Here is a 57048-nt window from a genome sequence, read left to right on the forward strand (position 1 = left end):
CGGTCCCGCCGGTCTGACCATGGCCGGCGAACTCGCAGGCATGGGCCATAGCGTTACCATCTTTGAAGCGCTGCACGACACTGGTGGCGTACTACGCTACGGCATCCCCGAATTCCGCCTGCCGAAACGAATCGTTGACCTCGAAGTAACTCGCCTGCAGAACTTGGGCGTGAGCATTGAATGCAACGTCATCGTCGGCAAGACCGTTACTCTGGAGGAACTGAGCGAAGAGTTCGATGCGGTCTTTATCGGCAACGGGGCTGGTCTGCCGGTAATGCTGGACCTGGATGGAGAAAACCTCAAGGGGGTCTATTCGGCCAACGAATATCTGACCCGCGTCAACCTGATGGGAGCCTGGCGCAACGACGTCCCCACGCCAATCATTCATGGCCGCCAGGTCGCGGTTATCGGTGGCGGCAACACCGCCATGGATGCCGTACGTACCGCCCGCCGTCTCGGTGCCGAGCGTGCCATCATTCTCTACCGCCGCAGCGAAGCGGAAATGCCGGCCCGCATCGAGGAGATTAAACACGCCAAGGAAGAAGGCATTGAATTCATTTTGCTTGCCGCTCCTTTGGAAATCCTTGGTGATGAGCAGGGTTGGGTGACCGGCCTGCGTTGCCAAAAGATGGAACTAGGCGAACCCGATGCCTCCGGCCGGCGACGCCCTGTACCCATTCCAGGAACGACCTTTGAGCTTGAGGTCGATGTTGTGGTCAACGCCATCGGTACCCGTGCCAACCCTCTGCTGACCGCCACGGCACCGAACCTGAAATTGTCCCCCAAGGGCAATATTGAAACGGATAATACCGGGGCGACCAATTTGCCCGGAGTTTTTGCCGGCGGCGATATCGTTCGTGGCGGCGCTACGGTTATCCTGGCCATGGGCGACGGGAAAAATGCTGCTGCCGCTATCGATGCCTATCTTAAAAAAAACGACTGATACCCGTCTTGACTGTTATACCAGCAGCCCACACGATGATCGTGTGGGCTGTTTTTGTTTGAGCCTGGCATCTGGACCGTTCGGTTAAAAAAGAGTATGCTGAGTCCATGAACAGCACTCCCCATCAAACCCTGGAACATTTAACCACCATTCTCGACAGTGTTGCTGACGGTGTTTTTACCGTCGACAGTTCGATGCACATCACCTGGTTTAACCGGTCGGCAGAGCAAATCACCGGCTTTACCCAACAGGAAGCCCTGGGCCGGCCCTGCTGTGAAATTTTTCGAAGCAGCATCTGTTTCTCCGCCTGCCCGGTTCGCGAAGCTATGGCCAGCGGCCACAGTGTGGAAAATCGCGAAATTGACATTCTCAATCGGGATAACCGGGAAATCCCCATCTCCGTCAGTGCCTCGGTCCTGCTGGATGCCGATGGCCAGCCAACCGGAGGCGTGGAAACCTTTCGCGACCTGTCCCGACTACGCGCCCTGCAACAAGAAGTCAGCGACAAGTATACCTTTCACGACCTGGTCAGCCGTAATCCAGCCATGCGTAAACTCTTCGACATTCTGCCCGACGTGGCCGCCAGCGATGTCACCACCCTGCTACAAGGGGATAGCGGTACAGGCAAAGAGCTCTTTGCCCGCGCCTTGCACGATCTCAGCCCCCGAGGGAACAAGCCCTTGATTACCGTCAACTGCGGAGCCCTGCCGGAACAGCTACTCGAAGCGGAAATTTTTGGTGCCCGTAAAGGAGCTTATACCGGCTCGGTTGAGGACCGCCCCGGCCGTCTTGCCCAAGCCGAAGGCGGCACTTTGTTTCTCGATGAAATCGGCGACCTTCCCTTATCGCTGCAAGTGAAGTTGTTGCGTGTTTTGGAGAATCGTGAATATCAGCCTCTGGGGGCCAAAGGGGCACGGCGAGCCGATGTACGGTTTATCGCTGCAACCCATCGCCACCTGGACAAAATGGTTACAGCCGGAACCTTTCGCCAGGACCTGTTCTTCCGCCTCAACGTTGTGCAACTAACCATTCCAGCCCTGAGAGACCGGCCCGAAGATATCCCCTTGCTCCTGGACATGGCTCTTGACCGTTTTAATATGCAGTACGGAAAAAATATTCGCGGATTTGAGCCGGAAGTTCTTAACTTGCTCCTTGATCATCCTTATCCAGGGAATGTAAGAGAATTATTGAATATCATTGAAAGAGCTGCCATTCTCTGTCGTTCCGAGCAGATTACCTTGGACCTGCTCCCCACCAGCCTGACCCTTCATTCGACAGTCAATCATCGACCGACCAACAACCGCCCCGATAGCGATCAATTAAAGGGGATGCTGGCTCGACATGCCGGCAACCGCACGGCCCTGGCCAGGGAACTGGGTATTAATCGAACCACGCTCTGGCGTTGGCTAAAGGACTGCGATTTTCATTGACCCGCACCCCGTTGCACCGAGCAACACCGTTGCATAATTAATGCAACACACCCCGTCCAGCCTTTCCCTCCTATTCGTCCACTCTTCCTTAGCCAAAGCGTTGCAGATGCAACAGCCCCCCACTTCCCGCTAAAATTCACAATCCATAGAAACCATCCCAACCTACTGTTTTTAATATCTTTTTAAAGCCCTCTAAAAACAGCCAACCTGGCACAACTCTTGGAATACAAGAGATCATGTCAACAGACTCCAACCATACGTTACGGCGAATCGCCATTCCCCACTATGGTCAGCGGATCATGCCCCGTTTTGGTTTAGCACGGCAATTTTACCTGCTGACTGTCGATCACCACAAGGCCCCGATCGGACCTCCTGTTAACACCCGGTGGGACCCTCGCCAGGAACCTTCAGTAGCCCGTTGGCTTAAACAGATGAACGCGTCCGGTGTAATCTGCGACGGTATACATCCACGTTTTCAAACAGCCCTCAAAGCAGAAGGGTTGTGGGTGCTGAGCGGTGTCTGGGGAGAGATCAGCGATGTGATTGAGTGCTGGATCAAGGGTCAGTTAACAGCAGAAAACAATTCGGACAGCTTGAATTTGGCGACTTGTTGTCGCCCAAACCGCAACTACTGCCATGACCGCAATTGCACTAAAACCTCAACAAGGAGAAACCCAACATGAAAATTGCCATTACCGCTCAGGAACCGTCCTTGGACAGCCTCATCGATCCCCGCTTTGGTCGCGCTCCCTGGCTGATGATTTACGATCCGACCGATAATAGCTGGCATTCCATCGACAATAGCAAAGGTCTCAATGCGGCCCATGGTGCCGGAATTCAAGCCGCGCAAAAGGTTGTCGACCAACAGGTAACAGCCATCATCACCGGCGCTATTGGACCTAAAGCTTATCGCTCCCTTAAAGCTGCCAACGTGCAAATCTTCCATGGTGCCAAAGGCTCCGTTGCTCAAGCTCTGGAGGCCTACCAAACCGGAGACCTAGCCGAAGCTGACGAGGACGATGCCACCGGCGGTATTTAATTCCTTTTCGGCCTTACACCCGCCCGGTAATCGTCCGGGCTCGAATAAATACTAACTAGGATCGGATAATGAACCAACATGTTGCCATCGCTAGCGGCAAAGGAGGTACCGGCAAGACCACCATCGCCGCCAACCTCGCTTTTCTTTGGGCCCGCCTGGGCCGTCAGGTCCTGTACGTCGATTGCGATGTTGAGGCTCCCAACGGTCATATTTTCCTACATCCGAAAATAGAGCAACGTCTACCGGCAACCACAACGGTGCCACAAATCGCCAAAGATCTCTGCGGTCTCTGTGGCCGTTGCGGATCTTTTTGCCATTACAATGCCCTGCTCTGTTTGCCCGATCAGGTACTTACCTTTCCCGAGTTATGCCACGGCTGCGGCGGCTGTATCCGGCTCTGTCCCCACCAGGCCATCAGCGAAGTTCCCCGCGAAATAGGCCGTATTGAAATGGGTACCGCAGGGTCTGTCAATTTTGCCAGCGGCCTGCTTAACATCGGTGAGGCCATGAGTCCGCCGTTGATTCGATCCTTGAAAAATTCCCTGATTGAATCGGACCTGACAATTATTGATGCACCACCAGGCACCTCCTGTCCCGTTATCGAGAGTATTCGGCACTGCGACTATACCTTGCTGGTAACGGAACCGACTCCCTTTGGACTCAACGATCTGCAACTGGCCGTGGAGATGTTGCGGGCACTGGACCAACCCTTTGGCGTCGTCATTAACCGCGCCGGACTTGATGACCGGCCGCTGCTCGATTACTGCCTGAAGGAGCAACTACCCATCCTGGCGCAACTGCCGGACGATCGCCGCGTAGCCGAGGCCTATTCCCGGGGGGAACTCGTCTGTTCAGTGTTGACTGATTTCCAACAGCTTTTCGCGGCGCTTCTAGCTGCGGTAGACATGGTATTGCAACAGAAAAAGGCCAACCTAACGACGGGGAGGGCATCATGAAAGAGCTGGTAATCATCAGCGGGAAAGGCGGGACAGGAAAGACCTCCGTTGCCGCCTCCTTTGCAGCTCTGGCCGAAAATGCGGTGGTGGCCGATTGTGATGTGGACGCAGCCGACCTGCACTTGGTACTGGAACCGCAAGTTCTTGACCGCCATGATTTTTCCGGTGGATTCAACGCCACGGTGCGCACTGTCCAATGCAGCGGTTGCGGTACCTGCTTGCAGCTTTGCCGGTTTGGCGCTGTGAACCTGGATCGGGGCCGTGCTCAGATAGACCCCATCGCCTGCGAAGGCTGCGGAGTATGCAGCCATTTTTGCCCGGAAGAGGCCATCGATTTCTCCCCCTCCATTAACGGCCAGTGGTTTCTGTCCACGACTTGCCACGGCCCCATGGTCCATGCCCGACTCGGAATCGCTCAGGAAAACTCCGGCAAGCTGGTCTCTTTGATTCGAAAACAGGCAAAACAAATCGCCGCTAACGAAGACCGCAACCTGATCATTATCGACGGCTCTCCCGGTATCGGTTGCCCCGTCATCGCCTCCTTGACCGGCGCCGACCAGTTACTGGCGGTAACCGAACCGACCATGAGCGGCCGCCACGACCTGAAACGGGTAGCGGATCTCGCAGCGCACTTTGGCTCTCCCCTGGCGGTATGCATCAATAAATGGGATCTTAACCCGGACCTGACCCGGTTAATCGAAGACGACGCCCGGCAACGCAAACTGCCGGTGGTTGGTCGGATCCGTTATGACCGCGCAGTCACCGATGCCCAGATCCACCGTCGAACGGTAGTTGAACATACCCCAAGCGGAGCCGCCACAGATATTAAGAAGCTATGGCAGGCAATTTCGACCCTGCTGTCAGCACCGCAAACACCAAAGAACCACCCATAGTCCGCCCTTTAGTGTCGTTCGGGCCAACAAATCTCTTACACAGGAGCACCAAATGAAAATCGCCATTCCTCTTCATCAAGGATCGTTGAGCATGCATTTCGGCCATTGTGAGCATTTCGCTCTGATTGAAATTGATGAGCAGAAAAAAGCTGTTCTCGGCGAGAGCCTTCACGAACCGCCCCCCCATGAACCAGGCCTGCTGCCCCGCTGGCTTGGTGAATTAGGTGCCGACATGGTCATTGCCGGCGGCATGGGCCGCCGGGCACAGGAACTGTTCGCCAACAACAATATCGCCGTGCTGGTTGGAGCCCAAGGGATTTCCCCTCAGCAATTGGTATCAGACTATCTGACCGGCAACCTGCAAACCGGTGAAAACTGCTGTGACCATTAGACAAGGCCAGAAAAAATTTCACTGTACAAAAACAGCCGCCCTGCCGGAACTGGCAGGGCGGCTGTTTAACTGGGGGGTTGCGACACCATCTCTTGCCTATAGGAAGAGTCAAGCCGGCAACTGTTCAGGCGGCCTTTTCCCGACTGACCAATTCATTGCCGAAACGTTGTACCTCCTCGAGGAGATGCCGGGAAAGATGTCGATCATCTCCAGGACGAACCAGAAGAATGCTCTCGGCGTCACCGGTAAAAACATTCTCTCCAAAAAAGGAGAAGAACAACACCTTATAACCCGACCGGTACAGTGTATCGACCTTATGCCTGTCCATAAAACGATAGCACTGCACACCGCGGCTTTTTAGGTAAAGTTCCAATCGTCTGAATTCGCTGTCTTCCATATCTGGACTCGCTTTCTATGCAAGCTAGATATTTTTTTACGGTTACGCTTATACTTATATCGCAACTTTAATGGTGGGCAAGCTCACCCCCTATTGGCTTTAGTCCACCTGACAATTAACTATTCGAAACAATTAGCAAAACAGAAATACGGGCAGGAGGTAAAAATGTTGCTTTCTCGTTCGCTCCTCACCTCTCTCAGTTTCTTCACAATTTTCGCTTGTTGGTCGCCCAACCTTTCGGCCGCCCCTCGCGCTGAGCTGTGGAGCTACTGGCAAAACCACAATGCCACCAGCGGCCGCCGCATCGACCACACACGCTGGGGCCTCTTTTTAGGCCGCTACCTGGACACCATGCATCCCAGTGGTATTTATCGGCTGAAATATGCTGCAGTAACAGAACAGGACAAGGCTTTGCTTGGAGAGTACCTGACGGATCTTGCCACGGTGCAAGTTTCCCAACTCAATCGCCCCGAGCAACTCGCTTTTTGGGTCAATCTCTATAATGCCCTTACAGTGCAGGTGGTCCTTGATCATTTCCCCGTTTCCAGCATTCGTGCCATCGACATCTCTCCGGGGCTATTTCGGCGGGGTCCCTGGGACGCAAAGCTCATGCGAGTCGAAGGCCGGCATCTAAGCCTCAACGATATCGAGCATCGAATTCTGCGTCCGGTCTGGCAGGACTCCCGCCTTCATTATGTGCTCAATTGCGCCAGCCTTGGCTGCCCCAACTTGCCGCCACTACCTGTCAGTGCCAGCAACAGCGAACAACTTCTGGAGCAAAGCGCCCGACACTTTATCAATCATGCCCGAGGAGTAAGCTTTACTGCCGGTGGCTTAACCTTGTCCTCTATTTATGACTGGTATGAAGAAGATTTCGGAAATTCACGAGCAGACCTCATGAAACACCTCCAGAGCTATGCTCGTCCGAAACTTGCCAATAAGCTAAAAAATTATCGCGGGGGAATCGCTTACCGCTATGACTGGCAACTCAATGCACCCTAAAAAGCCCCTCTCAAGATCTTTTAGGCTTAGTGCTCTTTATGATACCCTGTTGGCCGTTGATTCACTTGCCTCCAAAAACCTGCCTTCCCCATTCCATAGGGATTGAGGCGGGGTGAGGCATATCATCAGATCCGTACTGGAGCGGCCATGAGAATCCGTCTTGCCCTGCAACAGCGATTTACCCAACTAGGCTTGCTCGCCTTAGGAATATTCTTGTTCGCAGGATGTAGCCACACTCCTGCAATCAGGCCTGCCCCAGTGGGCGATCCAATCGGCCAACTGCTTGAAAATCGACAACCTGAGTTTTCCCCCACCCAGGCACCGTCTTCCCTCAGCCGAATGGGTTATTCGGTCCAGGTCGGAGCCTTTGCCAACCTGGATAACGCCGTACGTTTTGAGCGGTTGCTTGACCAGCGGGGAATCGACGCCTTTTACTTTCGACATCAGTCGGGTCTATTCAAGGTCCGCTTTGGTAACCACGCCGACTATAAAAGCGCCCGAGGGCAGGCAGAGCAACTCTCCTCCCAAGGACTAATAGACAACTTTTTCATTGTCATCCCTGAGAGTTACAGCGTTTCCCGGACCCCCAAAAACAATCAGGACAAACTAAGGGATGAACTGGTCAAGACCGCACGGCGCTTCATCGGCATTCCCTACCGTTGGGGCGGGACCGACCAGGCCAAAGGTTTCGATTGCAGCGGTTTGACCATGGTCTGCTATCGCCTAAACGGCCTGAACCTGCCACGGGTATCCCGCAGCCAGTTCAAGGCCGGTCGATGGGTGGCCAAAAACAAGCTGGTCAGGGGCGACCTGGTTTTCTTTGCCACCAACGGCGGCAATCGCGTTTCTCATGTCGGCATGTATATCGGCAACGGTCGCTTCATCCATGCGCCACGCACGGGCAAAAAGGTTCGCATTGAAAAGCTCTCCAACCCCTTCTTCACCAAAACCTACATGGGAGGACGCTGTTATCTATGAAAACGCCGAAATTTCGCAATAGGGGCCTTTCATATGAAACAGTTTCAATCACTGCCAGGCATTTAGAGCGCATCTCCCTCTAGCACCTGGTGGAAATATGGGGCAAAGCAGGATTTACACACCGATGTGCCTTAAGCAATCCGAAATAAAAATGGGCGGAGGTATATGAGGCATGCCACGAAACGGTTGGAGAGAACGAACGAAACCATATGTCACGTCCTAAAATAGATTGACGGTTTTTTCAAGCCACCTCCCTTGCGGAGGTGGCTTTCTTATGTACTTCTTCTGGTGTTTTCATGTCTAAGCTGAGGTGTGGCCTCAGACGATTGTAGGTATCGACGGATTCCCGCACCAAACCCTTCAACTCACTCAAAGTCCGGCACTTGGTGATCAGAAACTCCTGCTTCAAAATACCATTTACCCTCTCGGCCAAAGCGTTCTGATAACAATCATAGCCATCTGTCATTGACGGCGTCATACCATGACGCTTTAGCTCTTGCTGGTAGATCGCTGAACAATATTGTAGACCTCGGTCTGAATGGTGTATTAACGCTCGGCTTGTCTGTCGTTGCTTAGCTGCCCGACGTAAAGCTTTTACGACCCTGTCAGCACGCATATTGTCACTGACTTCATAACCCATGATTTTGCGACTATAGGCATCTGTGACCAATGATAGATAGTGAACACCTTCATCCGTTTCAACGTAGGTAATATCGCTCACAAAGGCTTGTTCGGCACAACTGATCTCTTGACTGCCTAAACGATTCGGGTATTTCTTCATCCAATGTTTGCTGTGCGTCGTTTTTGTGTAGCGCTTGATCGGTGTCACCAGCAGTTGATGCGCTCTCAAATAGTCAAAAAAAGCGTCACGCCCCAACTTTATTCCCTGCTCAACAAACATGGGTTTCAACAAAAAATACAGTTTGCGAGTACCAAGCCGCGGCATAAACCGTCTGACCTCCATCACCATTGACTTGACGGGGGCCAACTCTATGCTGCGCTGCTCACTGCGTTTTTCTCTTTGATAAACGGCTTGCCGGGTGATGCCAAGGAGCTTACAAGCGCGGCTTAGACTCAGCCCTTTTTGTTTTTGAAGGCGTCTCGCTCCTTGGCAATATACTTTTTTCGCAGTCCCGTTCCGTGCTCTGCATCCAGGATATCCACCACTTCATTCAACAACAGATTGCGAAGACGTTCATCCTCAAGTTCGCGCTCGAGTCGCTTGATTTTCTGTACGGGAGTTTCTTTCGCTTTGGGAGATTTGGGCATGGTCATCCTCACAGGTTGGGTCCAATCCAGCCTTCCGTGTTTTCGCAACCATTTTAACACTGTCGAGCGGCCCTGGATGCCATAAATCTTCTGAGCCTGCTTGTAGGTCATGTCGCCTTTTTCTACGGCAGCAACCACCTGCAATTTAAAGCCCATGGTGTAATCACGTTGAGTACGTCTCTTCCGCTTACTTTCTGCTGTGTCCATAAATAAGCCTCCTAGCTGTAAACTTATTTCAGGACGGGACAATAAAAATAAAAAGGGACCTGCCTAAAGGCAAGTCCCTTGATGTTTTTTGGTAGCGGGGGCAGGATTTGAACCTGCGACCTTCGGGTTATGAGCCCGACGAGCTACCGAACTGCTCCACCCCGCGTCATTGGAAGAGGGGAATAATACCCTCTGCCGCACCGGTTGTCAACACTAAATACTGCTCAGCGCCGTTTTACTAATGGTGCGGATGCAATGCGATCGGCCTTGAGTGAACGAACGGCCTGGTCGGCATCCGACTTGTTGCCAAAAGGACCGGCATATACCCGGTACCAAGTTCCTTTAGCACCGAGATCCGCGGCCTCGACAAAAGCGGCATACCCCTTCTTTTTCATGCGGTCACGCAACCCTTCGGCACCTTGACGCTGCTTAACCGCAGCAACTTGGACAAGATAACTGCCACTGGCAACAGCCGCGGGCTTACTGACCACCGGCTTCGGAGCAACGGGGGCTACAGGAGCCTCTACTGGTTTAGGTTCGGGCTTTGGCGTCGCAACGGGCCTGACGCGTTCAACTGTTTCAACCGGCGGCTGACTGATCGAGTCCGGTGCAGGTTCAGTACTGGCGGGCTCTGGCGGAAAATTGATTCCGCTGCCGAGGCCGTTTTGCTTACCTTCTGCAAGCGTATCATGATAGGTCAGCGGTGGGCTTTGTAGCTCGTCTGATGTCTCCGGTGCAACAAGAGCTTCCTCCAACTTGGGCCCTGCAGCCTCATCGGGTATGGCGGCCAACGGTTTTTGCATCGGTAGATGTTCTTCGGCTACCACGCTCTGCTCACCGCTCTTCCCCACCATTACGCCAAGAAAAAAACAAATCAGACCGACAACTAACAGCGTGGACACCATGAAGAGTGTCTGCTTTTTCTCCATTCGCCGCTGTGAGCGGGACACTACCTGTTGAGCCATTCCAGAACCTCCTGTCTACATTCTTTCCGGTGCAGAAACCCCAAGGAGCAAGAGGGCGTTTTCGAGAACGATCCGTACCCCGTTGATGAGGTAAAGCCGGGCGCGGCTGGTTTCAATATCGTCAATAAGAACCCGCCCTTTGTTGTAATAAGAATGGAAGCGGGCCGCCAGGTCCTGCAGATAAAAAACCACACGGTGTGGCTCGAAGTGTTGTGCGGCAGCTTCAACAACCTCCCCATAACGGGAAAGCTGCTTGACCAGGGCAAGCTCATCTTCAAGGGTCAGCTTGCTGAAGTCAACCTCGCCAACAGCGGGCAAGGCTATCCCGGCATCACTGGCATTACGATTGATACTACAGACTCGCGCATGGGCATACTGGACATAGTATACCGGATTTTCGTTACTTTGTTTCTTGGCCAGTTCAAGATCAAAGTCGAGCTTGCTGTCGGAACGGCGGGACAAAAAGAAAAACCGGCAAGCATCCCTGCCAACTTCGTCAATTACCTCGCGTAGAGTGACAAATTTTCCGGCCCGGGTACTCATCGCCACCTGTTCGCCATCCCGCAAAAGGTTTACCAGTTGAACCAGAATACACTGCAGATCGTCGGTATTCCTTCCCAGGCCAGCCAGAACCGCCTTCATGCGCGGTATATAGCCGTGATGATCGGCACCCCAGACATCGATCACCAGATCGAAGCCACGCTCATACTTCTCCTTATGATAGGCAACATCTGAGGCAAAGTAAGTGGTCACACCATTGGAACGAATCAGGACACGGTCCTTATCATCGCCAAAATCGGTGGTTTTAAACCAGGTCGCGCCGTCTAATTCATAGGTCAATCCTCGCTCTTTGAGCAAGGCGATACCCTTCTCGACCTCACCCCGGTCATAAAGGCTTTGCTCGCTGTACCAGTTATCGAAGCGAACGCCAAAATCTTCCAGATCCGCGTCGATACCGTCACGAATTCTTCCACCGCCATAAGAACCAATCTGTTCTACGGCCTCTTCATCGGAGAGTTCCAGCAAAGCACGGCCCTTGCTCTCCAAGAATTCATTGGCGAGGTCACGGATGTAATCGCCCTGATAGCAATCATCCGGAAAATCGACAGTTTCGCCGAGCAGTTCCCGGTAACGCAACAAAAGGGAGCGCCCGAGGGTCTGCATCTGGTTGCCGGCATCGTTGAGATAATATTCACGTTGCACCTGATAGCCGGCCGCGGAAAGAACTGCTGCCACGGCGTCGCCCGTAGCGGCTCCCCGGCCATGACCGATATGCAGAGGGCCCGTAGGATTGGCACTGACAAATTCGACTTGAACCTTTTTCCCCTTGCCGAAATTGCTGCGCCCATACTCAGAACCACGACGAAACACTTCATCGAGGATACCAAACCAGTAACCGGGAGTGAGATGGAAGTTGATGAATCCGGGACCGGCAATTTCTACCCGCCCCCACTCCGCTGCGCTTTCTTCCAAAACGGCAACGAGTGCTTCGGCTACTTTGCGCGGGGCCATTTTTTCCGCTCGGGCCAAAACCATCGCAAGATTGGTGGAAAAATCTCCATGTTCGGCACGCGCCGGCACCTCTAGCGCAATCTCAGGAACATGGGAAGATTTAAGCGTGCCTCGCTCATAACAAATCTGTAGAGCGTTACATATATGTTGTTTCAAACGTTGATTCATGAAAACTTCTTTCTGTGCTCACAATATGTTTCTGAAGATACCCTTTGCCGGGTCGGCGATGGAGGCCAGAGCCTCAGGAAGATTAAGCAGTGTATGTTATCCTCAGGGTATTGCACCTGTCAAGAACCGCCGCAGAAAGAAACAAAAAAGCCCCGGCATTTACCGGGGCTAAGTGCTCTTTGATAAAAGAATTTTATTGGGGAACCGGCGATTCCGTATCGGCGCTCGCCTTATCGCTACCTTGAGCAAACTGGTAAACCAGCTCGTCCTCTTTAACCATGCCTAATTCTCGACGGGCAATGTCCTCAATATATTGCCGGTCCGATCGCAACGATTGAATTTCTTCCTTCAGTTGCCGAATAACCGCTTCCTGTTGTTGGACTTCTGCTTCCAGAGCCGCATGATGGCGGCTGGCCTGCAGGGTCCGCAAAATCCCTTTTTTGCCAAACAGGGCAAAACCAAGAATGATCAGAATCAGCACAATGGGTATCAGAGGCAACCGCCCCCCTGATTCTGTTTGCACATTTGTTTTCTCATCGGCCATCTGCAAAGCTCTCTATAAACCGCAACTCCAATCTGCGGGCATGGTAGCATCGCAAGACGGTAGCAGAAAAGCATAAACTGTTATTGCAGAACGATTCGATCACCGATTTTCTGCAACGTACTTTGACCAATGCCTTTAACCTTTAGCAAATCTTCCAAAGTGGCAAAAGGACCTTTGGCCGTGCGATAGTCAATAATCCGTTGGGCGGTAACCCGGCCGATACCAGGCAGAGTCTGCAGCTCTGTGACCGAAGCCGCATTAACATTAACCATAGCTGTAACCGACTGAACGGTTGTATCTTTTGCCGGGGCAGCATTCGCTTCTGGCATTGAGGAATTAACCAACAACAGACTAAGCAAGATCAGCAGACAACTGGACAACTTTTTCATGTGACCTCCGATGTTCATAAGTCAAAGGTTGACAGACACGCTAACCCGCAAGGAACAACCCTTCCAGCGTTAGCCGATTCAAACATTTGCCAAACCTAATTAACATGAAGGCCAATCAAGGTCAATATTTTTTTGAACCCTCTAATAATGTCCTAGCTTTTCATCTTTAGAAAGTTTCCGATTTCCAGCATAGCAAAAACAGCTCCTGCTTTCGGCCGACAAACCACTGAGGGGAGATCATAGAGGTTTACGGCGACTGCCGGGATGAGAGGTGAAATCAAGACCAGCCAAAGCGAAATTAATCGTCACTTCCTGGTCACCGTCACGATCTCGACAGGTCAGGTAGAGACTCCAACATTGAGCCCGGTACTCGAGATTGAGTACATTTTCAAGATTAGCCCCACCCTGTAATTCGCGACGATTTTCGAAGCTTAGATAGATCGGTTTGAGGAGGCTCAACTCCAGCTTGGTGGCAAGATATTCTTGGACGTCCCTGTTGTAACGGTAACGCAGTGAAAGGGCGTTGCCCTTTTGGTCTACAAGGCCGGTCTCAGCATGAAAAGTCAGAAAATTATCCGGGCCGCTGATATCGTAGCGCGTATCGATATCGAAATAATTCCAACGAGTCGGTCGCAGAATAAACTCAGCCCGCAGATCGGAGAAAGGACGCCCCTGCCCCTGGGGGGCCAGCGGATGCCGCATAGACTCCTCGACATCAAATTCCTGCGCCAAACGAAAATAGAGAAATTCGCGATAGTCAACCTCACCGGACGCCGCTTCACTACGGGCTATCAAACGGTTAATCAGTCCATAACTGATGGTGTTTCGTCCGTAAAGATAATCCTCGGCCTCAAATTGGGGCAGATCAGACTGATCCTGAAAAGGTCGGTACTGGTAAAGGACTTCAGGCTGCATGACATGCTGAATTTTATCCACTGACTTAACGTCGACAGCATAGGCTCGCGCCAGGCGGGAACTGAGCCGGGTTGAAAAATCGAACAGTCCGTGGCGTTCCTCGCCCTGAGTACTGGTGTAGAGCCGCTCACGATAACCGAGCTCGGAAGTCACATCGACAACCCCACCAAGGCGAAAAACACCGGTCAGGGCCGGACGCATGCTCAAGCGAGCCCCCTTGAGACCTTCCTCGCGCCACAGATGAACGGCACTCGTATCAAGATCGAAATAGAATGGGCTTCCCCAGAGGCGACGTTTAAGCAGTGCGAACTGGAGTTCCGGAAGGCGCTGCAGGGTTTCATCGTTACTCTGTTCAAGGTCTTTGGTGTACTTTACCTGACCGGTGAGGTTATTCTTACCCCAATGACGATTAGCGGCGACAACCGTTTCGACCTTGTCCTTGTTATACTCTTCTGCCGCCTCGCCAAAATCTGAAAAGAATTCACGATTGTCAACATATTCAACGTCGGCGGTCAACCGGACCCTGCCCGGCAGGGTGCCTCGATGAAGCCAATCAAAAGCAAAACTATCGTCGTGGCCGCTGAACCCGTTAACATGATAGCCCTTCAACGCCCCCCTGTTGTCATGACCGAAGATATAGCGGTACTCCAGACCCTTTCCCAAACCAAGGCGAGAGAGGTAATCGAGATAAAAGGTAGCATCCTGATTGCGGTCAATCACCTGATAATAGCTCATAAAGAGCTGCGAGCCACGTGAGTCGGAGTAACCAACGCTTGGAATCAACAGACCCGATTCCCGCTCTGTTTTGACCGGATAACCGATAATCGGCAAGTACAAAACAGGCACATCATAAATGTGAAATTTAACATTTTTGGCCCAGGCATAGCCTCCCATCGTAACATCCAGGTCACTGGCCGTGAATTTCCAGGAGGGAACCGGCCCATCACAACTGGTAAAGGTACCCTCTTCCACCCGGTAGCTGCGTTCACCTGTTTTGGCAATGGTAGTGCCGGAAATGTGAAATTTAGGGTCGTGAACCAGGATTCGCCCATTGGCGACCTGCCCCTGACCGCTGGCGAGATTAAGAAACATTTCGTCGCCGAACAATTCACCATCGGGACCGCTGAAATGGACATCGCCAAAAGCTTCGGCCTCGCTGGTCTCGTCCTTCCACCGCACCCGGTCGGCCTTTAACTCCTGTCCCCCCTGCCGGAGTACAACTTCGCGTTCCGCCAGATAGGTACCGGAAGCCTGATCAAAAACCAGTTCCTCCGCTTCAAGCTGCACCGGTTCCTGAGAACTATTCTTCTCGGGTTCGGCTCCGAAAGCCAATGGAACCGAACAGACCAGCATACAGACTGCAAGCGAAAGATACCGGAACATCTTAATTCGCATCACTTTTATGCCCCTTCCAGAGTCATTAAATACTCACGGGCGGCAGCCACCAGAAACAAGGAGCCTGCCACCATAACAATTTCCCCCTGCTGACGATCGGCAAGGGCCGCAGTCAAGGCGGACGCCAAATCGCCAAAACAACAAGCCTGCACTCCGGCCTCAACCGCTATCTGAGCTATGCTCTCTGCAGGAATTGCCTCCTCAACGGGAGGCACGGTGCAGTAAAGGCTATCGACCAATGGGAGCACAGGACTTAAAATATTGGCAATGTCCTTGGTTGCCTTGGCACCCACTACCCAGCGAATTCCAGCGACAGACAGGGATTCAAGATAGGCCGCCAATACCTTGGCCCCCCCTTCATTATGGGCGCCGTCGAGAAGTACCGTCCGTTCCTCTTGCCACCATTCGAGACGACCGGGCCAGCGCGCTGCGGCCACGCCATCCTGCAGGGAGATCGTCGGCAAATCCAATCCCTGGCGTTGCAAGAGTTCAGCCGTCGCCAGGGCCACGCCCAGATTATGATGCTGATGAACCCCGTGCAGGCCGCTTTTCAAACCAGTCAAGGAAAGCCCAATTCCCTGGTAATCAAAACCATTATCTACTGTCTTCACCGTAAAATCTCGGCCGTAACAAACCACCGGAGCTTGTAGTTCCTTAGCCCTTGAATTAATGACCTGTAGAGCGGCGGGTTGCTGCTGGCCGACCACGAGGGGAATTTTCGGCTTTATAATACCTGCTTTTTCGGCAGAGATTGACGTCAGGTCGGCACCGAGATGTTCACTGTGGTCCAAACAGATCGGGGTGATGACCGTTACCGCAGGTTGCACCGCGTTGGTTGCATCGAGTCGGCCGCCCATGCCGACCTCTAGAATTGCCACATCAACTTCTTGGTGCTTAAAGTGTAACAGCGCCATCGCGGTGGTAAATTCAAAAAAGGTAACCGGAATGCCATCGCAGACAGCCCGAACCGATTCGATCAAGGCGACCGCCTCTGTTTCGCTGATCGCCTGCCCGTCGATTCGAATACGCTCGGTGAAGGAATGTAGATGGGGGGAACTGTACAGACCGGTTCGTCGGCCGGCCTGAATCAGAATGGAAGAGAGCCCGGCGCAAACCGAACCTTTACCGTTGCTACCCGCTACATGGACGATAGGGTAAGCCCGGTCGGGATGATGCAACCGGCCCAGAATATGGAGAATATTATCCAGGCCTAGCTTGATACCAAACTTCTGGAGGCCGTAGAGATAGTCGAGGCTCTCCCGGTAGTCCATAACTTTAGTTCTTGGTGAAGATGCGCAGAATTTGGGCAAGGCGCTGCTTCATCTCCGGTCGGCGTACGATCATGTCGACCATGCCGTGCTCAAGCAGATATTCGGAACGCTGGAAGCCGTCCGGCAGCTTCTGGCGAATCGTCTGTTCAATAACCCGTGGACCGGCAAAGCCGATTAAAGCCCTAGGTTCGGCCATGTTGATATCGCCAAGCATGGCAAAACTGGCCGTAACCCCGCCGGTAGTCGGATCGGTCAATACCGAAACAAAGGGTAAGCCCGCCTCTTTAAGCCGGGAAAGAGCGGCACTGGTCTTAGCCATCTGCATCAGAGACAGGATACTCTCTTGCATGCGGGCACCACCGGAAGAGGAAAAAATGATACAGGGGCAACGCTCTGCCAAAGCCTTCTCAATAGCCCGGGTGATCTTTTCTCCTACCACCGACCCCATGCTGCCGCCCAGAAAGGCAAAGTCAAAGACCGCCACCACCACGGGCAACTCCTCAATAGTACCGGTTCCGGAGACCAATGCCGAAGAGCTGCCACATTTTTTGGTTGAGGCCTTAAGACGATCCTTATAGCGTTTACTGTCCTTAAACTCGAGAAAGTCAACGGATTTCATCCCCGTATCCATCTCAGAAAAGGAACCTTCATCGAGAATCAGGGCAATACGTTCACGAGCCGAAATACGAAAATGATAATCGCATTTGGGACAGACATTGAGGTTGCGCTCAATTTCTTTGGCGTAGATGATTTCCTGACAATTAGGGCATTTTTTCCATACCCCTTCAGGCATTGTGCGTTTTTTGGTTTCAATCGGCACTATCGGTGCCTTGGATTTTCTAAACCAAGCCATCTCTTTTCCTTATATAAAGCAGACTTCCAGCAACGCTACCGCAAGCCATCTTTCAGCGAGCGAACAAAGGCCCCAACCTTGGCTGGCAATTCAGGCGATTTACCATAAGCTTCTACCACCTTAACCAGGGCACTGCCAACCACAACTGCATCCGCAAAACGAGCGACCGCCTCAGCATCCGCCGGTGAGGATATGCCAAAACCAACCGCCACGGGCACTGGGCTGATTTGTTGCAAATCGGTGACCTGCTGCTCAATGGCGCTGGCATCGACCTGACTGGCACCGGTTACTCCAGTCATGGAAACAAAATAGACAAAACCACCGGCCTCGGTCACCAGCCGTTTCATGCGCTGGGGAGGAGTGGTCGGAGCCAGCAACTGAATAAGGCAGATGCCGGCCTGCTGAAGATAGCTGCGAATCTCGCCAGTCTCCTCCGCCGGCAAGTCGACCAGCAGCAACCCGTCGACACCCGCCGCCGCCGCATCGGCGGCAAAGCGTTCGGGGCCATAGCTGAATAGAGGGTTGTAGTAGCCCATCAACACAATCGGAACGTTGGTATGTTCCCTGACCCGCGCCACCATATCAAGAATCTTGGGCAGCGTCGTTCCACTTTCCAGAGCCCTCTCGGAAGCTGCCTGAATGGTCGGGCCGTCGGCCATGGGATCGGAAAAGGGGAAACCGAGCTCGATCAGGTCTGCTCCGTTTTCCACCAGGGTATGAATCAACTCTTCGGTGGTAGCAAGATCGGGGTCGCCGGCAGTAATAAATGGAATCAATGCCGTTTCACCGCGCTGCTTCAGTTGTTCGAAGGTCGCTTGAATGCGTCCCATGTTCCTCCTTCAATTGCACAATTCCAGGAGCCTGTCGGACTTGACGGGCCAAAACGAAAAGTAGGCTGTTCGAGGCCAGATTTTCGATAATTTGAGCGCGAATAGCAGGGCTATTTGGCGATAATTGTCGAGAATATGGACCGATCAGGCGATTTTGCAGTCGGCTCATGGTAAGCCTGACAGTCTCCTTGCAAGTTTATGAAAGCTTGTTGTTCATTTCAACCGTTTTCTTGGCTGAGCAACTGCCGCACCACAGACAACAACTCGAGAAACATGGTCTTCGTCATGCGCCCGGTCTGTACATTGTAGCGGCTGGTATGGTAGCAGGCAACGATCTGCAAACCGTTGGGCAATCGATGTACCGCACCGTGAGCAAAGGGATAATCTTTTAACCGATCAATCTCACCAAGGTCGCGATAGAGACGCAGATAACTATCATAAGCACCACGCCCGAGCAACACCACCACCTTGAGCTGAGACAGACGCTGCTGCTCGGCGAGCAGATAAGGCCGACAGTTGGCGAACTCGGCGGCAATCGGTTTATTATCCGGCGGCAAGCATTTAACCGCATTACTGATATAAAGGTCGTACAACTGCAAACCGTCATCAGCATGACTGGCCTCGGCCTGGCTGGCAAATCCGGCCTGATGCAGTAACGGATACATGAAATCGCCAGCACCATCCCCGGTGAAAGGCCGCCCGGTGCGATTGGCACCATGGGCGCCGGGGGCCAAACCAACGAGGAAGACCCGCGCTGCAGGATCTCCGAAACCGGCTACCGGCCCGTTCCAATAATCTTTCACGGACAAACCACGACGCGGCTTGACGCTGGCCATATAGTCTACCAGGCGCGAACATTGTCGACAGGTGCTGAGCTTGTCCAGAGATGCAGTGGGCATAAATTCAACAAGACCCCGGTTACTTGGCTGAGGAACCGCCACCGGGCTTCGTCCCTCCCTTGCTGCGACCAGTTCGCCTACGGGGCGGCTTGCGCCCCTTTTCAGCGGGTCGCCGGCGGTCATCGGCCGGAACCTTTTTGCGGGGCACATAGCGTTTATAGTCGTGACAGAAGTCCTCATTCTCGGGGAATACCGCGGGAATGCTGAAACCGATATAACCTTCGATATCACTCAGGTAAAAAACCAGGTCTTCGTCGGCAAAACTGATAGCCAGGCCGCTGGCTCCGGCCCTGGCGGTACGACCGATACGATGGACGTAATCCTCGGGATCCTGGGGCAAGTCGTAATTAACCACATGCGTCACGCCATCGATATGGATTCCACGGGAGGCGACATCGGTACCGACCAGATAGTGCAGACGGTTGGCTTTGAAATCGTCCAGAATCCGCATGCGCTTCTTCTGCGGGATATCTCCGGAAATAACCTCGGCCTTGTAGCCGTTGACCTTGAGCCGTCCGGTGAGATGCTCGGCCTCCCGCTTGGTATTGACAAACAACAACATGCGGCAGGGATCTTCCATCTTTTTCATCAAGCCGAGCAGCAGAGCGAATTTCTCCCGCCGACCTACATGATAGAGTACCTGTTCCACCCTTTCGGCGGTCACCTGTTCGGGGGCAACGCTGACTTTTTCCGCCAGATCCATAAATTCGTAGGCCAATTCCATGACCCGATGGGAGAGAGTCGCGGAATAGAGCATGGTCTGGCGTTTTTCAAAGGGCGGCAATTTGCGCATGATATAACGCAGATCTTTAATAAAGCCCATGTCGAACATGCGGTCGGCCTCGTCAATGACCAAGGCTTCGATACGGTGAAAGCTGAACACGCCCTGCTTGGCGTAGTCGATCAACCGTCCCGGAGTGGCGATAATCACATCGACCCCATCCTGAAGAGCCTGGCGTTGTTTCTCGTAGTCGACGCCACCGAAAATAGGCTGCAACTTAAAAGGGCAGAAGGCGCCGAGTCCCTTGGCATCCTCCCAGATCTGCACCACCAACTCGCGGGTTGGTGCGATAATCAGAGCACGGGGATTGTTGCTGGTCTTGCTCTTGCTCTGCAAAAGGCGCGTAAAGAGCGCGATTAAAAAGGCGGCTGTTTTGCCGGTGCCCGTCTGGGCTTGGCCGGCAACATCCTTACCCGCCAAAGCCAGCGGGATGGACTCTTCTTGAACCGGGGTCAGATCGGTAAATCCGACCGCCTCGATACCCTTGAGCACCGGTTGCGGCAAATCCAGTTCGGTAAATTTCATTATAGGGTCCTGTCAGTTAAATTCCACACCCATGGCCTCAGCCACAGTATGAATATCCTTATCGCCGCGCCCGGACAGGCAGACCACTACCAGTTGGTCCTGGCGCAAGGTCGGAGCCAACTTCATCACCTGGGCTATTGCGTGGGCGCTCTCCAGAGCAGGGATGATCCCTTCAAGCTTGGTTAGCGTCTGAAAGGCTTCCAAAGCTTCGTCATCGGTCACCGACTGATATTCGGCGCGGCCAATGTCGTGGAGATGCGAATGTTCCGGACCGACCCCGGGATAGTCGAGGCCGGCGGAAATAGAGTGAGCATGTTCTATCTGACCCTGCTCGTCCTGCAGCAGATAGGTCTTGTTGCCGTGCAGAACGCCGACCCGGCCGGCACCGATGCTGGCGGCATGCTTGCCGCTATCGACTCCGAGTCCGGCAGCTTCGACACCGAGCAGTCGGACGCTCTCATCCCCTATAAACGGGTGAAATAATCCCATGGCATTGGAGCCGCCGCCGATACAAGCCACAGCGTAATCGGGCAGCCGGCCTTCGGCCTGCAGAATTTGACTGCGGGCTTCTCGGCCGATCACAGACTGAAAGTCCCGAACCATGGCCGGATATGGGTGCGGTCCGGCCACCGTACCGATAACGTAAAAAGTATCCCTTACCCGGGTCACCCAGTGACGGATAGCCTCGTTCATTGCATCCTTGAGGGTCGCCGTACCGCTGGTCACTCCCGTCACCTTGGCACCAAGCAGTTTCATACGAAACACATTGAGGCTCTGGCGACGAATATCCTCTGTGCCCATAAAGACTTCGCATTCCATGCCGAACAAAGCGGCCACGGTAGCTGTTGCCACCCCATGTTGACCGGCACCGGTCTCGGCGATCACCCGTTTTTTTCCCATTCGTCGTGCCAGCAAGGCCTGCCCAACGGTATTGTTGACCTTGTGGGCTCCGGTATGGTTAAGGTCTTCCCGCTTCAGATAGATCCTGGCACCGCCGAGATGATCACTTAATCGTCGCGCATAGTAAAGGGGGCTGGGTCGGCCGACGTATTGGCGAAGATAATACTCGAACTCCTCCTGAAACGTCGGATCGTTCTGGGCTTCTCGATAGGCCTGGTCGAGCTCTTCGAGGGACGGCATCAAGGTCTCAGCCACATAACGACCGCCGAAGGGACCGAAATGCCCGTTCGCATCCGGATATGGGTACATGAACTACTCCGTAAAATGTTTGGCGTTACGAATAAAGGCCGCCACCAGTTCGGGGTCCTTGCGACCGGGGGCGCTTTCCACGCCGCTCGAGACATCAATGGCATAGGGGCGTACCGTTTTTACCGCCTCAGCCACATTGGCGGGCGTGAGTCCGCCGGCCAGAATAATCGGCCTTTGCTGCGCCGCCTGTACGGCCAACTGCCAATTGAAACAATGGCCGGTACCCCCGTAGCTATCGGCTTGCCAGGCGTCGAGTAGCATACCGCTGACTTGGTAAGCTGCAATATCGTCCAAGCTCTGCTGGTCCCGAACGCGCAAGGCCTTGATCACTCGCCAGGGCGGCAACTGACATTGTTCCGGTGTTTCGTCACCATGCAACTGCAACACGTCGAGACCACAGAAGCGGGCGATGTCGGTAATTTCCCGAGCCGGGTGATTAACAAACAGGCCAACAGTAGTCACCAGCGGCGGCAAGGCAGCGACGATTCGGCGAGCCTGTTCAGCAGTGACGCAGCGGGCACTTTCAGGGTAAAAGACCAAACCCAGGGCATCGGCCCCACAACGGGCGGCATGCAGCCCGTCCTCGACCGAGGTAATGCCGCAGATCTTGACCCGTGGTGTGAGCGCTGGCACCATGCCCTCCGCACCGACCATCACTTCACCTGCGGCAATTTGGCCAGAGAGGCGGCAATGTTTTCTTCCGGATAGGCGTAATCCTCTAACTGCCCACCCAGGTAGGCTTCATAAGAGGACATGTCGAAATGGCCATGGCCAGAGAGGTTGAATAAAATAGTACGCTGCTGGCCTTCTTCCCGTGCCTTGACCGCTTCGTCGATGGCAGCTCGAATAGCGTGGGATGATTCGGGTGCCGGCACGATCCCTTCGGTACGGGCAAACATCACCGCGCCTTCAAAGCAAGCAGTCTGGGGTAGCGCCGCCGCCTCGATAATGCCTTCGTGGTGCAACTGACTGACCAGAGCGCTGGCACCATGATAACGCAGTCCTCCGGCATGAATGCCGGGCGGCACAAAGTCGTGGCCCAAGGTATACATTTTGGTGATCGGCGTCAGCTTGGCCGTATCGCCGAAATCAAAGGCATAACTCCCCTTGGTCAGGGTCGGACAGGAGTTCGGCTCGACTGCCAGCAGACGAATCTGTTTGCCATTGATTTTGTCCCTCACAAAGGGAAAGGTCAGCCCAGCCAGATTGCTGCCGCCACCGCAGCAACCGATGACCACATCGGGATAGTCCTCGACCAGCTTCAGCTGTTCGATGGCTTCCAGGCCAATGACCGTCTGATGCAGACAAACGTGATTCAAAACGCTGCCGAGAGCATAGTTGGTATCGCTGTGGCTGGCGGCATCCTCCACCGCCTCGCTGATGGCCATACCCAACGAGCCGGTGGTATCCGGGGCTTCGGCCAACATGCGCCGGCCGGCCTCGGTACGATTGCTCGGCGAAGGGATAACCTCAGCGCCCCACAGTTCCATCAGGTTCTTGCGATAAGGTTTCTGACCGTAACTGACCCGTACCATATAGACCGTCGTTTCCAGGCCGAAGTATGAATTGGCCAAAGAGAGCGAACAGCCCCACTGACCGGCGCCGGTTTCGGTAGCCAGACGTTTGATCCCCGCCATTTTGTTGTAATAAGCCTGGGGAATAGCGCTGTTGGGCTTATGAGAGCCGGCCGGAGATACCCCCTCGTATTTATAATAGATGCGCGCCGGCGTTTTTAAAGCCGCTTCGAGGCGGTGAGCACGATACAGAGGAGACGGTCGCCAGAGCTGATATATTTTCTGTACTTCTTCGGGGATCTCTATCCAGCGCTCGCGGCTGACTTCCTGTTCGATCAACGACATGGGGAAAATGGAGGTCAAGTCTTCCGGGCCGACCGGGGCCAGAGTGCCAGGATGAAGAATCGGCGCCGGAGAACTATCCAAGTCGGCAGCGACATTGTACCAATGTTTAGGGATCTGGTGGTCTTGCAACAAAATCTTGGTCTGCATTCGATTCTCCTGGTGAACGCTAGGCAAAGGTCAGAGAAAAAGAAAGGGGGAAACCAGAACTAGTCGTGCAACAGCTCCTGCAGCTTTTGCTCGAAATCCGCTTCTCGCATCAGACTTTCTCCGATCAGGAAAGCCCCGGCTCCGGCCTGCTGCAAACGGCGGATATCAGCCCGGCAGCGCAGGCCACTTTCGGCCACCACCAAACGATCCGCAGGAACCAGCGGCAACAAGCGTTCGGTAACCGCCAGGTCGGTATGAAAAGTTTTCAGATTCCGATTGTTCACACCGATCAACTCCACGGGTAGCTGCAAGGCCCTCTCCAGCTCACCCTCATTATGCACTTCGAGCAAAACATCCAGATCCAGATCCGAAGCCACCGAGACCAGATCGCTCAAAACATCTTGCGCAAGGGCGGCGGCAATCAACAACACCGCATCGGCTCCGGCTGCGCGAGCTTCATAAACTTGATAGGGATCGATCACAAAGTCTTTACGCAACAGTGGCAGGGAAACAATTTCAGCAATTGCCTCCAGATAGGCCAGAGATCCCATAAAAAAGCGTTGATCGGTGAGAACGGACAAACAGGTGGCACCACCGGCCTGATAACGCCTTGCAATATCGCACGGATCAAAATCGGCGCGAATGATCCCCTTGGAGGGAGATCCCTTTTTAACCTCGGCAATGATCGCCGTACCGACTGTCGACTGCTGCCGTAAGGCAGCTGCAAAACCACGGGGCTTACCTTGCTGCGCAATGCGTTCCTGCAACAGGGTCAGTGGCACTGCCTGGCACTGGTCATTTACCTCGCCGCGCTTGTGCTGAAGAATTTCATCGAGTATCACTGGTTGGTCATCCTGATAAGATCGTTGAGCTTGGACAGGGCCCGACCGCTGTCGATAGCTTCGGCAGCCCGCTCGATACCGGCCTGGATATCGCTAACCCGGTCTGCCGCCAAAAGGGCAAAGGCACTGTTCAACAGGACCACATCCCTGCGCGGCCCCTGCTCTCCTTGCAACACCGCCTGAACCAAATCGGCATTGACTACCGCGTCGCCACCCTGCAAGTCGGTCAGTTTGCAGCGCGACAGGGTAAAATCCTCCGGCTCAACAGTATACAGGCGTACCGCTTCCCCATTAATTTCGGCCACGCGGGTCGGCCCGGTCAAGGTCACTTCATCCATGCCGTCGAGCCCGTGTACGACAAAACCCCGTTTACAACCGAGTCGACTTAGAACCTGGGCCAGCGGTTCAACTAAACCTTCGCGATAGACTCCAAGCACTTGTCGGTCGGCTCCGGCCGGGTTGGTCAGTGGCCCCAAAATATTAAAAATGGTCCGAACACCAATTTCTCTACGAGGTCCGATGGCATGACGCATGGCCCCGTGCAAGGCCGGTGCAAACAGGAAACCGACTCCAAGGGTATTGACGCAAGATTCAACCTTGGCAACGGAAATATCGAGTTTGACACCGAGACACTCCAGGACATCGGCACTACCGCAAGCAGATGAGATACTGCGGTTACCGTGTTTCGCTACCTTAACACCACAGGCTGCAACCACGAAGGCGACCGTTGTGGAGATATTGAAGCTTTTGGTTCCGCTGCCTCCGGTACCGCAGGTATCGAGAATCGTTTCCCGGTCGGAATTGATCTCCTCACGGTCCATATCCAGCACCTTGCCAACCCTTACCGGGGTGGCATGGGCCCGCATAACTCGAGCCGCACCGGTGATTTCCTCGATCGTTTCACCTTTCATGCGCAGGGCGACGATAAAGGCACCGACCTGGGCCGGAGTCGCTTCCCCACCCATAATCTGTTCCATGACGTCGACCATCATGGATTCGGCCAGGTCGTGCTGTTCCACCAGCATGGCAATTGCTTGTTTAATCATGGACGCCTCAACAAAGACAGTACCTGCGCCTGAACAGTGTTCAGGTCATTTCTAGGAAATTATGCAGCAGACGTTTACCTTCAACCGTCAGAATCGACTCGGGATGAAACTGCACTCCCCAAAGAGGCAGGTTTCGGTGACGCATCCCCATGATCTCATCGGCCTCGGTCCAGGCGCTGATTTCAAAATCGGCCGGCAACGTAGCCCGTTCAACGATAAGCGAGTGATAACGAGTCGCATCGAAAGGACAGGACAACCCTTTAAACAATCCTCGATGGTCATGGTAAACAGGACTGGTCTTGCCATGCATCAGGTTTTTCGCGCGAATCACGCGGCCACCAAAGGCATAGGCCATGGATTGATGGCCGAGACAAACCCCCAGGATAGGAAGCTTGCCGGCCAGCTGTTGAATGGCACTTACCGAAATTCCGGCCTCGGCAGGAGAACAGGGGCCGGGGGAAACCACCAGGCGCCGGGGCTGCAAGGCGGCAATCTCGTCTACCGTAATCTTATCGTTCCGAAAGACTTTTACCTCTTCGCCGAGTTCCTGGAAATATTGCACCAGATTGTAGGTAAAGGAGTCGTAGTTATCGAGCATCAGCAGCATGTCAATCCAGCCCCTTTCGCGCCATATCGATGGCCTTCATCACGCCACGAGCCTTGTTCAGAGTTTCTTCATATTCAGAAGCTGGATCCGAGTCGGCTACAATACCGGCTCCGGCCTGTAAGTGAATACGATCATCATGGACAACCAGAGTGCGGATGGCAATCGCCATATCCATATTGCCGGAAAAAGAGAAATAGCCCACAGCGCCGCCATAGATCTCTCTTCGAGCAGGTTCCAGCTCTTCAATAATTTCCATGGCCCGAATCTTCGGTGCACCACTCAGAGTACCTGCGGGAAACGTTGCCCGCAACACATCATAAGCATCACAATCGGAACGCAACAGACCATGGACATTGGAGACAATGTGCATGACATGCGAGTAACGCTCAATGACCATCAGCTCGCTAACTTCAACGGAACCGGTACGGCAGACACGGCCAATGTCATTGCGACCTAAATCGACTAACATGATATGCTCGGCACATTCCTTGGGATCAGCAAGAAGGTCCTCTTCAAGCTGTAAATCCTCATCAACAGTCCCACCTCTGGGACGAGTGCCGGCGATGGGACGCACTTCCACTTCCGCTCCGACCTTTCGAACCAGCACTTCCGGAGAGGCACCGATGACCAAGGTTTTCTCAAAACGGAGAAAAAACATATAGGGAGATGGATTCAGGGTACGCAGAGCCCGATAAACATCGAAGGGAGGCGCGCCTAGGCGACCGGAAAGGCGCTGAGACAGAACTACTTGGATTATGTCGCCAGCGCGGACATACTCCTTGCACTGTTCAACAGCGGCCATAAATTCCTCCGCCGTAAAATCGGAGACGAAATCTTCCGCTGGACCATAGGCGGGTTCGGCAGAGATGGCGGCCAAAGGACTGCGCAACTTCTCAATAAGCTGATCAATTGCAACCAAGGCCTGACGATAGGCGACCTCCGGATCCTCATCCTCAGACAATGCAACATTACACACCACCTTGATCGTCTGGGCGACATTATCAAAAATAAGCAGGGTATCAGTCAGCAGAAAGCAGGCATCATAAGCCCCGATCTGCTGTTTGGAACAAGATGGCAGATCCTCGAAAAAACGGACCATATCGTACCCAAGATAGCCAACCAATCCTCCAAAGAATGGCGGTAAACCGTCGACCTGAACAGGTCGATAGGCCTCCATAAATTGTTTAATTTCTGCCAGGGGATCGGCGCTGGTACCGCTGTGAACAGAACCGTCTCGGCCAAGAACTTCAAATTGCTGGCCGCTGCAACGGAAGATCTTGCCAGGATTACTGCCGAGAAAAGAATAACGAGCCCACTTTTCACCGCCAGCGATGCTTTCCAGTAAAAAAGAATTCTGCCCGTCATCGATTTTTTTAAAGGCGGAAACGGGCGTTTCCATATCGGCCAGGATCTCTCGATAAACCGGGATCAGATTGCCCTGTTTGGCAAAGAGACGAAATTGCTTTAGAGAAGGAAAATACATTATGGGCTCCAGTAACTTAAGTAGGCAAAGCTACCATGGACAGCCGCGGTCGGTCAAGATTCAAGCCATTGGCTACAACAAAGAAAAAAGGCAAGGGGAACAACCCCCTTGCCTTTTTTCCTGATATATGAGCAGGTGCCTAGTCTTTGTCTTCGGCTTCAGCTTCTGACTCAGCCACGACTTCCTCGGTAGCAGCCTCAACTACAGGCTCTTCAACAGGAGCAACATCAGCTGCAGCCTCGGCAACTACTTTTTTGGGACGGGGAGTGAATTCCTCCTCGACCAATTCGATCAGACATACCGGTGCATTGTCGCCCGCACGATTGCCAAGCTTGATAATCCGAGTGTAACCACCGGGACGGTCTTTGTATCGGGGCGCGACCATTTCAAACAGCTTACCAACAACCTTGCGATCACGAATGACCTGCAGGGCCTGCCGCCGAGCGTGCAAATCTCCACGCTTACCGAGGGTGATCATCTTCTCAGCAACTTTCCGCAACTCTTTAGCACGAGTTATGGTCGTGGTGATTTTTTCATGATCGAGAAGCGATGTCACCATGTTGCGCATCATGGCGGCCCGATGACTCGAATTGCGGCCAAGCCGCCTGCCGGATTTATTGTGACGCATTGTTCTACGGTCCTTTCTTCGTTACTTAACGGGATCGCGGAGGATCAAAGATCCTCACTTCCCTCACGAATCATCTTAAGATATTCAGGGTCGGGAAAACCCTCCAGGGCCATCCCCAGAGACAAGCCCATCTCAGCCAAGATGTCCTTGATCTCATTCAGTGATTTGCGTCCGAAGTTCTGGGTTTTAAGCATTTCAGCTTCGGACCGCTGCACAAGGTCACCGATCAGGTGAATATTGGCATTTTTGAGGCAGTTGGCGCTACGCACCGAAAGCTCAAGCTCATCCACTGAACGATAGAGGTTTTCGTTAATCTTTCGACTCTCTTCATTCTCGTCGACGCCGTGCGTTTCAGCTTCTTCATCAAAATTGATGAAAATCTGCAACTGTTCCTTAAGAATCTTAGCCCCGTAGGCAACAGCATCATCAGCACGCACGCTGCCATCGGTAAAGACCTCGAGATTCAGCTTATCAAAGTTGGTGATCTGCCCAACACGAGCGTTGGTTACAGTAAAGTTCACCTTCTTGATAGGCGAGAAGATAGCATCAATCGGAATGGTGCCTACCGGTGCCTTTTCATCACGATTGCGCTCGGCAGGGACATAACCCTTACCCATAGCCACAACCATGTCCATTTCAACATCCGCTTCTTTGGAGCAGGTCAAAATATGATGATCAGGGTTAAGCACCTCGACATGTGAGTCGGTCACAATGTCACCTGCCGTTATTACCCCGGCACCCTTTTTGACAATGCGAATGTTTCGTACCTCATTGCCGTGCAACTTAAGCAAAACACCCTTGAGGTTCAAAATAATGTCGGTGACATCCTCGGTAACACCGGGGATTGTCGAGAACTCATGGAGTACGCCTTTAATCCGTACGGACGTAATAGCGGCACCCTGTAAAGACGACAAAAGAACTCGGCGCAGGGCATTACCCAAAGTAGTGCCAAATCCACGTTCAAAAGGTTCCGCCTTAAACTTCCCATAAGTATCGGACAGACTGTCCGATTCAATCTGGAGGCGCTTGGGCTTGATGAGATCTCTCCAGTTTTTATACATTCGTATCCTCCATAATGAGGTTACAACCGCCTCAGGCCGCGATTACTTCGAGTAGAGCTCGACGATCAACTGCTCCTGGAACGCAGGAGTCGTCATCTCTTCGCGAACAGGCAGAGTCTTCAAGGTTCCCTTAAAGGCATCCCGCTCCAACTCTACCCAGGAAGGTACGCCACGCCGCATCACACCGTCGAGAGAATCGTTGACACGCGTGATCTGACGGCTCTTTTCACGCAATTCGACGACGTCGTTGATGCGCATGATAAAAGAGGGAATATTTACTTTGCGACCATTGACCAGAAAATGTCCCTGACGGATGAGCAAACGAGCCTCATTGCGGGAACTGGCAAAGCCGAGACGGTAAACAACACTATCGAGCCGACGCTCAAGCAATACGAGCAGGTTCTCGCCAGTTACGCCCTTTGCACGATCAGCCTTGGCAAAATAAGCGCGGAACTGCTTCTCAAGCAAACCGTAAGTGCGTTTAACACGTTGCTTTTCACGCAACTGGGTTCCGTATTCAGAGACCTTAACACGACCCTGGCCATGAATGCCCGGGGCATAGTTCCGCCGTTCAACAGCACACTTGTCGGTGTAGCACCTGTCCCCTTTCAGGAACAACTTCATATTTTCCCTTCTACACTGACGGCAGACGGGTCCAGTATATCTAGCCAACGTTCATCCTCCTTGTATGGTTAGACTCTTCTGCGCTTCGGCGGCCGACAACCGTTGTGCGGAATGGGGGTCACATCCTTAATCATGCTGATGTTCAGACCAGCAGCCGAAATGGCTCTCAGGGCTGATTCACGGCCGGAGCCGGGACCTTTAACACGAATTTCAACTGAACGCATGCCATGCTCTTGCGCTTTCTTGGCAGCTTCTTCAGCAGCAATCTGGGCCGCGAAAGGGGTACTCTTACGGGAACCCTTAAAGCTATTGGCACCACAAGTCGACCAGGAAACCACATTACCGCTGACATCAGTAAACGTCACGATAGTATTATTGAAGGTTGCCTGAATGTGCGCAATACCATTAGCAACATTCTTTTTTTCTCTACTCTTTCTTACCGTCTTCTTACCAGGCTTAGCCATGGTTCCTCCGATTATTTCTTCTTACCAGCCACAGTTTTTCTAGGCCCCTTCCGGGTCCGTGCGTTGGTTTTGGTTTTCTGTCCGCGCACCGGCAGACCGCGGCGGTGACGCAGGCCGCGATAGCAGCCTAAATCCATAAGGCGCTTGATATTGGTCGAAACAACCCGGCGCAAATCGCCCTCAACCTCATATCCGCCGTCAATAACCTCTCTGATCTTAGCAACTTCAGCGTCGGTCAGATCGTCAGTGCGGGTATTGGGATCCACTCCGGCTTTCTGCAAAATATTTTGGGACAAAGACCGGCCTACACCGTAGATGTAGGTGAGGGCAATCTCAATCCGTTTATTTCTTGGTAAGTCGTTACCAGCAATACGTGCCAATGTATTTTCCTCCTGATCCGGTTATCCCTGCTTCTGCTTGTGCTTGGGATTTTCGCAGATGACCCTAAGAATTCCCTTGCGCTTAATTACTTTGCACTTAACGCAAATCGGTTTGACCGAAGCTCGCACTTTCATTGATTGTTCCTTTGTCCTATTAAGAAGTCGGCTAAACGAAGCTGCTTAAAAACGGCGCTCTTCCTTAACCGGGTGCCTATCAGATCTGAGTTAAAATCTGGGGTCCGTTCTCGGTAACAGCCACAGTGTGTTCAAAATGAGCCGATGGTCGGCCATCAACTGTAACCGCTGTCCAGCCATCACGCAAAATCTTTACCCCCGGAGAACCGGCATTAACCATTGGCTCGATCGCCAAGGTCATGCCAGAACGAAGTTGCTCACCACGCCCGGCACCGGGAACAAAATTGGGGATCTGAGGTTCTTCGTGCAGACCTTTGCCTATTCCATGCCCTACAAATTCTCTCACCACGCTGAATCCTTCCGCCTCAACGCAAGTCTGCACGGCTCGAGCAACATCATAGAGAAAACCTTGACACTGAACCTGTTCAATCGCCAGCGAAAGAGATTTTTCAGTGACCTCTATTAAATGTTGTTTTTCCTTGTTAATTTTACCAACGGGCACGGTGAAAGCGGAATCACCATAAAATCCGCGATAGATCACCCCGAAGTCAATACTCAGAATGGTCCCTTCAGAAAGCGGCCGATCATTTGGAAATCCATGGACAACCTGCTCATCTGGTGACGAACAAATACTGTATGGAAACCCGCCATAGCCCTTGAAGGCCGGCTTGGCCTGCCGCTTGCGGCATTCTTTTTCAGCTAAGCGATCCAACTCACCCGTAGTTACGCCTGGTTTGATCCGCTCTTTTAGCAGCGCGAGTATTTCCGCAACCACTCTCCCAGCGTCCCTCATCTTTCCGAGTTCAGCCTGAGATTTTAAAATTATCATTACTTGGAGCCCACAGCCACCAGGATCTGATCCTGCACCTTAGAGATTTCCTGCATGCCATCAACCGTCCGAACAAGGTCGGCTTGCTGATAGTAATCGATCAGAGGTGCCGTCTGTTCAGCATAAACCTCTAAACGTTTACGGATGGTCATCTCCTGGTCATCATCGCGGAGGTAAAGTTCACCGCCGCAGCTATCGCAGATGCCTTCCTGCGATGGCGGATCGAAACGTACGTGAAACATTTTACCGCAGTCACGACATGTTCGACGACCAGTGATACGCTCTACAACCGCGTCACTATCGACCTCAAGAGAAATCACTGCGTCAAGATCTTTACCAAGATTCTGCAAGCAGGTCTGAAGGGCATCGGCCTGAGGCACTGTACGGGGAAAACCATCTAAGATGAACCCAGGATTACAATCGGCCATCGCCAACCGTTCCTGAACGATTCCAACGACGACTTCATCAGCCACCAAAGCCCCTGCGTCCATCATGGCTTTAGCCTTGCGCCCCATCGGGGTTCCTTCTCGAACGGCAGAGCGAAGCATATCCCCAGTTGAAATCTGGGGTATTCCGAGCTTTTCAGAAATCATTTTTGCCTGGGTCCCCTTGCCCGAACCGGGCGGACCCAAAAAGATCATCTTCACAGGATCTCCTCCATACTAACCCTGCCGCCCCTTGAGGGTGACCCCCTTCATAAAGCCCTCATAGGACCGAGAGATCAAATGCGCTTCAATCTGCGCGGCAGTATCAAGACCAACCCCGACTACAATGAGTAGCGAGGTGCCGCCAAAAAAGAACTGGACATTAAACGAACTGATCAAAATTGTCGGCAACACGCATACCGCTGCGATGTAGATAGCACCAGCAAAAGTCAGTCGGTTTAATACATCATTAATATAGTCAGAGGTAGCCTTACCAGGCCTGATACCAGGAATATAGCCGCCCTGTTTTTTTACATTTTCCGCCACATCCAACGGGTTGAAAGTAACAGCCGTGTAGAAGTAACAGAAGAAGATGATAAATGCAACAAAAATGACATTATAAAGGATATGGGTCGGTGTCATCATGGCTGCAAATGCCTGCACCCACTCAATCTCAACCAGATTAGCGATTGTCGCAGGGAACATGATAATAGAGCTGGCGAAAATGGGTGGAATTACACCACTCATATTGACCTTGAGAGGCAAATGGCTTTTTTGTCCACCGTAGTTACGCATGCCCACGACGCGTTTGGCATAGTGAATGGGCAGCCTTCGCTGACCACGTTCCATAAACACAATCGCGCCGATAACAGCCACCATAACTGCAAGGATAACAATCATGACGAACAAGCTGATGGCGCCTGTATTCATAAGCCGAAGCGTATTGACAACCGCAGCCGGCATATTAGCCACAATACCTGCGAAAATGATCAGCGAAATACCGTTTCCGATCCCCCGCTCGGTAATCTGCTCGCCGAGCCACATGATAAAGGCAGTGCCGGCGGTGAGGGTCAAGACAGTCAACAGAATAAAACCAAGACCTGGTCCGGGAACTACTGGCTCACCGGCAGGACCGCTCATCTGCTGTAATCCAACCGCAATACCGGCACCCTGAACAATGGACAATACAATAGTACCGTAGCGAGTCCACTTGGTGATGGTTTTGCGGCCTTGTTCACCCTCTTTAGCCAGGCGTTCAACAGGTTCGAACACCACTCCCAACAGCTGCATAATAATCGATGCACTGATATACGGCATAATGCCCAGCGCAAAAACTGTCATGCGCTGCAAAGCACCACCGGTGAAGGCACTGACCATGCCTAGCAAAGTGCCCTGGCTTCCCTCAAAAAACTTTGCGAGAACCTGGGCATCAATGCCGGGGGTTGGGATATGGCAGCCAACACGATAAACGGCGAGCATCCCTAGCGTAAACAGGATGCGTCGCCGCAGCTCCGGTATACTGAAAATATTCTGGATGCTCTTTATCACGTTAGATAACCTCGACTTTGCCGCCGGCAGCTTCAATCTTCTGCTGGGCAGCCTTGCTGAACTTGTGAGCCTTAACAGTCAGCGCCTTGTCGAGATCGCCATCGGCAAGAATCTTGATGCCATCTTGAATTTTCTTTACAAGGCCGGCCTTACCAAGCGCTTCCATATCCACTACGGTACCTGCCTCAAAAAGATTTTGAAGGTCGCGCAAATTTACCAAGGCATAGACCTTTTTATCCAAAGGAGTAAAGCCACGCTTAGGAAGACGGCGCTGTAAGGGCATCTGGCCCCCTTCGAAGCCAGGCTTGGCACCACCACCACTGCGAGCATTCTGTCCCTTATGGCCTTTACCGGAAGTCTTACCGGTACCGGAACCCGCTCCACGGCCGATGCGTTTTCTATTTTTTGTTGAGCCGATTGCCGGCCTCAGATTACTCAGATCCATAACAGCACTTCCCCTGGATTGAATCAGTTCTCAACCACAACCATGTGAGAAACCTTGTTGATCATACCCCGAATTTCCGGCGTATCAGGCAACTCTACGGTCTTGTGCAACTTGGAAAGTTGCAATCCTTTGAGAACTTTTGTGAAATATTTATTGCGGCCAATACCGCTCTTGATCAACGTGACCTTAATCTGTTCGGCCATAAATCATCTCCTTTTCAGCGGTGCCTAGTCTTCGGCGCCAAGCCCACGGCGAGCCATAATTTCCTCGGCACTACGCAGTCGAGACAATGCGTCAACCGTAGCTCGAACAACATTATGAGGGTTGTTGGAACCAAGGCACTTGGACAGGATATCGCCCACTCCGGCAGCTTCAAGCACCGCGCGGACTGCACCGCCGGCAATTACGCCGGTACCGGGCGAAGCCGGCTTGAGCAGGACCTTACCAGCACCAAACTTGCCGATAATATCGAAGGGAATGGTCCGGTCTGCCAATGGTACCGTGATCAGGCTCTTTTTCGCCTGTTCAACGCCCTTTCGGATAGCTTCGGGAACCTCTTTGGCCTTGCCATGCCCAAAGCCGACACGACCTTTACCATCACCAACAACAACCAGAGCTGAAAAGCTGAAGCGGCGTCCACCCTTAACGACCTTTGCGCAGCGATTGATATGTACCACGCGGTCAGTTAATTCCATTTCGTTGGGATCATTGCGAAGCAAAGAAATCCTCCTTACCTAAAAAGACAGACCGGCTTCCCTGGCCGCATCGGCCAGGCCCTTGATACGGCCGTGATAAAGGAAACCGTTACGGTCAAAAACCACTTCTTTAATATCTTTAGCGAGGGCCTTTTTGGCGACAGCAGTGCCGACAGCCTTGGCCGCGTCAATATTGCCGGTTCCCTTCAGATCCTCAACAACCTCTTTACAAAGAGTCGATGCAGCAACCAAAGTGGTGCCAGTAGTATCCTCTATAATCTGGGCGTAAATATGTTTGGCACTGCGGAAGATACAGAGACGGGGTCTTGCGCTGGTACCACATACCTTGCGGCGCACCCGTGCCTGCCTCTTTAACCTTGCCTGACGCCTTTTAGTCGCGACGTTCACTGTCTGTCTCCTTGACCTTAAGTCAGTTATTTTTTGCCAGCTTTGCCAGCCTTACGGATGATTCGTTCATCGGCATATTTGATACCCTTGCCCTTGTAAGGCTCAGGCGGCCGGAAAGAACGAATCTTGGCTGCTGTAGCACCAACGAGTTCTTTGTCGATACCACGTACGATAATCTTGGTCTGCTTTTCGACCTCGGCACTGATTCCTTTGGGCAACGGATATTCGATGCCGTGAGAGAAACCGAGAGCCAGATTAAGAGTTGACCCTTTGAGATCAGCACGATAGCCAACGCCGTTGATTTCAAGGATTTTTTCAAACCCTTTAGTTACGCCATCAACCATGTTAGCCAGCAATGAACGCATCAGACCCTGATAGGCACGGGCCCCCTTGCTTTCATCTGCACTCTGAACGAGCACCTGATCGGCCTCGACAGAAATCCCGACACCGGCCACAATCGACCGCTTAAGTTCACCCTTAGGGCCCTTGATGGTCAGTTCATCATCTTTCAAAGAAATCTGAACGCCACTCGGTATAGCTACGGGTTTTTTCCCTATTCTTGACATTTTCTGGGCTCCTTAGCCGTATCTACTTACCAGATGGCGCAGAGAATCTCACCGCCCACCTGGGCCTCCCGAGCAGCCACATCGTGCATCACCCCCCTAGAGGTAGAAATGATGGCAGCGCCCAGGCCATTTTTAATCACCGGAATCTCGTCCTTGCCGACATATACTCGTCGGCCAGGGGTGGAAACCCGCTTAATTTCATGAATTACGTGCTTATCTTCGCCGTCGAATTTTAAATAGATCCGCAATACGCCTTGCTTGTCATCCGCTGCGGTCTTGAAATTCTTAATATAGCCAAGATCCTTGAGCACCGTCGCCACAGCTACTTTGAGCTTGGATGACGGGATGTCGCACTTCGAGTGCTTTGCGAGACCCGCGTTGCGAATCCGGGTCAGCATATCCGCGATAGGATCGGTCATTGCCATGGATGCAACTCCTTCGTTCTGTTTACCAGCTTGACTTAATCACGCCGGGGAGCTTGCCCTCCAACGCGAGCTTACGCAGGCATATACGACACATGTCGAATTTCCGGTAATAGGCCCTAGGACGGCCACACAGGGGACAGCGGTTATAAGCCCTCACCCCAAACTTCTTAGGCCGCGTCGCCTTGATCTTCATCGATTTTTTAGCCACTGTTATCCTCCGCTAGCCTTCGGTACCGCTGCTCTTTTTACGAAAAGGCATGCCGATCGCGGTCAACAACGCCCGGCCCTCCTCATCGTTGCGAGCCGTGGTCACAATGGTCACATTGAGCCCCTTAACCTTATCCACCTGCTCCAGGTCGATCTCGGGGAAAATGAGTTGCTCACGTACACCAAGGGTGTAATTGCCCCGCCCGTCAAAACCTTTGGGCGAAATCCCCTTGAAATCACGGACTCGCGGCAATGCCACATTAATCAGTCGATCAAGGAACTCGTACGCTCGATCACGCCGCAAAGTCACCATACAACCGATGGGCATACCCTCACGTAACTTGAACTGAGCAATAGAACGCTTAGCCTTAGTGACAACCGCTTTCTGTCCGGTAATCTTTTCCAGTTCCTGGACCGCTGACTCAAGAATTTTAATATTCTGAATCGCTTCGCCCAGACCCATATTAACGATCACCTTCTCAACGCGTGGCACTTCCATCACGTTCTTGAGCTGAAGATCCTGGGCAAGCTTCGGAGCAAGTTCGGCTCGATAAGCTTCTTTCAGTCTGGCCATGAAAATCCTCCGTTACTTATCCACTATCTCGTTGCACTTCTTGCAGAAGCGGACCTTGCTACCGTCCTCAAGGATGCGTTTTCCAGTACGGGCCGGCTTGTTGCAGGCATTGCACAACAACAACACGTTAGACCCGCTCAGGGGCGCTTCCTTTTCGACAATGCCGCCTTCGGTATTGAGGCGATTAGGCCGAGTATGGCGCTTAATCATATTGATACCCTCAATCACCACCTTACCGGAGTCGGAAAAGACGCGAACGACTTTACCGCTCTTGCCCTTCTCTTTGCCGGCTATCACCATCACCATGTCGTCTTTTTTGACATGTAGTTTACTTGCTGCCATCGTATCAATCTCCCCGTCTCAACATTAAAGTACTTCGGGCGCCAACGACACAATTTTCATGAACCGCTTGGCCCGTAACTCACGAGCGACAGGACCGAAAATTCGCGTGCCTACCGGTTCCCCGGCCGGGTTGACGACGACCGCAGAGTTCTTATCAAATCTAATGGCCGATCCGTCCGGACGAGGAGTTTCCTTGGCGGTGCGGACGATGACCGCACGGATCACATCCCCTTTTTTAACCTTGGAATTCGGGAGCGCCTCTTTGACGGAGCAGATGATGATGTCGCCGATACCGGCATATTTCCGCTTAGAACCACCCAACACCTTGATGGTGCAAAGCTTACGAGCGCCGGAGTTATCCGCCACATCGAGCATCGTCTGCATCTGAATCATGACTTGTATCTCCTAGACAATTACGTTCTTTTCAAGAATTTCGCGGACTCTCCACCGCTTGTCGCGAGACAACGGTCTGGTCTCCACGATGGTTACCTTGTCACCAATGCCACATTCGTTATTTTCATCATGGGCTTTATAGGTAACCCGCCGCTTAATGTACTTCTTATAGGTTGGGTGCTTTACCAGTTTTTCGACTTTAACCACGACGGTCTTATCCATCTTGTCGCTGGTAACCACCCCAGTACGGGTTTTTTGATTGCCGCGTTCACTATTCATTTGAGATCCTCCCCAGTCCTTCCTAGCTTCGTTTTTCCCGTAAAATGGTCATGACCCGGGCAATATCCTTGCGGGTCTGGGGAAGCCGGGCACTATTCTCAAGCTGACCGGTAGCAAGTTGGAATTTGAGATTAAACAGTTCCTGATTCAATTCCTGAGACTTACTTTCCAATTCCTCGACACTGAGGTCTCTAAGCTCGTTACCCTTCATGAGCTATTTCCTCCCTCATCACAATCTTGGTCTTCATCGGCAGCTTATATGCCGCCAACCGCAGCGCTTCCGTTGCAACTTCTTTATCTACACCCTGCATCTCGTAGAGCACCATGCCGGGCTTGATAACTGCAACCCAACTTTCCGGAGAACCCTTACCTTTACCCATGCGGGTTTCGGCAGGCTTACTGGTCAGAGGCTTGTCGGGAAAGATGCGAATCCATATCTTACCACCACGTTTTACGTGACGGGTCATGGCACGACGTGCTGCTTCGATCTGTCGCGAGGACAGCCAACCGCACTCCACAGCCTTAAGGCCGTAATCACCGAAGGTAAGTTCAGTCCCTCGGCTGGCAGTCCCGGTCATGCGACCAGTAAACTGCTTTCTATGTTTTACCTTCTTGGGCATTAACATGGCAAAATACTCCTATCAAATCGCTTTTTGGTCCTGCGAAAGCACTTCGCCCTTGAAGATAAGAACCTTAACGCCGATGATGCCGTAGGTCGTCTTCGCTTCGGCGAATCCGTAGTCGATATCGGCCCGCAGAGTATGGAGCGGAACGCGCCCTTCACGGTACCACTCGGTACGGCTCATCTCGGCGCCGCCAAGGCGGCCGGCACAGGTAATCTTGATACCCTGTGCACCGAATTTGAGAGCCATACTAACACTCTTCTTCATGGCGCGACGGAATGCGACGCGGCGCTCAAGCTGGAGAGCAACGTTTTCAGCAACCAGCTGTGCGTCCACCTCGGGCTTACGCACTTCCTGGATGTTTATGAAAACTTCCTTGTCAGTGAGTTTGGCCAGTTCCTTTTTGAGGACTTCGACCTCAGCACCCTTTTTGCCAATGATAATACCGGGGCGAGCCGCAAAAATATTAATCTTAACCTTGCTTGCCGCACGCTCCAGGTCGATCTTGGCGATCCCGGCGTGGTAAAGACGCTTCTTCAGATAGTCACGCAGCTTGATATCTTCGTGCAGAAGCTTACTATAATCGCCTTCGGCATACCAGCGCGCGGCCCAGGTCTTTACAACCCCTAACCGAAATCCTATTGGATGAACTTTCTGGCCCAAACCATCACCTCCTCAAAAGTCTATTTCTCGTCCAGCACAACAGTAATGTGACTGGTCGGCTTACGAATTTTGGTAGCACGCCCTTGGGCGCGCGGCATGAAGCGTTTGAGGACCGGACCCTGATCGACAAAGATAGTCTTTACCATCAGGCGGTCGACATCCGCTACTCCTTTTTGCTCGGCATTTGCTACAGCCGAGCTCACCACAGAAGCAACGATATCAGCCGCTTTCTGGGGGGAAAACTTAAGTATATTCAGGGCTTCCTGAACACCCTTCCCACGAACCATATCGACAACAAGCCGGGTTTTCTGCGGCGAAAGGCGAGCATATTTTAGCTTGGCTCTGGCTTCCATGAATCAAACTCCTCTTTCAAAATCTCTTCCGAGATTTAGCGTTTTTTATCCGAGCCGTGCCCATAATAAGTCCGGGTCGGAGCAAACTCACCAAGCTTGTGGCCTACCATGTTTTCAGTCACAAAAACAGGAATGAACTTTTTGCCGTTGTGCACAGCAAAGGTATAACCCACAAATTCGGGAATAATCGTCGAACGCCGCGACCAGGTTTTGATTACCTTCCGTGACCCGCCGGCATCTTCCAAATCAATCTTGCGCAGCAGGCTTTCCTGTACGTACGGCCCTTTTTTTATCGATCTAGCCACTATCGTCTCCTATCAAATGGAACTGCAGGCTATTTTCTGCGACGGACAATAAAACGGTCAGTCCGCTTATTAACCCTGGTTTTATAGCCCTTGGTCGGCACACCCCAAGGTGTAACAGGGTGACGACCGCCGGAACTCTTACCTTCACCACCGCCGTGCGGATGGTCTACCGGGTTCATGGCAACACCGCGAGTCTGCGGACGCTTACCAAGCCAGCGGTTACGGCCGGCCTTGCCAATCTTGACATTTTCATGTTGAACGTTGCCAACCTGGCCTATGGTGGCTCGGCAGTCCTGCAATACCAAACGCACTTCCCCGGAAGGTAAACGCAACTGCGCGTAACGACCTTCCTTGGCAGCGATCATGGCGTAGGCGCCGGCACTACGGGCTAATTGGCCACCCTTACCAATCCGCAACTCGATATTATGTACCCAGGTACCGAGAGGGATTGAGCGGATAGTCATGGAGTTGCCCGGCTTGATGTCAGCTTGCTCGCTGGCAATAACCGTATCCCCAACATTAATCCCTACCGGAGCGAGGATATAACGCTTTTCACCATCGGCATAATTAAGCAGGGCAATCCGCGCCGACCGATTAGGGTCGTATTCAACCGAAACGACCTTGGCCGGAATTTCAGCTTTATCCCGCTTGAAATCGATGATCCTGTATTTACGCTTATGGCCACCACCGGTATGGCGCTTGGTGATACGACCAAGATTGTTGCGCCCACCACTCTTTTTCAGGGGTGCCAGCAAAGACTTTTCCGGCTTCCCGGCAGTAACTTCCCCAAAATCGGCCGAGGTCATGTGACGACGACCTGGCGAGGTAGGTTTGTACTTTTTAATCGCCATTATCCTAACTCCGTATTGCTGAATTGAACCCTATCAAACACCAAACAAATCGAGTTTGCTGCCCTCGGCCAAAGTCACGTAAGCTTTTTTCCAATTGGAACGCTTACCGAATTTGCGGCCAACCCGCTTGATCTTACCAGCCACCAAAACCGTGTTGACCCGCGCTACCTTGACTTCGAAGGCTTTTTCAATCGCCTGCTTAATCTCAATTTTGTTAGCGCTAGGCAGAACTTCAAAAGCAACAACCTGGGCCCCTTCGGAAGCCTGATAGACCTTTTCGGTGACCAGGGGTTTCTTAACTATCTGATGCAAAGGTTTCATTATGCTAACGCTCCTTCAAGCTGAGCCACTGCGCCTTCAGTGAGGACCAGGTTCTTGTGGTTCATCACATCGTAAACATTGACCCCGTCCGCCTTGAGCACTTTGACATGGGGGACGTTGCGGGCAGAAAGCTCTACATTGGGGTTTTCGCCATCAAGAACAATCAAAACGTTCTCCAGCTCAAAGCGCTTGAGCACCTCGACAAAACCTTTGGTACCAATACTTTCAAGATCAAAACGATCGAGAACAGCGATCTTTTCTTCTTTATATCGTGCAGAAAGAGCACAGCGCAGAGCAGCTTTTTTAACCTTGCGATTCAACTTAAAGCTGTAATCGCGAGGCTGAGGACCAAAGGCCGCGCCGCCGCCTACAAAGTGAGGAGCTCGGTTAGTACCCTGACGGGCATTGCCGGTTCCTTTCTGACGATAAAGTTTTTTACCGCCACCGGCTACCGCGCTGCGGTTTTTGGTACAAGCATTTCCGCCGCGTCTGGCCGCCAATTGGTAGCGCACCATATCGTGAATCAGGTATCCTTTAACATCGGCATTAAATACCGCGTCCTCAAGCTCACGCTCGGACACCTTTTTATTATCTATGTCGTAAACAGCAATCTTCGCCATGGTCTATCTCCAAATCGTCTTTGACGTGTGCGATTCAGCCTTTGCTGATAATCACCAATCCATTTTTCGGACCCGGCACCGCACCCTTGACCAGCACCAGATTCATCTCAGGCCGCATCTCTACTACCTGCAGACCTTGAGTGGTAACGCGCTCGTTACCCATTTGGCCGGCCATTTTTTTACCCTTAAAAACCTTTGACGGCCAAGCGCTACAGCCGATCGCACCAGGACCACGATGAAACTTAGAACCGTGGCTTGCACGACCACCGGCAAAATTCCAGCGCTTCATAACACCCTGAAAGCCCTTACCCTTGCTGGTTCCGGTGACATCAATCACATCTCCTGCCGAAAGCACGGCGTCGCAAGAGATTTGATCGCCGACATTATAGCTATCGACATCATCCGTACGAACCTCGCGCACATAAGCAAAAGCGCCCTTACCGGCCTTTTTGAAATGGCCCATCTCAGGCTTGCTGGTGCGATGAGTTTTCTTTTCGCCGAAGCCGAGCTGAAGGGCATTATAGCCGTCCGTCTCTACGCTTTTTTTCTGCAGCACGACACAGGGACCGGTCTCAACAACCGTAACCGGAATGCACTTGCCGTCTGCCGCGAAGACCTGGGTCATGCCCAGCTTCTTACCCAAGATACCCTTCATCATTGCACGTACCCTTAATATCCAAGTGTTGATTAAAGCTTGATTTCCACATCGACGCCAGCGGACAAATCCAGCTTCATCAGAGCGTCAACCGTTTGTTGGGTGGGCTCGACAATATCCAGCAGGCGCTTATGGGTGCGCATCTCAAATTGCTCACGACTCTTTTTATCGACGTGAGGTCCGCGCAGAACGCAATACTTATTGATAACCGTAGGCAGCGGAATAGGTCCAGCTACCCGAGCACCGGTGCGTTTGGCAGTATCTACGATCTCGTTAACGGAGAGATCAAGCAGCTTATGATCGTAAGCCTTCAAACGAATTCTTATCTTCTGGCTTTGCATGGTCGTTTCCTCTATTACTCGATAATCTCGCTGACGACGCCGGCACCAACAGTGCGGCCCCCTTCGCGAATCGCGAAGCGCAGCTCTTTGTCCATGGCGATGGGCGTAATCAGATTGACGGTCATCGCCGCATTGTCGCCAGGCATGACCATTTCAGTGCCTTCGCCAAGCTCGACGATACCGGTCACGTCCGTGGTACGGAAGTAGAACTGAGGACGGTAGCCATTGAAGAACGGCGTATGACGGCCGCCTTCTTCCTTGGTCAGGATATAGGCTTCGGCCTTGAACTTGGTGTGAGGGGTGATGCTGCCGGGCTTGGCCAGTACCTGGCCGCGCTCGATATCCTCACGTTTAACGCCGCGAAGCAGGATGCCGACATTATCGCCAGCCTGGCCCTGATCGAGCAGCTTGCGGAACATCTCAACACCGGTAACGACGGTCTTGGTGGTATCTTTGATACCGACGATCTCGATCTCTTCCTGAACTTTGACAATACCGCGCTCTACACGACCGGTGGCGACAGTACCGCGACCGGAGATGGAGAAGACGTCCTCGACAGGCATCAGAAAGGGCAGATCAATGGCACGAGCCGGCTCGGGGATGTAGCTGTCAACAGCGTCCATCAGTTCGAGAACGGGCTTGCAGGCCGCACAGTCAGCGGCGCCGCAACCGCACTCCAGCGCCTGCAGGGCGCTGCCGGGGATGATCGGCAGATCGTCGCCGGGGAAGTCGTAAGCGGACAGCAGTTCGCGAACTTCCAGCTCGACCAGTTCCATCAGCTCTTCGTCGTCGACCATGTCGGCCTTATTGAGGAAGACAACCATGGCAGGTACGCCAACCTGACGGGCGAGCAGGATGTGCTCGCGGGTCTGAGGCATGGGACCGTCAGCAGCGGAGACAACCAGAATGGCGCCGTCCATCTGCGCCGCACCGGTAATCATGTTTTTGACGTAGTCGGCGTGGCCGGGGCAGTCAACGTGAGCGTAGTGACGGTTTGCAGTCTCATATTCGACGTGGGCAGTGGCGATGGTAATACCGCGCTCACGCTCTTCAGGAGCGTTGTCGATCTGATCAAAAGCCTTGAACTCGGCTCCGCCGCCAGCGGCCATAACCTTGGTGATGGCTGCAGTCAGAGTGGTCTTACCGTGGTCGACGTGACCGATGGTCCCAATATTGACATGGGGTTTTGTTCTTTCAAATTTTTCTTTTGACATGATACACCCTCCTGAAAGGCGTTACCCTTGGACCTTAGCAATAATTTCCTCACCGATCGCCTTTGGCACCTGAGCATAGTGATCAAAAACCATAGAGTAGGTGGCGCGACCCTGAGTGGCACTACGCAGGTCGGTAGCATAACCGAACATGCTCGACAGCGGCACATCGGCATTAATGACCTGAGCCCCACCGCGAGCCTCCATACCGCTTACCTTGCCGCGGCGACTACTGAGGTCACCCATGACGTCGCCCATATACTCTTCGGGAACCACAACCTCTACAGCCATGACCGGTTCGAGTAATACAGGAGCGGCCTTGCGAGCACCTTCTTTAAAGCCCATTGAGCCGGCTATCTTAAAAGCCATCTCCGAGGAGTCGACATCATGATAGGAGCCGTCGTAGCAGGTAACCTTAACATCCTCGATAGGGAACCCGGCCAGAACACCGCCCAAAGCGGCCTCTTCAGCACCCTGACCAACAGCAGGTATGTATTCCTTGGGAATAACCCCGCCCTTGATCGCATCGACAAATTCAAAGCCGACGCCAGCCTCCTGAGGCTCAATACGCAACCAGCAATCACCATACTGACCACGACCACCGGACTGACGTACGAACTTACCCTGCACCTCCACAGCCTTGGTAATCGTCTCACGGTAGGCAACCTGGGGTGCGCCGATATTAGCCTCGACTTTGAACTCGCGCTTCATCCGATCGATGATAACTTCGAGATGCAGCTCGCCCATACCGGAAAGGATAGTCTGACCAGTCTCTTCGTCAGTCCGTACCCGCAGAGTGGGATCTTCCTGAACCAACTTGGCAATCGCGGTACCCATCTTGTCCTGGTCGCCCTTTGTCTTGGGCTCGACAGCAATATGAATAACCGGTTCGGGGAACTCCATCGACTCCAGCAATACCTGCTTTTTAGGGTCACACAGAGTATCACCGGTGGTAGCGTACTTAAGACCAACCGCCGCCGCGATGTCACCGGCCACGACTTCCTTGATCTCTTCGCGCTTATTGGAGTGCATCTGCAGGATGCGACCAAAACGCTCTTTTTTGCTCTTGCCGACATTGAACACGTGAGAGCCGGACTCAAGCACACCGGAGTAAACCCGGAAAAAGGTCAGCTGACCAACAAAGGGGTCGGTCATAACCTTGAAGGCCAAGGCAGCAAAAGGCGCATCATCTTCAGCCGCGCAGGTCAGCTCTTCCTGAGTGTCGGGATCGGTACCCTTAATGGCAGGAACATCCAGAGGCGACGGCATATAGTCGACCACAGCGTCGAGCAGATTCTGTACGCCCTTGTTCTTAAAGGCAGACCCGCACAATACCGGATTGATCTGAATATCGATGGTCGCACGCCGGATACCCTGCTTGAGCTCATCAATCGACAGCTCTTCGCCACCGATGTATTTCTCCATCAGGGCCTCGTCGTGAGAACAAACCTCTTCGATCATGGCTTCGCGAGCAGCCTCGGCCTCCTCAACCATGTCGGCAGGAATGTCGATAATCTCATAATCGGCACCCAGGGACTCGTCGTCCCAGACAATGCCCTTCATCTGCAACAGATCGACAACACCGGCAAAATCCTCTTCGGCGCCGATAGGCAATTGCAGCGGCACAGGATTGGCGCCAAGACGGTCGCGCATCATCTCTACACCGTGCATGAAGTCGGCACCGAGACGGTCCATCTTATTAACGAAGGCAATCCGCGGCACCTTGTACTTGTCAGCTTGACGCCAAACAGTTTCAGACTGCGGCTCAACACCGCCAACGGAACAGAATACCGCAACAGCACCATCAAGCACCCGCAGAGAACGCTCAACCTCGACCGTAAAGTCAACGTGACCCGGGGTATCAATTATATTGACCCGGTGATCACGCCAGAAACAAGTGGTAGCCGCAGAGGTAATAGTAATGCCCCGCTCCTGCTCCTGCTCCATCCAGTCCATCGTTGCGGCACCATCGTGCACCTCACCGATCTTGTGTGAAACACCGGTGTAGTACAGAATCCGCTCAGTAGTGGTGGTCTTACCAGCATCAATATGAGCCATAATGCCGATATTACGATATTTATTTAATGCAACTTGGCGTGCCACAGTAATATATCCTCAACAACCAAATAAAGGTTAAATCTACTACCAGCGATAATGAGCAAAGGCCTTGTTCGCCTCAGCCATGCGATGGGTATCTTCCTTCTTCTTTACCGAAGTACCGCGATTGGCTGCAGCATCAAGCAGCTCTCCAGCCAGACGCTCACCCATGGTTTTTTCGCCACGCTTACGAGCAAATCCGATAATCCAGCGAATCGCCAACGCATTACGCCGCTCGCTACGAACTTCCACTGGAACCTGATAGGTCGAACCGCCAACGCGCCGGGACTTGACCTCAAGCATGGGACGAACGTTTTCCATCGCCTTCTTGAACACGTCCAAAGGCTCTTCACTGGAACGTTCAGCCACCAAACCAAAGGCACCATATACAATCGCTTCCGCCGTGCTTTTCTTGCCGTCCAACATGATGGCGTTAACAAACTTGGCAAGCAAACGATCACCAAACTTCGGATCAGGCAGAATAACGCGCTTTGCGACTTCTCTTCTTCTCGGCATAACTTCCCCTCAGCCTTCTGATTATTTGGGCCGCTTGGCCCCATACTTGGAGCGACCCTGCTTGCGGTCTTTCACCCCGGCCAAATCGAGCGTACCACGCACGATATGATAGCGCACACCCGGAAGGTCCTTTACTCGTCCGCCGCGAATCAACACCACAGAGTGCTCCTGCAGGTTGTGGCCAACACCAGGGATATAGGAGGTAACCACAAATCCGTTAGTAAGGCGCACACGAGCGACCTTCCGCAAAGCCGAGTTCGGCTTTTTTGGGGTCGTAGTATAAACGCGGGTACAGACTCCACGCTTTTGAGGACTACACTTGAGCGCCGGCGCGGTCGATTTTTTCTCTTTTCTCTCGCGGCCCTTGCGGATCAACTGATTAATAGTCGGCATTAAACTAACTCCCGTATATTCTCACACTTATTGTTAATTGTTTTCCACCTTTCAGTAGGGGAAAACCCGCTGACAATATCAATCTGACCCTGCCTTGTCAAGCGATTTTTAAGAACGGCAGGGCTTTTTTTATTTGCGGCCAGCAGACCTACTTTTCTGCCTCTTCTGTGTTGCCGCCGGCATCCTCTACTTGTCCCTCCAAACCCTCTTCTTCTTCAACCAGTGGCGGCTCAAGAATTTCTTCAGGTTCCTCGATAGCCAACTTGGCGCTGCGGTATTTGGAGATGCCGGTACCGGCCGGAATCAATCGGCCCATGATGACATTCTCTTTGAGGCCCCGCAGATAATCGACCTTGCCTTCGATAGCGGCCTGGGTCAGAACCTTGGTGGTCTCCTGGAAAGAAGCGGCAGAGATGAAAGACTCAGTGGACAAAGAGGCCTTGGTGATCCCTAGCATGAGAGGCTCACCAACGGCAGGAGTGCCACCTTCTGCCAAGACCCGCTGGTTCTCCTGTTCGAACTCCCACCGCTCTACCGAATCGTCCAGCAGGAATCGCGTATCGCCCAGTTCTTTGATGCGTACGCGACGCAGCATCTGGCGAACGATAACTTCGATGTGCTTATCGTTGATTTTTACCCCTTGCAGTCGATAGACTTCCTGAACCTCGTCTACCAAGTACTTGGCCAACTGCTTTTCGCCGAGCACCCGCAAAATATCATGGGGATTGCTGGAGCCATCCATGAGGGCTTCGCCAGCCTTGACATGATCCCCCTCGTGAACACTGATGTGCTTCCCTTTGGGGATCAGGTACTCCTTGGACTCGCCGACTTCCGGAGTCACCAGCACCTTGCGCTTGCCCTTGGAGTCCTTACCGAAAGAAACCACGCCGTCGATTTCGCTGATGACGGCAAATTCCTTGGGTTTGCGAGCCTCAAAGAGCTCGGCAACACGGGGCAAACCGCCGGTGATATCCTTGGTCTTGGTGGTCTCTCGCGGAATTTTCGCCAGGATCGCACCACCACTGACCATATCGTCCTCAATAGCCACGATATTGGCGCCGACCGGCAGCATATAGCGGGCTGGCTGGCCATTAGGCAACTTAAGGGTCTTGCCTTCCTCGTCCTTAAGGGTAATACGAGGACGTTTGTCGGCTCCCTTAGATTCGATAATAACCTTGCGCGACAGGCCGGTAACCTCATCGACCTGTTCCTCCATGGTGACCCCTTCGACAACATCACCAAAGCGGATCCGTCCGGGAACCTCCGTCAGGATCGGCATGGTGTAGGGGTCCCACTCGGCCAGCAGATCGCCGGTTTTAACCGCCCCCTCCGGCGCAATGCGAAGCCGTGCACCATAGACGACACCGTAACGCTCCCGCTCTCGGCCAGTCTCGTCAACCACGGCAATTTCACCGTTGCGGTTCATAACCACGTGGAAGCCGTCGCTATCCACAACCGAATTGACATCGATATACTTGAGCGTCCCGTCAAAACGGGACTCCAGGGAGGTCTGCTCGGCGCGACGGGAAGCGGTACCACCAATGTGGAAGGTCCGCATGGTCAACTGAGTACCAGGCTCACCGATGGACTGAGCAGCAATGACACCCACCGCCTCGCCCAGGTTAACCAAATGACCACGGGCCAGATCCCGCCCATAGCAGGTGGCGCAAATGCCCCGCCGACTCTGGCAGGTAAGTACCGAGCGAATTTTAAGCTTCTCGATACCGGCGTTTTCGATCTTGTTAACAAGAGCCTCGTCGAGCTCCTGATTGTACTCAACCAGCACTTCGTCGGTAACCGGATCGAGAACATCTTCCAGGGAAGTACGACCGAGAATCCGGTCTCCCAAGGGTTCGATGACTTCTCCCCCTTCAGTCAGGGATGAAACCTGGATCCCGTCGAGGGTGCCGCAGTCTTGTTCCGTGATAATAGCGTCCTGAGCAACATCGACCAAACGACGGGTCAGATAACCGGAGTTCGCGGTCTTAAGTGCGGTGTCAGCCAGACCCTTACGGGCACCGTGAGTAGAGATAAAGTACTGCAGAACCGTCAGACCCTCACGGAAGTTCGCCGTAATCGGCGTTTCAATAATCTCACCGGACGGTTTGGCCATCAACCCACGCATACCGGCCAGCTGCCGAATCTGCTGGGCACTACCACGAGCACCGGAATCGGCCATCATATGGATGGAGTTGAAAGACGGCGTCTTGATCTTTTTACCATCAGGACCAGCCACCTCATCGACAGAGAGGTTTTCGAGCATGGTCTGAGCAATATCCTCAGTACACTTGGCCCAGATATCGATGACCTTGTTGTAACGTTCGCCGTCGGTAATCAAACCTTCGGTGTATTGCTGCTGAATTTCGGTGACCTCTTCCACGGCCTCGCCCATGAAGGCGTCCTTGGCTTCGGGAATCACCATGTCATCGAGGCAGATGGAAATGCCGGCGATAGTCGAGTAACGATAGCCGGTTTCCTTAAGACGGTCAGCCAAAAGGACCGTTTCCTTGTTGCCGGCCAGGCGGAAACAAACATCGATCAGGTTGGCTACCTGCTTCTTGGCCATTACCTGGTTGATCTGGTCGAAGGGGATGACCTCAGGAACCACATCGCGCAGCAGTACACGGCCGGTGGTGGTTTCGATCAACTCAACCGGCGCATCGGCTACCGGCCTCATGCGCACCTTGATCTTGGCCTGCAAATCAAGCTCACCGGCATCATAAGCCATACGTACTTCGTCTCGAGAGGCGAAGATTTTGTCCGTACCCGTAACAAATGTCCGCTCCCGGGTCATATAGTAGAGCCCGAGAATCATATCCTGAGAAGGGACAATAATCGGCTTACCGTTGGCAGGCGACAAGATGTTGTTGGTGGACATCATCAACACCCGGGTCTCGATCTGGCTCTCTATAGAAAGAGGCAGATGAACCGCCATCTGGTCACCGTCAAAGTCGGCGTTGAAAGCGGTACAGACCAGCGGATGGAGCTGAATGGCCTTACCCTCGATCAGTACTGGTTCAAAGGCCTGAATACCGAGGCGGTGCAAGGTCGGAGCACGGTTAAGCATGACCGGGTGCTCGCGAATGACCTCTTCAAGGACGTCCCACACCTCGGCCTTCTCTTTTTCCACCATCTTTTTGGCGCTCTTGATGGTGGTGCAGTACCCTTTTTCCTCAAGCTTGTTGTAGATAAAAGGCTTGAACAGCTCCAGGGCCATCTTTTTCGGCAGTCCGCACTGATGCAATTTCAGTTCGGGACCGACAACGATAACCGAACGGCCGGAGTAATCGACACGCTTACCGAGCAGATTCTGCCGGAAACGACCGCCCTTGCCCTTGAGCATATCGGACAGGGATTTCAAAGGCCGTTTGTTGGGGCCGGTGATGGCCCGGCCGCGCCGCCCGTTATCGAACAGTGCGTCAACAGCCTCCTGCAACATACGTTTTTCGTTGCGAATAATAACTTCGGGAGCACGAAGCTCCATGAGGCGCTTCAGACGGTTGTTACGATTAATCACTCGACGATAAAGATCGTTGAGATCCGAAGTAGCAAACCGACCGCCGTCCAGAGGAACCAGCGGCCGCAATTCAGGCGGCAGAACCGGCAGAGTTTCCAGGATCATCCACTCCGGACGATTACCGCTATTTTTGAAGGCCTCGACGACCTTGAGACGCTTGGCAATCTTCTTGCGCTTTGCCTCGCTGGCAGCTTCTTTCATTTCCAGGCGCAGACTGGAAGACAACTCGTCGAGTTCAATTTCGGTCAAGAATTGACGAATGGCCTCGGCGCCCATGTCAGCCACGAACTGACCGGCATACTCGTCCATGGTCTCGCGGTACTTGTCCTCGGTCAGCAACTGACCGACAGTCAAGGGAGTGTCACCCGCGTCAAGCACCACATACGCTTCGAAATAAAGGATCCGCTCAAGTTCCTTGAGAGTCATGTCCAGCAGCGTCGCGATACGCGACGGCAAAGACTTGAGGAACCAGATGTGTGCGACGGGGCAGGCCAGGTCGATGTGACCGAGGCGCTCCCGACGCACCTTGCTGGGTATAACTTCAACACCGCACTTTTCGCAGACAATACCGCGATGTTTCATGCGTTTGTACTTGCCGCAATTACATTCGTAGTCCTTGGTCGGACCGAATATCTTGGCGCAGAACAGGCCTTCACGCTCAGGCTTGAAAGTCCGGTAGTTAATAGTTTCCGGCTTTTTTACTTCACCGAAAGAACGCTCCCGAATCTTTTCGGGAGAAACCAAAGACAACCGAATAGCATTAAAGCTGAGAGGATCTTTCGGCCGTTCGAAAAGGCTGAATATATCTTCCAAAACTCACCCTCCTTGTAGGATGACGCTGGGTTTATTCTTGTTCTTCAAGCAGGTCGACGTCGAGGCAAAGGGACTGAAGTTCCTTGACCAGAACGTTGAACGACTCAGGCAATCCTGCTTCAAGGGTATGCTTACCCTTGACGATGGCCTCGTACATGCGGGTCCGGCCGGCGACGTCATCAGACTTGACGGTCAGGAACTCCTGCAGCGCATGAGCGGCCCCATAGGCTTCCATGGCCCAGACTTCCATCTCGCCAAGGCGCTGGCCACCAAACTGGGCCTTACCACCGAGAGGCTGCTGAGTTACCAGGCTATAAGGACCGATGCTACGAGCATGGATCTTATCATCAACCAGATGGTGCAGCTTGAGCATGTACATGATGCCGACGGTGACCTTCTCTTTAAAAGCCTCGCCGGTCTTGCCGTCATACAAGGTCATCTGTCCTGAGTCGGAGAAACCGGAGCGAATCATTTCCTGCTTCATCTGCTCTTCTGTGACCCCCTCAAAAACAGGGGACGCCATGGGCACACCCTGAGAGAGACGTTGGGCAAGCAGCCGGATTTCGTCATCATCGAGCCCTTGCAAGAAGCTGGTGACATTTTCGTCGTTGTACACCTCTTCTATCTTCTTACGCAGCGCTTCGGGACCAAATTGCTGATCAATCTGAGCCTGAATCTGGACACCTAAACCTCTGGCCGCCAGACCGAGATGGGTCTCGAGGATCTGTCCGACATTCATACGGGATGGTACACCGAGGGGGTTAAGAACGATCTCGACCGGTGTCCCGTCTTCCATATAAGGCATATCCTCTTCCGGCAGAATCCGGGACAGGACACCCTTGTTACCATGTCGGCCGGCCATCTTATCGCCGACGGACAATTTGCGCTTGATGGCGATATAAACCTTGACCATCTTGATCACACCGGGCGGCAGATCGTCCCCCCGCTTGATCTTTTCGATCTTATTGGAGAAGACCCCTTTGATCAGATCTTCGCGCTCAGCAAGACGGGCAAAGATATCGGCCACCCGGGATTCGACCTCGGGCTCATCAAGCAACGAGATATCGCTCCAGCGGGACAACGGGATCTTATCCAGGGCCACGGCTGCGATTTCGCCCCCCTGCTCCAACAACACCTCACCGGCAGGGTCGCTTACCGCAACCGCCGCTTTGCGCCCAATGAGAAGGTCTCGCACCTTGCTTTTGGCCGAATCGCGAATGATGCGAATTTCATCGTTCTGGTCCTTAAGCAGCTTATCAATTTCACTTTTTTCGATAAGCTCGGTACGACTGTCCTTGTCCGACCCCTTACGGGAAAAGACTCGAGCACCAATAACCACACCTTCGGTACCGGGCGGCAAGCGCAGAGAAGTATCCCGCACATCACCGGCCTTTTCACCAAAGATAGCCCGCAGCAGTTTTTCTTCCGGTGAAAGCTGTGTCTCACCCTTGGGGGTAATCTTACCCACCAGAATGTCACCCGGCTTGACCTCGGCGCCGATACGAACGATACCGCTTTCGTCAAGGTCCTTTAGAGCGTCCTCGCCGAGATTGGGAATATCGTTGGTAATCTCTTCCTTGCCGAGCTTGGTATCCCGCGCAACACACTCCAACTCTTCAATATGAATGGAGGTATAGCGATCTTCCTTGACCATTTTTTCGGAGATAAGGATGGAATCCTCGAAGTTATAGCCGCCCCAAGGCATAAATGCGACCAACACATTCTGTCCCAGAGCCAGTTCCCCCCACTGAGTGGAAGGACCGTCAGCTATAATATCCCCGGCCTTAACCCGATCCCCCTGACGGATAATCGGTTTTTGGTTAAGACAAGTATTCTGGTTGGAGCGGGAGAACTTGGTCAGAGTATAAATATCTACCCCGGTCCCGGTTTCATCAACTTCGCCTTCGTCGATTTTCACCACGATGCGGGCAGCATCAACACTTTCGACCACACCAGCATGGCGTGCCACGACGGCGGCCCCGGAATCATGGGCGACGATACGCTCCATTCCGGTACCGACCAGCGGCGAATCGGCTCGCAGCAAAGGCACGGCCTGACGCTGCATGTTGGAACCCATCAGAGCACGGTTAGCATCATCGTTCTCCAAAAAGGGAATCAACGCTGCCGCTACGGATACCAGCTGCTTGGGAGACACATCCATCAAGCTGATATCATCCCGCGACATAAGCATGAACTCGCCGCTCTTGCGAGCATTGATCAGCTCATTGACCAGGCGCCCGTTTTCATCGAGAGTCGCATTGGCCTGCGCGATGGCGTGGCCTTCTTCTTCAAGAGCCGAGAAATAACGGATATCCTTGCTGGCAACCCCGCCTTCAACAAGGCGATAAGGGGTCTCGACAAAACCATGTTCATTGATACGGGCATAGGTCGACAAGGATGCAATCAGTCCGATATTCGGTCCTTCAGGAGTTTCGATAGGACACACACGCCCGTAATGGGTCGGATGAACGTCTCGAACTTCGAAACCGGCACGTTCGCGAGTCAAACCACCAGGTCCCAGAGCGGACAAGCGCCGCTTGTGGGTAATTTCAGAAAGCGGATTGGTCTGATCCATGAACTGGGAAAGCTGTGAAGAGCCGAAGAATTCCTTGACCACAGCAGAAACCGGTTTGGAATTGATCAGGTCATGGGGCATAAGGCTGTCGATTTCCTGCAGACTCATACGCTCCTTGATCGCCCGCTCCATGCGCACCAGACCGACACGATACTGGTTTTCCAGCAGTTCGCCTACGGCGCGCACACGGCGATTACCGAGGTGATCGATGTCGTCGATGGTGCCCTTGCCGTTACGCAAATCGATGAGATAACGCACTACTTCAAGAATGTCATCCTTGGTCAGAGTAGTGTGTTCGGGGTCAACATCGAGACCAAGCTTATAATTAAGCTTGATGCGCCCAACGGCAGACAGGTCATATCGCTCCGGAATGAAAAACAGTCCCTCAAAAAGAGCCGTGGCACTCTTGATGGTCGGAGGATCACCAGGACGCAGGCGCCGATAAATCTCGATACGAGCGTCATCAGCAGTGGCGACCTTGTCAATCAGCAGCGTTTCGCGCAGATAAGGCCCAACAAAAATGTTGTCGATGTACAATACGTTAAATTCGGTGATACCGCGGCTACGCAGTTCAGCCAATTTTTCAACGCTGATTTCTTCGTTACACTCAACAAGAATTTCACCGGTAGCGGTGTCGACAATATCCACCGAAGAAATCTTGCCGGCGACCTCTTCCTCGAGAACCGGTATCAGCTCAACATTGTGTTCGGCAAGCTTGCGAATGGCTGCCTTGGTGAACTTTCGATTGGCCTTGACCAGGACATCGCCATTTTCGGCAACAATATCGCTACTGGCGCGCTGGCCGGCAAGCAAGTCGAGGTTGACGCGTTTTTGATAACCATCCTCAGCAAAGACAATAGTCTCAACGTCGTAAAAATAGTTAAGCAGCTCCTCAGCGGTATAATCAAGGGCTTTGAGAAGCACCGTAGCAGGCAATTTGCGCCGCCGGTCGATACGCACGTAAAGAAAATCTTTGTGATCAAAATCGAAATCGAGCCACGATCCCCGATAAGGGATGACACGAGCGTTGTACAGTATTTTACCGCTCGAATGGGTCTTGCCTTTATCGTGATCGAAAAAGACCCCGGGAGAACGATGAAGCTGGCTGACAATTACCCGCTCAGTACCATTAATAATAAAGGTACCGTTCGAGGTCATCAGCGGAATCTCACCGAAGTAAACCTCCTGCTCTTTGATATCGCGAATCGACTGAACACCCGATTCCTTATCGGTGTCCCAGGAAACAAGGCGCACCTTGACCTTAACCGGAGCGGCAAAGGTCATTCCCCGTTGATGGCACTCATCCACATCATATTTGGGAGTGCCCAGAGAATAAGAAACATATTCAAGCGAACAGGTTTCGCTAAAATCCCGAATAGGGAAAACCGACTGAAAAACGGCCTCCAAACCGATATTTTGTCTTGCAGAAGGAGGGATATCCGCTTGCAGGAAACGCTTATAAGAATTCTTCTGAATATCGATCAGATTAGGGATATCAATAATTCGCTTAATTTCAGCGAAGTGTTTCCTTAGAAGCTGGTTATTCGCGATCGAATAAGCCATGGTTACTCCTTTAGCTGAGGAAGCTAACGAATGCAGAATAGCCAAGGCCGCACAAGGCGACCTTGGCTAAGGGCAATACTATTAAACAGTTACTACTTGAGCTCAACAGAAGCGCCGGCTTCCTCAAGCTGCTTCTTGAGTTCTTCGGCTTCGGCCTTAGGCAGAGCTTCTTTAACGGTCTGGGGGCAACCGTCAACCAGTTCTTTGGCTTCTTTGAGGCCAAGACCGGTAGCGGCGCGGACAGCCTTGATGACGTTGATTTTCTTGTCCCCTTGGGCGGTCAAAACGACGTCGAACTCGTCTTTTTCTTCTACAGCGGGACCAGCACCAGCAGCGGGACCAGCAGCAACAGCTACAGGGGCAGCGGCGGAAACGCCGAACTTGTCTTCCAGTTCTTTAACCAGTTCTGCGAGATCCAGAACGCTCATGTTTTCGATAAATTCAATAACTTGCTCTTTAGTGACATCAGCCATGATGTATATCCTCCTTACGGTGCCGCGAGCGGCAACAATGGTAAGTATGTAGTTTTAAAACTCAATGAAAGGCTGCCCTTAAGCGGCCTTTTGCTCTTGAATTGCTGCAAGAACCTGTACCAGCGAACGGGGTACGGCTGCGAGCACACCAACGAAATTGGTGGCCGGGGCATTGATGGAACCGAGCATCTTGCCAAGCAATACTTCGCGGCTGGGCAGGTTAGCCAGAGCCTTGATATCTTCGACCGACAGGGGCTTACCGTCCATGACGCCGCCCTTGAGCTCGAAGAACTTGCTGTCTTTCGCCAGATCAGCGAGAACCTTGGCCGGCGCTGCGACATCGTCGCTGGCGAATGCTACTGCCGTCGGACCCTGCAGATGGGACTCCAAGCATTCGGCGGCAGTACCCTTCGCGGCAATCCGCAACAGGGTGTTCTTTGCCACACGGTAATCAACGCCGACTTGGCGTAATTCACCGCGAAGCTTGTTAACCGCCTCCACGTCCATCCCGCGATAGTCCGCGAGGAAGGTCGCCTTAGACGAGTTAAGCAGCTCCGACAGCTCAGAAACCACGTTTCCTTTGGATTCTTTATTCACTGTCTCTCCTCCTTTCTTTAGAGTTACGAAGCCTGTCGGCTTCGGCTGCTAGTCAAAGCTTGATAAGGAAGAGCCGGACCACACGGTCCTTTCATCCTAAAGCCTCGGCAGGCGGGATTCCCCTTTAAGCATCATGTGACGCACCGGCTGTCTTTGACCAGGAAAACTGTCAGGCACAACAGGCCGGCCATCATCAAAGACGAGGCCGGCCTTGCCATCCTGTACGAATATATCTTATTTAATCAGAGCCTGCAGAGCGGGAGCGTCGATATTGATTCCAGGCCCCATAGTGCTCGAAACAGTTACTTTTTTCAGGTAAGTACCTTTGGCGGAAGAGGGCTTGGCCTTGACCAGCGCATCCATCAGGGCGACAAGATTTTCCTGCAAT

The 57048-nt window shown here is 52.9% G+C and carries 67 protein-coding genes and 1 tRNA gene (2 of these 68 cut by a window edge); 9 read left to right on the forward strand and 59 right to left on the reverse strand.

The genetic code is table 11. The features are described from left to right. The 7 genes from gltA to A7E78_RS07345 all read left to right on the forward strand — a co-directional run. A protein-coding gene (gene gltA, locus A7E78_RS07315; RefSeq protein WP_072283612.1) for an NADPH-dependent glutamate synthase crosses the window boundary here: on the forward strand, positions 1-943 show its 3' portion. It extends 470 nt beyond the left edge of the window; 943 of the gene's 1413 nt are visible here — the last part of the coding sequence; its start codon lies beyond the left edge, outside the window; the stop codon is at positions 941-943. Between the two features lie 107 nt (positions 944-1050). Further along, on the forward strand, positions 1051-2373 hold the full coding sequence (locus A7E78_RS07320) for a sigma-54 interaction domain-containing protein (protein WP_072283613.1): 1323 nt from the start codon (positions 1051-1053) through the stop codon (positions 2371-2373). Positions 2374-2672: 299 nt separating this feature from the next. Then, complete coding sequence (locus A7E78_RS15745) at positions 2673-3056, forward strand: NifB/NifX family molybdenum-iron cluster-binding protein (RefSeq protein ID WP_418361394.1); 384 nt, start codon at positions 2673-2675, stop codon at positions 3054-3056. Then, positions 3053-3412: a NifB/NifX family molybdenum-iron cluster-binding protein gene (locus A7E78_RS07330; protein ID WP_072283615.1), complete on the forward strand. Its 360-nt coding sequence runs from the start codon at positions 3053-3055 to the stop codon at positions 3410-3412. Before A7E78_RS15745 ends, A7E78_RS07330 begins: the two co-directional genes overlap by 4 nt. Before the next feature lie 68 nt (positions 3413-3480). After that, the gene (locus A7E78_RS07335) at positions 3481-4368 is read left to right on the forward strand and encodes an ATP-binding protein (protein WP_072283616.1); all 888 of its coding nucleotides are present in this window, start codon (positions 3481-3483) and stop codon (positions 4366-4368) included. After that, positions 4365-5261: an ATP-binding protein gene (locus tag A7E78_RS07340; RefSeq protein ID WP_072283617.1), complete on the forward strand. Its 897-nt coding sequence runs from the start codon at positions 4365-4367 to the stop codon at positions 5259-5261. The genes A7E78_RS07335 and A7E78_RS07340 overlap by 4 nt, the downstream gene beginning before the upstream one ends. Positions 5262-5313: 52 nt before the next feature. Continuing rightward, positions 5314-5652: a NifB/NifX family molybdenum-iron cluster-binding protein gene (locus tag A7E78_RS07345; RefSeq protein ID WP_072283618.1), complete on the forward strand. Its 339-nt coding sequence runs from the start codon at positions 5314-5316 to the stop codon at positions 5650-5652. Positions 5653-5776: 124 nt separating this feature from the next. Here A7E78_RS07345 and A7E78_RS07350 read toward each other — a convergent pair whose 3' ends face one another. Next, positions 5777-6049: a hypothetical protein gene (locus A7E78_RS07350; protein WP_072283619.1), complete on the reverse strand. Its 273-nt coding sequence runs from the start codon at positions 6047-6049 to the stop codon at positions 5777-5779. Between the two features lie 165 nt (positions 6050-6214). Between A7E78_RS07350 and A7E78_RS07355 the strand changes: the two genes are divergently transcribed. Further along, complete coding sequence (locus tag A7E78_RS07355) at positions 6215-7051, forward strand: DUF547 domain-containing protein (protein WP_145924863.1); 837 nt, start codon at positions 6215-6217, stop codon at positions 7049-7051. A 258-nt stretch (positions 7052-7309) separates the two neighbouring features. Beyond that, positions 7310-8029, forward strand: coding sequence for a C40 family peptidase (locus A7E78_RS07360; RefSeq protein WP_072283620.1), 720 nt, complete (start codon positions 7310-7312; stop codon positions 8027-8029). Between the two features lie 241 nt (positions 8030-8270). Here the strand turns inward: A7E78_RS07360 and A7E78_RS14815 are convergent. From A7E78_RS14815 to rplA, 58 genes are all read right to left on the reverse strand, one after another. After that, positions 8271-9505, reverse strand: a protein-coding gene (locus tag A7E78_RS14815) for an IS3 family transposase (RefSeq protein WP_418361387.1) whose coding sequence is annotated in 2 segments (ribosomal slippage) — positions 8271-9134 and positions 9137-9505 — 1233 coding nt in all. Because the reading frame shifts where the segments join, the coding sequence is not laid out codon by codon here. An 89-nt stretch (positions 9506-9594) separates the two neighbouring features. After that, positions 9595-9671, reverse strand: a tRNA-Met gene (locus tag A7E78_RS07375). 58 nt (positions 9672-9729) lie between these two features. Further along, positions 9730-10470 carry an SPOR domain-containing protein gene (locus tag A7E78_RS07380; protein WP_072283621.1) on the reverse strand — a complete coding sequence of 247 codons (741 nt, stop codon included), beginning with the start codon at positions 10468-10470 and terminating at the stop codon, positions 9730-9732. Positions 10471-10485: 15 nt separating this feature from the next. Then, the gene (argS, locus tag A7E78_RS07385; RefSeq protein ID WP_072283622.1) at positions 10486-12150 is read right to left on the reverse strand and encodes an arginine--tRNA ligase; all 1665 of its coding nucleotides are present in this window, start codon (positions 12148-12150) and stop codon (positions 10486-10488) included. A gap of 193 nt (positions 12151-12343) precedes the next feature. After that, positions 12344-12673, reverse strand: a complete 330-nt coding sequence (locus tag A7E78_RS07390; RefSeq protein ID WP_158516085.1) for an FtsB family cell division protein — start codon at positions 12671-12673, stop codon at positions 12344-12346. A gap of 101 nt (positions 12674-12774) precedes the next feature. Next, the gene (locus A7E78_RS07395; protein ID WP_072283624.1) at positions 12775-13083 is read right to left on the reverse strand and encodes a ComEA family DNA-binding protein; all 309 of its coding nucleotides are present in this window, start codon (positions 13081-13083) and stop codon (positions 12775-12777) included. A 237-nt stretch (positions 13084-13320) separates the two neighbouring features. Beyond that, the gene (locus tag A7E78_RS07400) at positions 13321-15393 is read right to left on the reverse strand and encodes an LPS-assembly protein LptD (protein WP_235606826.1); all 2073 of its coding nucleotides are present in this window, start codon (positions 15391-15393) and stop codon (positions 13321-13323) included. Between the two features lie 5 nt (positions 15394-15398). After that, on the reverse strand, positions 15399-16664 hold the full coding sequence (locus A7E78_RS07405) for a bifunctional folylpolyglutamate synthase/dihydrofolate synthase (RefSeq protein WP_072283626.1): 1266 nt from the start codon (positions 16662-16664) through the stop codon (positions 15399-15401). A 4-nt stretch (positions 16665-16668) separates the two neighbouring features. After that, positions 16669-17517 (reverse strand): acetyl-CoA carboxylase, carboxyltransferase subunit beta, encoded by an 849-nt coding sequence (gene accD, locus A7E78_RS07410; RefSeq protein WP_072283627.1) that lies wholly within the window; start codon positions 17515-17517, stop codon positions 16669-16671. A 35-nt stretch (positions 17518-17552) separates the two neighbouring features. Beyond that, positions 17553-18347, reverse strand: coding sequence for a tryptophan synthase subunit alpha (trpA, locus tag A7E78_RS07415; RefSeq protein ID WP_072283628.1), 795 nt, complete (start codon positions 18345-18347; stop codon positions 17553-17555). A gap of 218 nt (positions 18348-18565) precedes the next feature. Then, the gene (locus tag A7E78_RS07420; protein ID WP_072285081.1) at positions 18566-19246 is read right to left on the reverse strand and encodes a uracil-DNA glycosylase; all 681 of its coding nucleotides are present in this window, start codon (positions 19244-19246) and stop codon (positions 18566-18568) included. 19 nt (positions 19247-19265) lie between these two features. Next, on the reverse strand, positions 19266-20552 hold the full coding sequence (locus A7E78_RS07425; protein ID WP_072283629.1) for a DEAD/DEAH box helicase: 1287 nt from the start codon (positions 20550-20552) through the stop codon (positions 19266-19268). 12 nt (positions 20553-20564) lie between these two features. Further along, positions 20565-21761 carry a tryptophan synthase subunit beta gene (trpB, locus tag A7E78_RS07430; RefSeq protein WP_072283630.1) on the reverse strand — a complete coding sequence of 399 codons (1197 nt, stop codon included), beginning with the start codon at positions 21759-21761 and terminating at the stop codon, positions 20565-20567. 3 nt (positions 21762-21764) lie between these two features. Further along, positions 21765-22415, reverse strand: a complete 651-nt coding sequence (locus A7E78_RS07435) for a phosphoribosylanthranilate isomerase (RefSeq protein ID WP_235606713.1) — start codon at positions 22413-22415, stop codon at positions 21765-21767. Continuing rightward, positions 22415-23767 (reverse strand): TrpB-like pyridoxal phosphate-dependent enzyme, encoded by a 1353-nt coding sequence (locus tag A7E78_RS07440; RefSeq protein WP_072283631.1) that lies wholly within the window; start codon positions 23765-23767, stop codon positions 22415-22417. The genes A7E78_RS07435 and A7E78_RS07440 overlap by 1 nt, the downstream gene beginning before the upstream one ends. A gap of 59 nt (positions 23768-23826) precedes the next feature. Then, positions 23827-24609 (reverse strand): indole-3-glycerol phosphate synthase TrpC, encoded by a 783-nt coding sequence (trpC, locus tag A7E78_RS07445; protein ID WP_072283632.1) that lies wholly within the window; start codon positions 24607-24609, stop codon positions 23827-23829. Continuing rightward, positions 24606-25655, reverse strand: coding sequence for an anthranilate phosphoribosyltransferase (trpD, locus tag A7E78_RS07450; RefSeq protein ID WP_072283633.1), 1050 nt, complete (start codon positions 25653-25655; stop codon positions 24606-24608). The genes trpC and trpD overlap by 4 nt, the downstream gene beginning before the upstream one ends. 40 nt (positions 25656-25695) lie before the next feature. Then, entirely contained in the window at positions 25696-26262 is a 567-nt protein-coding gene (locus A7E78_RS07455; RefSeq protein WP_072283634.1) for an anthranilate synthase component II, read from the reverse strand. Between the two features lies 1 nt (position 26263). After that, entirely contained in the window at positions 26264-27745 is a 1482-nt protein-coding gene (gene trpE / locus A7E78_RS07460; protein ID WP_072283635.1) for an anthranilate synthase component I, read from the reverse strand. Positions 27746-27884: 139 nt separating this feature from the next. Further along, entirely contained in the window at positions 27885-28373 is a 489-nt protein-coding gene (gene rplQ, locus A7E78_RS07465; protein WP_072283636.1) for a 50S ribosomal protein L17, read from the reverse strand. Between the two features lie 44 nt (positions 28374-28417). Next, positions 28418-29434, reverse strand: a complete 1017-nt coding sequence (locus A7E78_RS07470) for a DNA-directed RNA polymerase subunit alpha (RefSeq protein WP_072283637.1) — start codon at positions 29432-29434, stop codon at positions 28418-28420. Positions 29435-29476: 42 nt separating this feature from the next. Further along, positions 29477-30106: a 30S ribosomal protein S4 gene (rpsD, locus tag A7E78_RS07475; RefSeq protein ID WP_072283638.1), complete on the reverse strand. Its 630-nt coding sequence runs from the start codon at positions 30104-30106 to the stop codon at positions 29477-29479. Positions 30107-30126: 20 nt separating this feature from the next. Then, positions 30127-30522, reverse strand: coding sequence for a 30S ribosomal protein S11 (rpsK, locus tag A7E78_RS07480; RefSeq protein ID WP_072283639.1), 396 nt, complete (start codon positions 30520-30522; stop codon positions 30127-30129). An 11-nt stretch (positions 30523-30533) separates the two neighbouring features. After that, positions 30534-30902: a 30S ribosomal protein S13 gene (rpsM, locus tag A7E78_RS07485; protein WP_072283640.1), complete on the reverse strand. Its 369-nt coding sequence runs from the start codon at positions 30900-30902 to the stop codon at positions 30534-30536. 21 nt (positions 30903-30923) lie between these two features. Continuing rightward, the gene (gene rpmJ / locus A7E78_RS07490) at positions 30924-31037 is read right to left on the reverse strand and encodes a 50S ribosomal protein L36 (RefSeq protein WP_072283641.1); all 114 of its coding nucleotides are present in this window, start codon (positions 31035-31037) and stop codon (positions 30924-30926) included. Positions 31038-31116: 79 nt separating this feature from the next. Then, on the reverse strand, positions 31117-31866 hold the full coding sequence (gene map, locus A7E78_RS07495) for a type I methionyl aminopeptidase (RefSeq protein ID WP_072283642.1): 750 nt from the start codon (positions 31864-31866) through the stop codon (positions 31117-31119). After that, positions 31866-32513, reverse strand: coding sequence for an adenylate kinase (locus A7E78_RS07500; protein WP_072283643.1), 648 nt, complete (start codon positions 32511-32513; stop codon positions 31866-31868). The genes map and A7E78_RS07500 overlap by 1 nt, the downstream gene beginning before the upstream one ends. A 15-nt stretch (positions 32514-32528) precedes the next feature. Then, on the reverse strand, positions 32529-33839 hold the full coding sequence (secY, locus tag A7E78_RS07505; protein ID WP_072283644.1) for a preprotein translocase subunit SecY: 1311 nt from the start codon (positions 33837-33839) through the stop codon (positions 32529-32531). 1 nt (position 33840) lies between these two features. Further along, positions 33841-34284 carry a 50S ribosomal protein L15 gene (gene rplO / locus A7E78_RS07510; RefSeq protein WP_072283645.1) on the reverse strand — a complete coding sequence of 148 codons (444 nt, stop codon included), beginning with the start codon at positions 34282-34284 and terminating at the stop codon, positions 33841-33843. 23 nt (positions 34285-34307) lie between these two features. Next, on the reverse strand, positions 34308-34487 hold the full coding sequence (rpmD, locus tag A7E78_RS07515) for a 50S ribosomal protein L30 (RefSeq protein ID WP_072283646.1): 180 nt from the start codon (positions 34485-34487) through the stop codon (positions 34308-34310). A 24-nt stretch (positions 34488-34511) separates the two neighbouring features. Then, on the reverse strand, positions 34512-35003 hold the full coding sequence (rpsE, locus tag A7E78_RS07520; protein ID WP_072283647.1) for a 30S ribosomal protein S5: 492 nt from the start codon (positions 35001-35003) through the stop codon (positions 34512-34514). A 15-nt stretch (positions 35004-35018) separates the two neighbouring features. After that, positions 35019-35387 carry a 50S ribosomal protein L18 gene (gene rplR / locus A7E78_RS07525; RefSeq protein ID WP_072283648.1) on the reverse strand — a complete coding sequence of 123 codons (369 nt, stop codon included), beginning with the start codon at positions 35385-35387 and terminating at the stop codon, positions 35019-35021. A gap of 26 nt (positions 35388-35413) precedes the next feature. Next, a complete protein-coding gene (gene rplF, locus A7E78_RS07530; RefSeq protein WP_072283649.1) occupies positions 35414-35953 on the reverse strand; it encodes a 50S ribosomal protein L6 in 540 nt (179 codons plus the stop codon). A gap of 26 nt (positions 35954-35979) precedes the next feature. Further along, positions 35980-36378 (reverse strand): 30S ribosomal protein S8, encoded by a 399-nt coding sequence (rpsH, locus tag A7E78_RS07535; protein WP_072283650.1) that lies wholly within the window; start codon positions 36376-36378, stop codon positions 35980-35982. A 22-nt stretch (positions 36379-36400) separates the two neighbouring features. Next, on the reverse strand, positions 36401-36586 hold the full coding sequence (locus A7E78_RS07540) for a type Z 30S ribosomal protein S14 (RefSeq protein WP_072283651.1): 186 nt from the start codon (positions 36584-36586) through the stop codon (positions 36401-36403). Between the two features lie 12 nt (positions 36587-36598). Beyond that, positions 36599-37159 carry a 50S ribosomal protein L5 gene (rplE, locus tag A7E78_RS07545; protein ID WP_072283652.1) on the reverse strand — a complete coding sequence of 187 codons (561 nt, stop codon included), beginning with the start codon at positions 37157-37159 and terminating at the stop codon, positions 36599-36601. 12 nt (positions 37160-37171) lie between these two features. Continuing rightward, positions 37172-37501: a 50S ribosomal protein L24 gene (gene rplX, locus A7E78_RS07550; protein WP_072283653.1), complete on the reverse strand. Its 330-nt coding sequence runs from the start codon at positions 37499-37501 to the stop codon at positions 37172-37174. 24 nt (positions 37502-37525) lie between these two features. Continuing rightward, positions 37526-37894 carry a 50S ribosomal protein L14 gene (rplN, locus tag A7E78_RS07555; protein WP_072283654.1) on the reverse strand — a complete coding sequence of 123 codons (369 nt, stop codon included), beginning with the start codon at positions 37892-37894 and terminating at the stop codon, positions 37526-37528. 12 nt (positions 37895-37906) lie between these two features. After that, positions 37907-38173: a 30S ribosomal protein S17 gene (gene rpsQ / locus A7E78_RS07560; RefSeq protein ID WP_072283655.1), complete on the reverse strand. Its 267-nt coding sequence runs from the start codon at positions 38171-38173 to the stop codon at positions 37907-37909. Between the two features lie 22 nt (positions 38174-38195). After that, a complete protein-coding gene (gene rpmC, locus A7E78_RS07565) occupies positions 38196-38384 on the reverse strand; it encodes a 50S ribosomal protein L29 (RefSeq protein WP_072283656.1) in 189 nt (62 codons plus the stop codon). Further along, positions 38374-38799, reverse strand: a complete 426-nt coding sequence (gene rplP, locus A7E78_RS07570; RefSeq protein WP_072283657.1) for a 50S ribosomal protein L16 — start codon at positions 38797-38799, stop codon at positions 38374-38376. The genes rpmC and rplP overlap by 11 nt, the downstream gene beginning before the upstream one ends. Positions 38800-38814: 15 nt before the next feature. Continuing rightward, a complete protein-coding gene (rpsC, locus tag A7E78_RS07575; RefSeq protein WP_072283658.1) occupies positions 38815-39459 on the reverse strand; it encodes a 30S ribosomal protein S3 in 645 nt (214 codons plus the stop codon). 20 nt (positions 39460-39479) lie between these two features. Further along, the gene (gene rplV / locus A7E78_RS07580) at positions 39480-39812 is read right to left on the reverse strand and encodes a 50S ribosomal protein L22 (RefSeq protein ID WP_072283659.1); all 333 of its coding nucleotides are present in this window, start codon (positions 39810-39812) and stop codon (positions 39480-39482) included. Positions 39813-39847: 35 nt separating this feature from the next. Continuing rightward, the gene (gene rpsS, locus A7E78_RS07585; RefSeq protein WP_072283660.1) at positions 39848-40117 is read right to left on the reverse strand and encodes a 30S ribosomal protein S19; all 270 of its coding nucleotides are present in this window, start codon (positions 40115-40117) and stop codon (positions 39848-39850) included. A gap of 29 nt (positions 40118-40146) precedes the next feature. Continuing rightward, a complete protein-coding gene (gene rplB / locus A7E78_RS07590) occupies positions 40147-40968 on the reverse strand; it encodes a 50S ribosomal protein L2 (protein WP_072283661.1) in 822 nt (273 codons plus the stop codon). A 33-nt stretch (positions 40969-41001) separates the two neighbouring features. Next, entirely contained in the window at positions 41002-41289 is a 288-nt protein-coding gene (locus A7E78_RS07595; protein ID WP_072283662.1) for a 50S ribosomal protein L23, read from the reverse strand. Further along, positions 41289-41909, reverse strand: a complete 621-nt coding sequence (gene rplD, locus A7E78_RS07600) for a 50S ribosomal protein L4 (RefSeq protein ID WP_072283663.1) — start codon at positions 41907-41909, stop codon at positions 41289-41291. The genes A7E78_RS07595 and rplD overlap by 1 nt, the downstream gene beginning before the upstream one ends. A 34-nt stretch (positions 41910-41943) precedes the next feature. Next, entirely contained in the window at positions 41944-42567 is a 624-nt protein-coding gene (rplC, locus tag A7E78_RS07605; RefSeq protein ID WP_072283664.1) for a 50S ribosomal protein L3, read from the reverse strand. Positions 42568-42596: 29 nt separating this feature from the next. Further along, complete coding sequence (gene rpsJ, locus A7E78_RS07610; RefSeq protein WP_072283665.1) at positions 42597-42905, reverse strand: 30S ribosomal protein S10; 309 nt, start codon at positions 42903-42905, stop codon at positions 42597-42599. A gap of 14 nt (positions 42906-42919) precedes the next feature. Next, the gene (gene tuf / locus A7E78_RS07615; RefSeq protein WP_072283666.1) at positions 42920-44119 is read right to left on the reverse strand and encodes an elongation factor Tu; all 1200 of its coding nucleotides are present in this window, start codon (positions 44117-44119) and stop codon (positions 42920-42922) included. Between the two features lie 21 nt (positions 44120-44140). Next, positions 44141-46219 carry an elongation factor G gene (gene fusA / locus A7E78_RS07620; RefSeq protein WP_072283667.1) on the reverse strand — a complete coding sequence of 693 codons (2079 nt, stop codon included), beginning with the start codon at positions 46217-46219 and terminating at the stop codon, positions 44141-44143. Between the two features lie 39 nt (positions 46220-46258). Continuing rightward, positions 46259-46729, reverse strand: coding sequence for a 30S ribosomal protein S7 (gene rpsG / locus A7E78_RS07625; RefSeq protein ID WP_072283668.1), 471 nt, complete (start codon positions 46727-46729; stop codon positions 46259-46261). A gap of 21 nt (positions 46730-46750) precedes the next feature. Then, positions 46751-47122, reverse strand: coding sequence for a 30S ribosomal protein S12 (gene rpsL, locus A7E78_RS07630; RefSeq protein WP_072283669.1), 372 nt, complete (start codon positions 47120-47122; stop codon positions 46751-46753). Between the two features lie 148 nt (positions 47123-47270). After that, positions 47271-51452: a DNA-directed RNA polymerase subunit beta' gene (gene rpoC / locus A7E78_RS07635; protein ID WP_072283670.1), complete on the reverse strand. Its 4182-nt coding sequence runs from the start codon at positions 51450-51452 to the stop codon at positions 47271-47273. Positions 51453-51483: 31 nt separating this feature from the next. Continuing rightward, the gene (gene rpoB / locus A7E78_RS07640) at positions 51484-55590 is read right to left on the reverse strand and encodes a DNA-directed RNA polymerase subunit beta (RefSeq protein WP_072283671.1); all 4107 of its coding nucleotides are present in this window, start codon (positions 55588-55590) and stop codon (positions 51484-51486) included. 92 nt (positions 55591-55682) lie between these two features. Continuing rightward, entirely contained in the window at positions 55683-56063 is a 381-nt protein-coding gene (gene rplL / locus A7E78_RS07645; RefSeq protein ID WP_072283672.1) for a 50S ribosomal protein L7/L12, read from the reverse strand. 78 nt (positions 56064-56141) lie between these two features. Next, positions 56142-56660 carry a 50S ribosomal protein L10 gene (gene rplJ / locus A7E78_RS07650; RefSeq protein ID WP_072283673.1) on the reverse strand — a complete coding sequence of 173 codons (519 nt, stop codon included), beginning with the start codon at positions 56658-56660 and terminating at the stop codon, positions 56142-56144. A 234-nt stretch (positions 56661-56894) separates the two neighbouring features. Continuing rightward, positions 56895-57048, reverse strand: partial view of a 50S ribosomal protein L1 gene (rplA, locus tag A7E78_RS07655; RefSeq protein ID WP_072283674.1) — the final stretch only. The gene runs 548 nt beyond the window's last position; 154 of the gene's 702 nt are visible here — the last part of the coding sequence; its start codon lies beyond the right edge, outside the window; the stop codon is at positions 56895-56897.

It is taken from the genome of Syntrophotalea acetylenivorans (assembly GCF_001887775.1).
Taxonomy (GTDB): Bacteria; Desulfobacterota; Desulfuromonadia; order Desulfuromonadales; family Syntrophotaleaceae; genus Syntrophotalea_A; species Syntrophotalea_A acetylenivorans.

Excerpts from the sequence above, each read along its gene's own strand:
- rpsH (WP_072283650.1), bottom strand. The coding sequence starts at position 36,378 with ATGGCAATGACCGATCCTATCGCGGATATGCTGACCCGGATTCGCAAC.
- A7E78_RS07335 (WP_072283616.1), top strand. The coding sequence starts at position 3,481 with ATGAACCAACATGTTGCCATCGCTAGCGGCAAAGGAGGTACCGGCAAG.
- rplP (WP_072283657.1), bottom strand. The coding sequence starts at position 38,799 with ATGTTAATGCCCAAGAAGGTAAAACATAGAAAGCAGTTTACTGGTCGC.
- rpsJ (WP_072283665.1), bottom strand. The coding sequence starts at position 42,905 with ATGCAAAGCCAGAAGATAAGAATTCGTTTGAAGGCTTACGATCATAAG.
- A7E78_RS07455 (WP_072283634.1), bottom strand. The coding sequence starts at position 26,262 with ATGCTGCTGATGCTCGATAACTACGACTCCTTTACCTACAATCTGGTG.
- A7E78_RS07470 (WP_072283637.1), bottom strand. The coding sequence starts at position 29,434 with ATGTATAAAAACTGGAGAGATCTCATCAAGCCCAAGCGCCTCCAGATT.
- map (WP_072283642.1), bottom strand. The coding sequence starts at position 31,866 with ATGATAATTTTAAAATCTCAGGCTGAACTCGGAAAGATGAGGGACGCT.
- rpmJ (WP_072283641.1), bottom strand. The coding sequence starts at position 31,037 with ATGAAAGTGCGAGCTTCGGTCAAACCGATTTGCGTTAAGTGCAAAGTA.
- rplX (WP_072283653.1), bottom strand. The coding sequence starts at position 37,501 with ATGGCAGCAAGTAAACTACATGTCAAAAAAGACGACATGGTGATGGTG.
- A7E78_RS07395 (WP_072283624.1), bottom strand. The coding sequence starts at position 13,083 with ATGAAAAAGTTGTCCAGTTGTCTGCTGATCTTGCTTAGTCTGTTGTTG.
- rpsK (WP_072283639.1), bottom strand. The coding sequence starts at position 30,522 with ATGGCTAAGCCTGGTAAGAAGACGGTAAGAAAGAGTAGAGAAAAAAAG.
- rplE (WP_072283652.1), bottom strand. The coding sequence starts at position 37,159 with ATGGCCAGACTGAAAGAAGCTTATCGAGCCGAACTTGCTCCGAAGCTT.
- argS (WP_072283622.1), bottom strand. The coding sequence starts at position 12,150 with ATGAATCAACGTTTGAAACAACATATATGTAACGCTCTACAGATTTGT.
- rpsQ (WP_072283655.1), bottom strand. The coding sequence starts at position 38,173 with ATGAATAGTGAACGCGGCAATCAAAAAACCCGTACTGGGGTGGTTACC.
- A7E78_RS07350 (WP_072283619.1), bottom strand. The coding sequence starts at position 6,049 with ATGGAAGACAGCGAATTCAGACGATTGGAACTTTACCTAAAAAGCCGC.
- rpsG (WP_072283668.1), bottom strand. The coding sequence starts at position 46,729 with ATGCCGAGAAGAAGAGAAGTCGCAAAGCGCGTTATTCTGCCTGATCCG.
- tuf (WP_072283666.1), bottom strand. The coding sequence starts at position 44,119 with ATGTCAAAAGAAAAATTTGAAAGAACAAAACCCCATGTCAATATTGGG.
- A7E78_RS07400 (WP_235606826.1), bottom strand. The coding sequence starts at position 15,393 with ATGCGAATTAAGATGTTCCGGTATCTTTCGCTTGCAGTCTGTATGCTG.
- rplL (WP_072283672.1), bottom strand. The coding sequence starts at position 56,063 with ATGGCTGATGTCACTAAAGAGCAAGTTATTGAATTTATCGAAAACATG.
- rplQ (WP_072283636.1), bottom strand. The coding sequence starts at position 28,373 with ATGCGTCACAATAAATCCGGCAGGCGGCTTGGCCGCAATTCGAGTCAT.
- accD (WP_072283627.1), bottom strand. The coding sequence starts at position 17,517 with ATGGCTTGGTTTAGAAAATCCAAGGCACCGATAGTGCCGATTGAAACC.
- A7E78_RS07425 (WP_072283629.1), bottom strand. The coding sequence starts at position 20,552 with ATGAAATTTACCGAACTGGATTTGCCGCAACCGGTGCTCAAGGGTATC.
- trpB (WP_072283630.1), bottom strand. The coding sequence starts at position 21,761 with ATGTACCCATATCCGGATGCGAACGGGCATTTCGGTCCCTTCGGCGGT.
- A7E78_RS07405 (WP_072283626.1), bottom strand. The coding sequence starts at position 16,664 with ATGGACTACCGGGAGAGCCTCGACTATCTCTACGGCCTCCAGAAGTTT.
- A7E78_RS07345 (WP_072283618.1), top strand. The coding sequence starts at position 5,314 with ATGAAAATCGCCATTCCTCTTCATCAAGGATCGTTGAGCATGCATTTC.
- rplO (WP_072283645.1), bottom strand. The coding sequence starts at position 34,284 with ATGGATCTGAGTAATCTGAGGCCGGCAATCGGCTCAACAAAAAATAGA.
- rplC (WP_072283664.1), bottom strand. The coding sequence starts at position 42,567 with ATGATGAAGGGTATCTTGGGTAAGAAGCTGGGCATGACCCAGGTCTTC.
- rplV (WP_072283659.1), bottom strand. The coding sequence starts at position 39,812 with ATGGAAGCCAGAGCCAAGCTAAAATATGCTCGCCTTTCGCCGCAGAAA.
- A7E78_RS07435 (WP_235606713.1), bottom strand. The coding sequence starts at position 22,415 with ATGGTCGGTGCGGAGGGCATGGTGCCAGCGCTCACACCACGGGTCAAG.
- trpA (WP_072283628.1), bottom strand. The coding sequence starts at position 18,347 with ATGGGACGCATTCAAGCGACCTTCGAACAACTGAAGCAGCGCGGTGAA.
- A7E78_RS07330 (WP_072283615.1), top strand. The coding sequence starts at position 3,053 with ATGAAAATTGCCATTACCGCTCAGGAACCGTCCTTGGACAGCCTCATC.
- A7E78_RS15745 (WP_418361394.1), top strand. The coding sequence starts at position 2,673 with ATGCCCCGTTTTGGTTTAGCACGGCAATTTTACCTGCTGACTGTCGAT.
- rplD (WP_072283663.1), bottom strand. The coding sequence starts at position 41,909 with ATGGCGAAGATTGCTGTTTACGACATAGATAATAAAAAGGTGTCCGAG.
- A7E78_RS07355 (WP_145924863.1), top strand. The coding sequence starts at position 6,215 with ATGTTGCTTTCTCGTTCGCTCCTCACCTCTCTCAGTTTCTTCACAATT.
- rpoB (WP_072283671.1), bottom strand. The coding sequence starts at position 55,590 with ATGGCTTATTCGATCGCGAATAACCAGCTTCTAAGGAAACACTTCGCT.
- A7E78_RS07595 (WP_072283662.1), bottom strand. The coding sequence starts at position 41,289 with ATGAAACCTTTGCATCAGATAGTTAAGAAACCCCTGGTCACCGAAAAG.
- A7E78_RS07440 (WP_072283631.1), bottom strand. The coding sequence starts at position 23,767 with ATGCAGACCAAGATTTTGTTGCAAGACCACCAGATCCCTAAACATTGG.
- trpE (WP_072283635.1), bottom strand. The coding sequence starts at position 27,745 with ATGTATTTTCCTTCTCTAAAGCAATTTCGTCTCTTTGCCAAACAGGGC.
- rplF (WP_072283649.1), bottom strand. The coding sequence starts at position 35,953 with ATGTCAAGAATAGGGAAAAAACCCGTAGCTATACCGAGTGGCGTTCAG.
- A7E78_RS07320 (WP_072283613.1), top strand. The coding sequence starts at position 1,051 with ATGAACAGCACTCCCCATCAAACCCTGGAACATTTAACCACCATTCTC.
- rpmD (WP_072283646.1), bottom strand. The coding sequence starts at position 34,487 with ATGGCCGAACAGATTAAGGTCACGTTGATCAAGAGCGGTATTGGCCGC.
- rpsL (WP_072283669.1), bottom strand. The coding sequence starts at position 47,122 with ATGCCGACTATTAATCAGTTGATCCGCAAGGGCCGCGAGAGAAAAGAG.
- rpmC (WP_072283656.1), bottom strand. The coding sequence starts at position 38,384 with ATGAAGGGTAACGAGCTTAGAGACCTCAGTGTCGAGGAATTGGAAAGT.
- trpD (WP_072283633.1), bottom strand. The coding sequence starts at position 25,655 with ATGATTAAACAAGCAATTGCCATGCTGGTGGAACAGCACGACCTGGCC.
- rplN (WP_072283654.1), bottom strand. The coding sequence starts at position 37,894 with ATGATTCAGATGCAGACGATGCTCGATGTGGCGGATAACTCCGGCGCT.
- A7E78_RS07420 (WP_072285081.1), bottom strand. The coding sequence starts at position 19,246 with ATGCCCACTGCATCTCTGGACAAGCTCAGCACCTGTCGACAATGTTCG.
- rplB (WP_072283661.1), bottom strand. The coding sequence starts at position 40,968 with ATGGCGATTAAAAAGTACAAACCTACCTCGCCAGGTCGTCGTCACATG.
- A7E78_RS07340 (WP_072283617.1), top strand. The coding sequence starts at position 4,365 with ATGAAAGAGCTGGTAATCATCAGCGGGAAAGGCGGGACAGGAAAGACC.
- A7E78_RS07380 (WP_072283621.1), bottom strand. The coding sequence starts at position 10,470 with ATGGCTCAACAGGTAGTGTCCCGCTCACAGCGGCGAATGGAGAAAAAG.